We start from the raw sequence: 55,434 nt of genomic DNA on the forward strand, positions 1-55,434 counted from the left end.
CCGGCGGTGTGCTGCTGCCGTTCTTCTCCTTCATGACGTTCCTGATCGCCGTCCCGACCGGTGTGAAGTTCTTCAACTGGATCGGCACCATGTGGAAGGGCTCGTTGTCCTTCGAGACGCCGATGCTCTGGGCCGTCGGCTTCCTGATCACCTTCACGTTCGGTGGTCTGACCGGTGTCATCCTGGCCTCGCCCCCGATGGACTTCCACGTCTCCGACTCGTACTTCGTGGTGGCCCACTTCCACTACGTGGTCTTCGGTACGGTCGTCTTCGCCATGTTCTCCGGCTTCCACTTCTGGTGGCCGAAGATGACCGGCAAGATGCTGGACGAGCGCCTCGGCAAGATCACCTTCTGGACGCTGTTCATCGGCTTCCACACCACCTTCCTGGTCCAGCACTGGCTGGGTGCGGAAGGCATGCCGCGCCGTTACGCCGACTACCTGGCGGCCGACGGTTTCACCACGCTGAACACGATCTCGACGATCGGTTCGTTCCTGCTCGGCCTGTCGATCCTGCCGTTCCTCTACAACGTGTGGAAGACGGCCAAGTACGGCAAGCCGGTCGGCGTGGACGACCCGTGGGGCTACGGCCGTTCGCTCGAGTGGGCGACCTCCTGCCCGCCGCCGCGGCACAACTTCCTCACCCTGCCGCGGATCCGCAGCGAATCCCCGGCGTTCGACCTGCACCACCCCGAGATCGCCGCGCTCGAGCAGCTCGAGTACGCCGGTCACGGCAGCGCCATCGAGGGCAACAAGGAGGCCGGCAAGTGAAGATCCAGGGCCGGATGTTCATCTGGCTGAGCTTCTTCATCCTGATCATGGCCGTCGTGTACGGCGTGTGGTCGAAGGAGCCGGCCGGTACCACGGCGCTCTTCCTGTCCTTCGGTCTGCTCGTCATGACCGGCTTCTACCTGGGCTTCACCGCCCGGCGGGTCGACGCGGGTGCGCAGGACGACAGGGAGGCCGACGTCGCGGACGACGCGGGCGAGCTGGGCTTCTTCAGCCCGCACAGCTGGCAGCCGCTCGCCCTCGCCTTCGGTGGCGCGCTTGCCTTCCTCGGTGTCGCGGTCGGCTGGTGGCTGCTGTACTTCGGCGCACCGTTCATCCTGGTCGGCCTGTTCGGCTGGGTGTTCGAGTACTACCACGGTGAGAACCGCACCCAGTAGCACGCAGTAGCGCACCGGGAGCCCGGACACTCCGTCAGGAGGGTCCGGGCTCCTGCTTTTGCCGCAGGTCTGTCCCTCGTACGAGTTACATAGCGCGCAAATGGGGTCTGCATCTCATAGCGTGATCATATGAACAACACTCCGCGTACCCGCACCGTCGTCAGCTGCACCCTGCTGGTGGCCGCCCTCGGCGCGGGCGTCACCGGCTGCGCTTCGCACGGCAACCCCCTGTCGGACAAGCCGTACGACGCAGCGGACCAGATCTCCTTCAACGGCCCCACCGGCGCCGGGAAGCGGGCCGACCCGGACAAGCCCCTGGAGATCACCACCAGCACCGACGACGGCCGGATCACGGACGTCACCGCCTACGACGCCACAGGGCGCTTCGTGGCGGGCGAACTCGCTGCCGACGGCAGCCGTTGGCACAGCACCTCCCCGCTGGCCGCCAACGCCCACTACACGGTCGCGGTGAGCACGGAGGACGAGGACGGCGCGCCCGGCCGTAAGATCCTCAGCTTCGACACCAGCAAGCCCTCGACCACCAAGCGCCTGAACGTCACGTTCGGGCCGGATTCGGGCCAGTACGGCGTCGGGCAACCCATCACCGCCCAACTCGACCACGAGGTCAAGGACAAGGCGCAGCGGGCCGTCGTGGAGCGTGCCCTCAGGGTGGACGCGACACCGGCCGTCCAGGGTTCCTGGTACTGGGTGAGCGACAAGGAACTCCACTACCGCCCCAAGGAGTACTGGCCCACGCACGCCACCATCCAGGTGCACAGCAACCTCGACGGCGTGAAGATCAGTGACCGTCTCTGGGGCGGCACGTCCAAGGCGCTGAAGATCACCACCGGTGACCGGATCGAGGCCGTCACGGACGCGGCGGCGCATCAACTGACGTTCTACAAGAACGGCCAGGAGGTCCAGTCGATCCCCGTCACGACCGGCAAGCCCGGCTTCGAGACCCGCAACGGGGTCAAGGTCGTACTGGCCAAGCAGTACTTCGTACGCATGCGCGGCACCACGGTCGGCATCGCCGAGGGCAGCTCCGACTCGTACGACCTGCCGGTCTACTACGCCACCCGGGTCACCTGGTCGGGCGAGTACGTGCACGCCGCACCCTGGTCAGTGGGCTCCCAGGGCTACGAGAACGTCAGCCACGGCTGCACCGGCATGAGCACATCCAACGCCGAGTGGTTCTTCGAGAACATCCACGAGGGCGACATCGTCAAGGTCGTCAACTCCAACGGCAACCCGATGGAGCCCTTCGGCAACGGCTTCGGCGACTGGAACGTCGACTGGAACAAGTGGCGCACAGGCAGCGCCCTCATCAACGGCACCCCCGACGGCCCCGCTCCCCAGGACGCCGTCCGCCTGCAGCCGACGGCGGTGTGAGCACCTGAGGGGCGCGAGGCTCTACCGATGCGCGGCTCCGCCGCGTGGGCGCGGCAGGCCACGGACGACCGGCAGCCGCGCACAGGCCTCGCGCCCCACCCCGCTAGGCGCTCAGCAACCGCTTCTGACGGAGCAGACCGGCCAGGGCGGCCGCGAACTCCACCGGATCCACCGGCAAGGTGACCGCCGCGTCGGCCCGGCTCCACGTAGCGAGCCACGCATCCTGGGGCCGCCCCATCAACAGCAGCACAGGCGGGCAGTTGAACACCTCGTCCTTGATCTGCCGGCACACCCCCATGCCCCCCATGGGCACGGCCTCACCGTCGAGCACGCACACATCGATGCCGCCCTTGGCCAGCTCCCGCAGCACCGCCTCAGGAGTCGCACACTCCACGAACTCGACCTGGGGCACATCGGGAGCGGGCCTGCGGCCGGAGGCCAACCGCACTTGTTCCCGGGTGTTGGAGTCGTCGCTGTACACCAGCACCGTAGCGGTCGGCTGCATGCTTCCTCCGAGACGTCAGCGTCGTACGGACAGGGCCGTTCGGGGCGGATGTTACTCCCATGAACACCACGTCAACACCGGTTCGGCGGGCAGCAACACTCCGAACGGCACCCCCCGGAGTGAGGGCGGGATAAGCGACCGACATAATGTCGGTCGTGGCGACAGCAACGACAGTAGAAACCGGGCACGCGCACCCGTCGGTCAATCGACCGAACCTCACCAGCGTCGGAACCATCATCTGGCTGAGTTCCGAGCTGATGTTCTTCGCGGCCCTCTTCGCGATGTACTTCACCCTCCGGTCGGTGACCGGACCGGCGTACTGGACGGAGCAGGCACATGCGCTCAACGTGCCCTTCTCCGCGACGAACACCACGATCCTGGTGCTCTCCTCGCTCACCTGCCAGCTCGGCGTGTTCGCCGCCGAGCGCGGGGACGTGAAGAAGCTCCGTGGCTGGTTCATCCTCACCTTCATCATGGGTGCGATCTTCATCGGCGGTCAGATCTACGAGTACACCGAGCTGGTGAAGAAGGACGGGATCTCCCTGTCCTCCGGCCCGTACGGCTCGGTGTTCTACCTGACCACCGGCTTCCACGGCATGCACGTGACGGGCGGTCTCATCGCCTTCCTGTTTGTCCTGGGCCGCACCTACATGGCCAAGAGGTTCACTCACGAGCAGGCGACCGCCGCCATCGTCGTGTCCTACTACTGGCACTTCGTCGATGTGGTCTGGATCGGCCTTTTCGCCACGATCTACCTGATCAAGTAGCCGGGACCGCTCCCGCACATCCTGAAGCATCGACGCAGAAGATCCTGACACCGGGGTAATCCGTGAAAAAGCTCTCCGCACGACGACGCCATCCGCTGGCGGCGGTCGTCGTCCTACTCCTCGCGCTGGCGGCCACTGGGGGGCTGTACGCCGCGTTCGCGCCCGCGAGCAAGGCGCAGGCCGATGAAACCTCCCAGTCCCTGACCATCAAGGAGGGCAAGAAGCTCTACGAGGTCGGCTGCGCCAGCTGCCACGGCACCGGTGGCCAGGGCTCCTCCGACGGCCCGAGCCTGGTCGGCGTGGGCGCTGCGGCGGTCGACTTCCAGGTCGCGACCGGCCGTATGCCGGCCGCCACCTCGCAGGGCCCGCAGGTCGTAAAGAAGAAGAACATCTACACCCAGGCCGAGATCGACCAGCTCGCGGCGTACGTCGCCTCGCTGGGCGCTGGCCCCGAGGTGCCGACGAAGGCGCAGTACGGCCCGGAGGGTGCGGACATCGCCAAGGGTGGCGAGCTGTTCCGTACCAACTGCGCGCAGTGCCACAACTTCACCGGCAAGGGTGGTGCCCTCACCAAGGGCAAGTTCGCGCCGGACCTGACGGGCGTCGACCCGAAGCACATCTACGAGGCCATGCAGACGGGCCCGCAGAACATGCCGTCCTTCCCCGACACCACGCTGTCGGAGAAGAACAAGAAGGACGTCATCGCGTACCTGAACGCGATCAACAGCAGCGAGACGGAGCAGCCGGGCGGCATGGAGCTGGGCGGTCTCGGCCCGGTCACCGAGGGCCTGTTCGCATGGGTCTTCGGCCTCGGTGCGCTGATCGCGGTAGCCGTCTGGGTCGCCGCTCGGACCGCAAAGGCCAAGAAGTCATGAGTAGCCAAGACATTCCAGAAGAGAACCTGCCCGCTGAGCAGGAGCACGCGCACGGCGCCGTGAGCGTCGCGGACGAGCAGAACCCGTTCGCGGACCCGGGGCTGCCGCCCCACGAGCACCGGATCCAGGACATCGACGAGCGGGCCGCCAAGCGGTCCGAGCGCTTCGTCGCCCTGCTGTTCACGGTGTCGATGCTCGCCACCGTCGGCTTCATCGTCTCGTACGTGGCGATCCCGCAGGACAAGTCGATCTTCGTCTTCCCGCTGGGCCACATCAGCGCGCTGAACTTCGCGCTCGGCCTGACCCTCGGTACGGCGCTGTTCTGCATCGGCGCGGGTGCGGTCCACTGGGCCCGCACCCTGATGTCCGACGTCGAGGTCGCCGACGAGCGGCACGCGATCGCCGCCTCTCCCGAGGTCCGTGCGAAGGTCCACGCGGACTTCAAGCAGGGTGCCAAGGAGTCGGCGCTCGGCCGCCGCAAGCTGATCCGCAACACGATGTTCGGGGCGATGGCCATGGTGCCGCTCTCCGGCGTCATGCTGCTGCGCGACCTCGGCCCGCTGCCCGGCACCTCGCTGCGCCACACGCTGTGGGCCAAGGGCAAGCTGCTCGTCAACATGAACACGAACCAGCCGCTGCGTCCCGAGGACGTCGCCGTCGGTTCGCTGACCTTCGCCAAGCCCGAGGGCCTGGAGGAGGCACAGGAGGACTTCCAGAACGAGATCGCCAAGGCGGCCCTGATGATCATCCGGCTGCAGCCGGACAACATCAAGGACAAGCGCGAGCTCGAGTGGTCGCACCAGGGCATCGTCGCGTTCTCGAAGATCTGCACCCACGTGGGCTGCCCGATCTCCCTGTACGAGCAGCAGACGCACCACGTGCTGTGCCCGTGCCACCAGTCCACCTTCGACCTCTCCGACGGTGCCCGAGTGATCTTCGGCCCCGCCGGTCACGCCCTGCCGCAGCTCCGCATCGGCGTGAACGACGAGGGCTACCTCGAGGCGCTCGGCGACTTCGAAGAGCCCGTCGGTCCTGCATTCTGGGAGCGCGGATGAGCACCAACGAGAACAACGAGCGACGCGGCAAGGCGCCGGCCGGCGAGCGGGTGGCCGACTGGGCCGACGGACGGCTCGGGATCTACTCCCTGGCCAAGTCCAACATGCGCAAGATCTTCCCCGACCACTGGTCGTTCATGTTGGGCGAAGTCTGCATGTACAGCTTCCTCATCATCATCCTGACCGGTGTCTACCTGACGCTGTTCTTCCACCCGTCGATGAACGAGGTGGAGTACCACGGCAGCTACGTCCCGCTCCAGGGACAGCTGATGTCCGAGGCGTTCAACTCGACCCTGCACATCTCCTTCGACGTGCGCGGTGGTCTGCTCATCCGGCAGATCCACCACTGGGCCGCGCTGATCTTCCTCGCCGGCATGTTCGTGCACATGATGCGCGTGTTCTTCACCGGCGCGTTCCGCAAGCCGCGTGAGATCAACTGGCTGTTCGGCTTCCTGCTGTTCGTCCTGGGCATGTTCACCGGCTTCACCGGTTACTCGCTCCCGGACGACCTGCTCTCCGGCACCGGTGTCCGCTTCACCGAGGGCGCGATCCTGTCGATGCCGATCGTCGGCACCTACATCTCGTTCTTCCTCTTCGGCGGCGAGTTCCCCGGTCACGACTTCGTCGCCCGGTTCTACTCGATCCACATCCTGCTACTGCCGGGCATCATGCTCGGCCTGATGGTGGGCCACCTGATCCTGGTCTTCTACCACAAGCACACGCAGTTCGCGGGTCCCGGAAAGACGAACAACAACGTCGTCGGCATGCCGCTGCTGCCGGTCTACATGGCCAAGGCCGGAGGCTTCTTCTTCCTGGTCTTCGGTGTGATCGCGGCCATCGCCGCGGTGACGCAGATCAACCCGATCTGGGCCATGGGTCCCTACCGCCCCGACCAGGTGTCCACCGGCGCCCAGCCCGACTGGTACATGGGCTTCGCCGAGGGTCTGGTCCGCTACATGCCGGGCTGGGAGATCAACTTCTGGGGTCACACGCTCGTCCTGGGCGTGTTCATCCCGCTGGTGCTCTTCGGCCTCGTCCTGGCCGCGATCGCGCTCTACCCGTTCATCGAGTCCTGGGTCACCGGCGACAAGAGCGAGCACCACATCCTGGACCGCCCGCGCAACGCCCCGACCCGTACCGCGTTCGGTGTCGCCTGGGTCACCGTGTACATGGTCGGCCTGATCGGTGGTGGCAACGACCTCATCGCCACCCACTTCCACCTGTCGATCAACGACGTGACCTGGTTCGTCCGGATCTTCTTCTTCGCCGGACCGGTCATCGCGTTCATCACCACCAAGCGGATCTGCCTCGGCCTGCAGCGCCGCGACCGCGACAAGGTGCTGCACGGTCGCGAGACCGGCATCATCAAGCGCCTGCCGCACGGTGAGTTCATCGAGGTGCACGAGCCGCTCAGCCAGGAGCAGCTGCACACCCTCACGGCTCACCACCAGTACGAGCCGGCCGAGATCGGCCCGACGGTCGACGAGAACGGTGTCGAGCGCAAGGTGAAGGCGTCCGAGAAGCTGCGCGCCAAGCTCAGCAACGCCTACTACGGCGAGGACAACCAGATCCCGAAGCCGACTGTCGACGAGTACAAGGAGATCACGAGCGGCCACGGCCACCACTGATCCCCGCGTCGCCACACCACGCCGAAGGGCCCCGTCCGTGTTGCGGACGGGGCCCTTCGCCGTGTCCCGGGCTGGATAGGGTGGGACCACACTGTTCTTCTAGACACCCAGGAGCGGCTATGAACGCTGTGACCCCCGCTGGAGGCGACACCGCGGCGGGCCGTTCCTGGCCCGCCCTGCTGAACGGGCTGCTGGACGGCCGGGACCTGTCCGCCGACGACACGGCCTGGGCGATGGACCTGATCATGCGCGGCGAGGCGACCGACGCACAGATCGCCGGGTTCCTGGTGGCCCTGCGGTCCAAGGGCGAGACGGTGGAGGAGATCACCGGACTCGTGCGGACCATGTACGAGCACGCCAACGTGATCGAGGTGCCCGGGCCGGCCGTCGACATCGTCGGCACCGGTGGTGACGGCGCCAAGACGGTGAACATCTCCACGATGTCGTCGATCGTCGTCGCCGGCACCGGAGCGAAGGTCGTCAAGCACGGCAACCGCGCCGCGTCCTCCGCCTCCGGGTCCTCCGACGTCCTGGAGAAGCTCGGGATCAACCTGAACCTGACCCCGAAGCGGGTCGCCGAGGTCGCCGACGAGGCCGGCATCACCATCTGCTTCGCCGTGAAGTTCCACCCGGCCCTGCGTCATGTCGCCGCGGCGCGCGGGCAGTTGGGGATCCGTACCACCTTCAACGTGCTCGGCCCGCTCACCAATCCGGCCAAGGTGCGCGCCCAGGCGGTCGGTGTCGCCGACCCCCGGATGGCCCCGATCGTGGCCGGGGTCCTCGCCGCGCGCGGCAACTCCGCCCTGGTCTTCCGGGGCGACGACGGCCTGGACGAGCTGACGACCACGTCCACCTCCCGGGTGTGGGTGGTCCGGGACGGCAAGGTCGCGGAGGAGAGCTTCGACCCGCGGGACGTCGGCATCGACCTCGTCCCCGTGGAGGCCCTGCGCGGCGCCGATGCGTCGTACAACGCGGAGGTCGCCCGCCGCCTGCTGGACGGCGAGCAGGGCCCGGTCCGGGACGCGGTGCTGCTGAACTCGGCGGCCGCCCTGGTGGCCCTCGACCCGACCGAGGCCCCCCTGGCCGAGCAGCTCCGCGCCGGCATGGCCAGGGCGGCCGTGTCGATCGACTCGGGCGAGGCGAGGCGGACGCTGGAGCGGTGGGTGGCGGCCAGCAACAAGTAGCGGGTGGCTGATCGCCGTCGTAGCGGTGTCCCGGGATCCGGACAGAAGTTGCGCGGCGGCGATCAGCTCGGCTACGTTCCTGATCAGGTCATGAGTGACAGTCATGAGGCCCCGGCCGACTGTCCGGCAACCCTCCGTCCGTGGCGGGGTGCCCCGGGTGAAGACCAGGCCGTGGGCAGCGAGGTCCACGGCAAGCGCGGACCCCTCGCAAACCAGGGGTCCTGGTCGTCGAGGGAGCCTTCTGTGAGCAAGCGAATGCGATAGGGCGTAGAGCCCCGCCTCCGCGTACCCCTTTCACCTTCCCCACGTTCGAGCCGTACGCGCTCACGTGGTGGTTCCGTATTGCCTCTCACAGGAGCTCGCCATGTCCGTCTTCACCGCTGCCGCCGACCAGTCCGTTTGTGCCCCTCTGCCCGTTCTGGGCCGTGACGTCACCGTCCCGCTCGTGACCGGCGGCGAAGTCACCTACGCGGCGCTCGACTACGCGGCCAGCGCCCCCGCCCTCCAGCGCGTCTGGGACGACGTGGCGGCCTACGCGCCGTACTACGGCAGCGTCCACCGCGGCGCCGGCTACCTCTCCCAGCTCTCCACCGACCTGTTCGAGAACGCCCGCAGGACGGTCGCCGAGTTCCTCGACTGCCGTGCGGCCGACCAGGTGATCTTCACCCGCTCGACCACGGACTCCCTGAACCTCCTCGCCGCCGCCCTGCCCGCCGACTGCCAGGTCTTCGTCTTCGAGACCGAGCACCACGCCTCCCTGCTGCCCTGGCAGGACGCCCGCGTCACCTACCTCAACGCCCCGCGCACCCCGCGGCAGGCCGTCGAGACCCTGGAGCGGGCCCTCGCCGACCGCACTGTGTCCATCGAAGGGGGCCACGGCCCGGCCCTGGTCTGCGTCACCGGCGCCTCCAACGTCACCGGTGAGCTGTGGCCGGTGCGCGAGCTGGCCGCCGCGGCGCACGCGCACGGCGCCCGGATCGTCCTCGACGCCGCCCAGCTGGCCCCGCACCACCCCGTGTCGGTCCAGGACCTCGACGTCGACTGGGTCGCCTTCTCCGGCCACAAGCTGTACGCCCCCTTCGGCTCCGGCGTCCTGGCCGGCCGCGCCGACTGGCTGGTCGCGGCCGAGCCGTACCTCGCGGGCGGCGGCGCCAGCCGCAAGGTGACCCGGCGCGAGGACGGGGGAGTGGCCGTGGAGTGGCACGAGACCGCCGCCCGCCACGAGGCCGGCTCCCCGAACGTCATCGGCGCCTACTCCATCGCCTCCGCCTGCAAGGCGCTGACGGAGGCCGGCTTCGACACGCTGGTCGCCCGCGAGCAGCACCTCATCGCGAAGGTGCGTGCCGGCCTGGCCGAGGTGCCCGAGGTCAGGGTCCTCTCCCTCTTCGGGGACGACGCCCCGCGCGTCGGCGTGATCAGCTTCGTCGTGGACGGCTGGAACAGCTCCCACTTCGCCGCCGCCCTCTCCGCCGAGTACGGCATCGGCGTCCGCGACGGCCTGTTCTGCGCGCACCCCCTGGTCCGCACCCTCCTCGGCTCCGACCCCCAGACCCAGGGCGAATGCGGCGCCCCCGAGGCCGCGCCGGGCGAGAAGTCCCTGAACGCGATCCGCGTGAGCTTCGGCGCGGGCACCCCCGACGAGCACGTGGAACGCTTCGTCTCGGCGGTGAAGGAACTGGTGACCGAGGGCGCGAAGTGGACGTACCGCACGGAGGAAGGCCGTTGCGTCCCGGCGGTGTGAGTCGCTGAACGCCTGGTGAGGCGGTCTTCAGTCGATCAGTTGTCCAACCCGATCGCGAAGGCCGCCTCGAGGTCGTGCTGCGAGTACGTACGGAAGGCGACGTGCGTGTCCGTGGCCTCGACCCCGGGGATCTTGCTGATCCGCCCCGGAATCACATCGGCCAGATCCTCGTGCTGCCGCACCCGCACCATGGCGATCAGGTCGTACGTACCGGTGACGGAGAAGACCTCGCTCACCGAATCCAGCGAAGCGATCTGCTCCGCGATCTCGGGGATCCGGTCCACGCTGGTCTTGATCAGGACGATCGCGGTGATCACGACGGGTTCTCTCCCTCGGGTGCCGGAGCCGGTGCGCACTTCACTCTAGTCGCCCGCCCGTCTCCCACCACCGCCGTACCGAGGCCGCCCTTCGGCCCCTCCTTCTTCCGGTACCGCACCCATGCGTACCCGAACCCCGCCCCGAAGCCGACCAGGTGCGCGAGGTAGGCCACCCCCGGCCCCTCTCCGGAGCGCCCTGCCGCCAGCCACTGCAGCGCCGCCCAGAAGGGCAGCACCACCCAGGCCGGGAAGCGCATCGGCAGGAAGAACAGAAAGGGGAGCAGACTGGTGACACGGGCGCGGGGAAACAGGTAGAGGAACGCGCCGAGAACCGCCGAGATCGCCCCGGACGCGCCCACCAGCGACTGCTCGGAGGTGGCGTTGGCGGCCGCGTAGCCCAGCAGGGCCAGGTAGCCGCAGCCGATGTAGAAGAGGGTGAACTCCACCCGGCCCATCCGTTCCTCGGTCATCATCCCGAAGACGAAGAGGAAGAGCATGTTGCCGAGCAGATGTACCCAGCTGCCGTGCACGAACAGCGCGGTGACCGGGGTCAGGGCCTCCCGGACGGGCTCGTCGAACAACCGCGCCGGGACCACCCCCCAGTGCCGGAAGTACGCACGCTGCGCGGCCGGCAGCGCGTCCGCCGAGCCGTACGCCGGAGTGAGCCCCGAGGCCGGTCCCAGGACGAAGATCAGGGAGCACACGGCGATGAGGGCGTGCGTCATCGGCGCGGGAGTGTCCCGGAGCGCCCTGAGTGTGCGGCCGGCCGTCGTGCCCCAGGCGTTGATCATGACTACAGAGCATGACGTAAGGGGACGCAACCTGACAGACCGCCTCGCCGCCGTGGACGGACGGGCGGTGAGCACCCGCCAGGCCGTAGGGTTACGAGCCACACGCGTCGAGGAGCGGCGCGGACCGACCCGAGAAGGAAGCGAACAGTCACGATGACGGTTCCCCTGCCGACCGCCACGACGCGATGGCGCTGCACCCTCTGCGGCAACCTCACCCGCTTCGATGTGACCCGCTCGTCGAAGGTCGTCGAGTACGTCCACCTCGACCTCGCCGGTGAGCCGACGGTCGAGGAACGCGAGGTGGTCAGTGAGACCATCGACTCGGTCCGCTGCCGTTGGTGCAACGCGGTGGACCAGGTGGAACTCGTGGACAGGCCGGGCGCCGGCTCCTGAGCGGAGCGGGCCCCGTACAGGTATTGGGGTGTGACGGATGGTGGAGACCGCAGGCGGGGGGCCGGGCGACGGCACCGCTGAGGTGCTTGACCGTCCGCTGCCCGACGGCGTGCGCCGACGGGTCGTGCAGATCGTCTCGGACGGGTTCGGCGGCCTGACGGTTGCGGAACTGCCCGCCCAATTGCGGCAGTACGCCCGGTTCGCCCCGAACCGGCGGGCCAAGTTCGCCGGGAACGCGATGGCGGCCGCGCTGGAGACCGATCCGCTCTTCCGGCAGCGGATCGGGGAGAAGTTCAGAGAGGTGCAGCCGGAGCTGTCCGGCGCCCTCGACTCAGGCTCACCGCCCCCGGCCGCGGACCCGCTCGACGTGGCGGCCGCGGCCTACGTACTGCGCCCGGCGGGCTGGGTGAAGCTGGTCACCGCGGCCGGCGAGGAGGCCCAGCGCGCGGACGCCGAGCGGGCCGACGAGGAGAGTCGGGCCGAGCTGGAGCGGCTGCGCGAGGAGCTGGCCGAGGCCCGGGCGCAGACCCGGACCGAGACGGAACGGCTGCGCGTCGATCTGGAGTCGGCGAAGAAGGAAGCGGAGTCGCTGCACCGTAAGCTGCGTGCCGCGCTCAGCGACGTGAAGCGCGGCGAGGCCGCGCTGCGCAAGGTCCAGGGCGAGATCGAGGCCGTACGCGCCGAGGGGCAGGCGCAGCTGTCGGTCGCCGAGAGCGAGTCCCGCCGGCTCAAGGCCCGCCTGGGCGAGGCCGAGGCCGCGCTGGAGGCCACCCGCCGGGCGGCCCGTGAGGGGCGCAGCGTCGAGGACATGCGGGTACGGCTGCTGCTCGACACCCTGCTGGACGCCACCCAGGGGCTGCGGCGCGAACTCGCCCTGCCCCCGGTCTCCGTGCGCCCGGCCGAGACCGTGGACGCGGTCGAGCCGGGGCGTATGACCCCGAAGGACATCGCGGCCCGGGCCCTGTCCGAGAACGACCCGGCTATCCTGGACCAGCTGCTCGCGCTGCCGCAGGCGCATCTGGTCGTCGACGGCTACAACGTCACCAAGACCGGCTATCCGCAGATGCCGCTGGAGAAGCAGCGGCTGCGGCTCCTGGGGCAGCTCTCGGCCCTCGCCGCGCAGACCGGCGCCGAGGTGACATGTGTCTTCGACGGCGCCGAACTGGCCGCGCCGGTGCTGCTCGCGCCACCGCGCGGGGTGCGGGTGCTGTTCTCCAAGCCGGGGGTCACGGCCGACGAGCTGATCCGCCAGCTCGTGCGCGCGGAGCCGCCGGGCCGTCCGGTCATCGTCGCCTCGACCGACCGGGAGGTGGCCGACGGGGTCGCCAGGGCCGGTGCCCGTCCCGTCGCCTCTGCGGTACTTCTGAAGCGACTGTCCTGAAGGTCCAACGCGCATATGTAATGCCCGAATTGACCCGACTCTCACGCCACGTAGGGTCAATCGCGCCTCACTGCACGTGAGTTATGTGCAAAGAATGCATTGCGTCACAGGGTTTTTTGCCGCGAGGATTTGAACTGATCACAACTGGGTCACTAGGGTCTGGGCTCGAACCTCCGAACGGGTGAACACTCACAAGAAGGAGTTCGTCCTCCGTGGCGTCCCATCGTCGACCCAAGCAGCCGAGTCGCACGCGTGTCACCGTGCTGACCACCGCAGCCGCCGCTGCCGTCGCGCTCAGCGCGAACGCCGCCAATGCCGCGCCGAGCGAGAAGCTCGGCAAGGACGAGGTCAAGGCGAAGGTCGACAAGCTCTACGAGCAGGCGGAGCAGGCCACCGAGAAGTACAACGGGGCCAAGGAGAAGCAGCAGAAGCTGCAGAAGGAAATCTCCACCATCCAGGACAACGTGGCCCGTGGCCAGCAGGAGCTCAACAAGCTCCGCGACGGCCTGGGTTCGCTGGCGACCGCCCAGTACCGCTCCGGTGGCATAGATTCCTCGGTCCAGCTCTTCCTGTCCTCCAACCCGGACGACTTCCTCGACAAGGCCTCCACGCTCGACCAGTTGAGCAGCCAGCAGGTCGAGGCCCTGAAGAAGATTCAGGACAAACAGCGCGAACTCGCCCAGGAGCGGGCCGAGGCCACCGACAAGCTCAAGGACCTCGCCGCCACCCGCACCGAGCTGGGCAACAAGAAGAAGGAAGTCCAGGGCAAGCTCGCCGAGGCGCAGAAGCTGCTCAACACCCTGACCGCCAAGGAGAAGGCCGCGCTCGCCGCCGAGCAGGCGCGTGCCAACCGCTCCTCCACCGAGCGTGTGGACCTCGGCGACGCCCCGCCCGCCTCCGACCGCGCCTCGGCTGCGTTCTCCGCCGCCCAGAGCAAGATCGGCTCGCCGTACGTCTACGGCGCCTCCGGCCCCTCCTCCTTCGACTGCTCGGGCCTGACCTCCTGGTCCTACGCGCAGGCCGGTGTCTCCATCCCGCGCACCTCCGAGGCCCAGGCGAACATCGGCACCCGCATCTACAACCAGAGCGACCTCAAGGTCGGCGACCTGGTGTTCTTCTACGGCGACCTGCACCACGTCGGCCTCTACGCCGGCAACGGCCAGGTGCTGCACGCCCCGCACACCGGTGCCGTGGTCCGCTACGAGGCCATCGGCAACATGCCGTTCCAGTTCGGCGTCCGGGTCTGACAACTCCGCGACGCTGACTCGGTGGCGCCCGAACGGGCGAATCCGATGAACCGAGACTGACTCCACGCCCCGCCCATGACCTGCGTCAGGGCGGGGCGTCGGCTTTGTGCGCCGCTCGAGGTCGTTCGGCGCGGTCCTTCCGCACGGCTACTGTCTGCCGCGATTCCCCGGCGCAGGGGCCTCCCCGTCCCCGGCGCCGGGGAAGCTGTCCCTGTCCGCCAGCAGAAGGACTGCCGTGGGGTCCCATCGCCGCCTTGCACTGTCCGGGTTCAACCGGGGCGCCGGCGTCGCCCTGTGCGTGTTGTCGGCCGCGGCCGCCGCGCTCGGAGCCGTACCCGTCCAAGCAGCGCCGCACGGGGACACCCGTGCCGAGGTGGACCACCTCTACGAGGAGGCCGAGAGGGCGACCCAGGCCTACGACAAGGCCGACGAGCGGGCCGACGTGCTGCGCCGGGAGGTCCGGGACGCCCAGGACCACATCGCCCGGCAGCAGCAGCGCATCAACACCATGCGCGAGCGGCTCGGTTCGCTGGCCGGCGCCCAGTACCGCGCCGGCGGGATCGACCCGGCCGTCGCGCTGCTCTTCTCCGACGACCCCGACGACTACCTGGACAAGGCGGCCACCCTCGACCGCATCGGCGCCCAGCAGGCGGGCGAGCTGCGCGAGTTGAGCACGGCGATGCGTGAGCTGGCCCAGGAGCGCGCCGAGGCCGCCGGGAAGCTCGCCGCGCTGGAGCAGAGCCGCAGGGCCGTCGCCACGCACAAGCGGACCGTGGAGAGGAAGCTCGCCAGGGCCCGGCAGCTGCTCAACTCGCTGCCCGCCGCCGAACGCGCCGCCTACGACCGGGCCTCCCGCTCCGACCGGGTCGACCTGCCCGACCTGTCCGGTGCCGTCGCCCCCGACGCCCGCGCGGCGGCCGCCGTCGCCGCCGCCCGCTCCGCCCTCGGCCGCCCCTACGTGTGGGGTGCGACCGGCCCCTCCGGCTTCGACTGCTCGGGCCTGATGCAGTGGTCGTACGGGCACGCCGGCATCCATCTGCCGCGCACCTCGCAGGAGCAGCGGTACGCCGGCCGGCAGATCCCGCTCTCCCAGGCGCGCCCCGGCGACCTGGTCGTCTACCGCTCCGACGCCAGCCATGTGGCGATGTACGTCGGCAACGGCCAGGTCATCCACGCCCCCTACCCGGGCGCGCCGGTGCGTTACGACCCGGTCGGCATGATGCCCATCTCCTCGGTGACCCGTCCCTGACCTCCCGCGCGCACCGTACGATCGGGAAATGGCTGGTCGTAGAAGGGTGTGGCGCGCCGCGGCGGCGGGGCTCTGTCTGCTGCTCGCGGCGCCCCTCGCCGGATGCGGCGGGCGGACCGCGGCCGACCCGGCCACGGCCGAGGTGCAGCAGGTGCTCGACCGGCGCTCCGCGGCCCTGCTCGGGCACGACGAGACGGCGTACGGCACGACGGGCACCCGGACCGGGTACGTCCGCCTGCGCGCGCTCCCGCTGGCCTCCTGGGCCTACCGGGTGACCGCCGTGCACGGTGGCGGCTCGGGCGCCACCGCGGACGCCGAGCTGCGCTACCGGATCGCCGGCTACGACGGGGCCCCAGTCAGCGTCCGCCGCACCCTCGCGCTCGGCCGCACCGCCGACGGCACGTGGTACGTCACCGCCGACAAGCCCGCGCGGAAGGCCGGGGAGCAGCTGTGGGACCAGGGCACGGTGACCGCCGTGAAGGGCGCCCACAGCCTGGTCCTCGGGGCCGGTCAGAGCGTCGGCGACCTGCGCGCCTACGCCCGGCTCGCCGACCGCGCGGTCCCGGCCGTCTCCCGCGCGTGGGGCACGGACTGGACCCGCCGGGTCGTCGTCCTCGTCCCGCGCACGCTGGAGGGCATGGCGGGGCTGCTGGGCTCGCCCGCCGCCGACTATCGGGGCATCGCCGCCGTCACCACCGGCGAGGTGGGCGGCGCGGGCAGGGCGCCCGCGGACCGGGTGGTCGTCAACCCGGAGGCGTACGTGCTGCTGGGTGGCGTCGGCAAGCAGGTCGTGCTCACCCACGAGACCACTCATGTGGCCACCCGCGCGCACACCGACGCCGCCACCCCGCTGTGGCTCTCCGAGGGGTACGCCGACTGGATCGGCTACCTCGGCACCGGCCGCACGCCCGTCGAGGCCGCACCGGAACTGGCCCGCGCGGTCCAGGACGGCAAGGTGCCCGCGAGTCTCCCCGCCGACAAGGACTTCGGCTTCAGCACCGACCCCGCCCACCTCGCGCAGTCCTACGAGAGCGGCTGGCTCGCCTGCCGGATGATCGCCGACCACTGGGGAGAGGGCCGGCTCGGCGCCTTCTACCGGGCCGTCGGCATGCACCGGGCGCGGGCGGGCGCGGTCGAGGAGGCACTGAAGAAGGTGCTCGGGACCACGCCCAAGGCGTTCACCGCGGAGTGGCGGCAGTACGTGCGTGCTCAGCTGAGCTGACCGAGCACCTCGATCGCCTCGCGCAGCCACTCCCGCTCGGCCGTGCCGGTGGCCCGGGCGACCCGCAGCATGCCCTGCCGGAACAGGTCACCCGCCTCCTCCGCGCGCACCGGCTCCCCGTCCCGGTAGAAGAAGCTCGCCGGGGCCTCCAGGAAGTCCAGGCGGCGGCGCAGCACCGCGGCCTGTTCCGCCGGGTCGTCCAGGTGCCGCAGGAAGGCGAGGACGGTGTTGAAGCGGACCTGGTCGGTGATCTCGGCCTGCTTGGGAGTGCGCAGCCGCTCCAGCAGCTCCGCGCGGCCCTTCCCGGTCAGGGACAGCACCCGGCGCGGGGCGGCGCTCGCGCCCTCCTCGGTGCGCTGGTCGAGCTTGCCCGCGGCGACCAGCCGGTTGATGGCCGGGTAGAGGGCGCCGTCGCTGACCGGCCGGACATGCCCGCTCAGCGCCTTGATGCGCTCCTTCAGCTCGTAGCCGTGCAGGGGTTCCTCGGCGAGGAAACCCAGGATCGACAGTTCCAGCACGCGAAATCCTCCTTGCAGCGGGCGTGGGACTCATGCTAGCTCTTATCGAGCTACCTCTAAACGATGTAGCTCGATAAGAGGGGGCTCCGTGTGAACGCGCACCGCAGGCAACTCGTCTCGCTCGCCCACCCCGTCTACCTCTCGCTCCTCGCCTCGGTCGCCTCCGGGATCATCAACACCGTCTGGGTCTCCCGGCTCGGCGGTGCCGCCGTGGCCGCCGTCGCCCTCGCGACCAACACCGAGAACGTGCTGCTCGGCATCGCGCTCGTCTTCGCCTCCGGTACGACCGTGCTCGTCGCGCACGCCAGGGGAGCTCGCGATCCCGCCGCCCTGCGGGCCGCGGTGCGCGGCGGTAGGGCGCTGTGCGCTCTGGTGACGCCGGTGGTCGTGGTCGGCGGGTTCCTGTTGCGCGAGCCGTCGGCCCGCCTGGTCCTCGGGGGCGGCGACGCGGCGGCCCTGCGCCTCGCGACCGCCTACTTCGCGATCTCCCTGCCGGGCATGGCCGTCTTCTTCGCCCAGCAACTCGTCGACGGCATCCTCAAGGGCGCCGGCGACACGCGTACCCCGATGCGGCTCGCCCTGCTGGCCAACGGGCTGATCCTGCTCTGCGACCCGGTCCTGATCCACCTCTACGGCGTCCGGGGCGCCGCGGCCTCGACCGTGCTGTGCCGCTGCGTGGCCCTCGTGGCGGGCCTGCGCGCGCTCGGCCGCGACGCGCTGCTGCGGACGGCGGCCGGCACCCCTGCCGCCGAACCGGTCCTCGCCGCCCTGCGCCGAACCCTGGCCACCGGCCTGCCCATGTCCGCCGACTTCACCGTGCGGCAGGGCGGGTCCCTGGTGCTGGTGGCGATCGTGGCCCGGCTCGGAGTGACGGCGGTGGCCGCCTACTCGATCGCGTACAAGGTCATGTACGTCGCGACCATGGCCTTCTACTCGGTACGGCAGGCCGCCGCCATCCACACCGCGCACACCCGGGGTGCGGGGCAGGACGCGCGCCGGGACATAGGCCGGCAGGCGCTGCTCGTGTCCGGGGGCCTCGGCCTGGGCGCCGCCGCCCTGTTCGCCGCCACCGCCCCCTGGATCATGGCCGCCTTCGGCGCCGGACCCGAGGTCGCCCACCAGGGTGTGCTGTTCCTGCGCTGCATCGGGCCCTACCTGCTGCTGATGGCCTGTTTCATCGCGCTCGGCGGGGTCTTCGAGGGCAGCGGGGGAGCTCCGGCCCTGCTCCGGGCCACCCTGCTCGGCACCGCCGTCCAGCTGCCCCTGGCGTACCCCCTCTCCGGGCTCGGCCTGCCCGGCGTCGGCCTGGCCCTGGCGCTCGCGATGGCCGTGCAGTGCGGGGCGGTGGCGGTGCTGTTCCGGCGGGCCCGCCGTCAGGAGACCGAGGTCTCCTTCGCGGGAGCCGGCTGAGGGGCCGGTGGGGCCGCGGTGACCATGGGGACCGTGGAGCGCCACAGCCGGCGGGCCGCCATGAACGTGGCGGCGACGAGCAGGCCGTTGCGCAGGACGAGCAGCGTGATGCCGTACGTGTCGCTCACGACCACGTGCACGAAGCCGATCGGGAACTCGAGGACCGTCAGGAAGGCCGCGGCGAGGGCCATCAGGGCGGGGGCGCCCATGCGGCTGGCCCGGAAGCACAGGCACACGGCGGCCAGGCCGATCAGCCACACCAGGTACTGCGGGCTGATCACCCGGCTGGTGACCGTGAACAGCAGCACCGCCGTGAGGGCCGCGTCCGCGGGCGTGTGCGCCTCGAACCGGGACGCCCGCCGCCGCCACAGCAGCAGCCAGCCGAACGCCGCCCCGGTGAGCGCCATCGCGACGTTGCTGACCAGCCCGACGTACGGGCCGACGAACTCGATCGACCCGTAGTTCAGCAGCACCTCCCCCTGCCAGCCGTGGTGCCGGGCCACATGGAAGACCAGGCTGCCCAGTGACTCCACCTCCGTGCCCCGGTCCCGCTGGAAGGTGAGAAAGGCGAAGGCGCCCGGCATGGACACCGCGAACAGCGTCGCGACACCGCACACGGTCACCGCGGCCGACAGCCACCCCCGCAACCGGGTTGCGCCCACCAGCAGCAGCGCCGGCCACACCTTCAGCAGCGCCCCGAATCCCACCAGCGCGCCCATCACCCGGGGATGCCGGATCCCCGCGAGCAGGGCCGCCACGGCCACCGCGGTCACCATCAGGTCGTAGCGGGCGTACACCGTCGGGCCGAGCAGGGGCACGCCCACCACCCAGGTCCACGCCCCGCGCAGCGAGCGGCCGGGCCGCCGGCCCGCGTGCAGCAGCAGGGCCAGCACGGCCAGGTCGGCCAGGCACACCAGCACGAAGAAGGCGTGCGGGTAGCTCAGGAACGGCAGGGCGGCGGGGGAGAGGATCGCGAGCGCGGCGGCGGGCGGGTACTGCCAGGTCACGTCGGCGAGCGGAAACGTTCCTTGGCGCAGCACCTCGTACCAGCCCCGGTAGATCACCGACACGTCACTGGTGACGTCGGGACCCGGGAAGACGTAGACCCCGAAGACGAAGAGCAGTAGTACCAGCCGGGTCGCGCACCAAGTCGCCGACAGTCCCGCTATCTTCCCGCTCACCCGCACCCCTGTTCACACATCGACCCCGTTCCGGGCCCATGATTCCCTGCCCACCTGTGCGTGTGCCACGAAGCGCGCCCGGTAGGGTCGGCGACGATGCACAAGACGCTGATCGTGACCAACGACTTTCCGCCCCGGCCGGGCGGCATCCAGGCCTTCCTGCACAACATGGCCCTCCGGCTGGAGCCCGGACGGCTGGTCGTGTACGCCTCCACCTGGAAGCGCGGTCGCGAGGGCGTCGAGGCCACGGCCGCGTTCGACGCCGAGCAGCCCTTCACCGTCGTACGGGACCGTACGACCATGCTGCTGCCCACGCCCGGCGCGACCCGGCGGGCCGTCTCGCTGCTGCGGGAGCACGGCTGCACCTCGGTCTGGTTCGGGGCGGCCGCGCCGCTCGGTCTGATGGCACCCGCGCTGCGCAGGGCCGGCGCCGAGCGGCTGGTGGCCACCACCCACGGGCACGAGGCCGGCTGGGCCCAGCTGCCCGCCGCCCGGCAGCTGCTGCGCCGGATCGGGGACTCCACGGACACGATCACCTACCTCGGCGAGTACACCCGCTCCCGGATAGCGACCGCGCTGACCCCGGAGGCGGCCCGGCGGATGGTGCAGCTGCCGCCCGGGGTCGACGAGAAGACCTTCCACCCCGGCTCGGGCGGCGACGAGGTCCGGGCGCGGCTCGGGCTCACCGACCGGCCGGTGGTCGTGTGCGTCTCCCGGCTGGTGCCGCGCAAGGGCCAGGACACCCTGATCCAGGCCATGCCCCGGATCCTCGCCGCCGAGCCGGACGCCGTGCTGCTCGTCGTCGGCGGCGGTCCCTACGAGCAGGACCTGCGCCGACTGGCCCGCGAGACCGGCGTCGAGGCCTCGGTCCGCTTCACCGGCGCGGTGCCCTGGTCCGAGCTGCCCGCGCACTACGGCGCCGGCGACGTCTTCGCCATGCCCTGCCGCACCCGCCGCGGCGGCCTGGACGTCGAAGGCCTCGGCATCGTCTACCTGGAGGCCTCCGCCACCGGCCTGCCGGTCGTGGCCGGCGACTCGGGCGGTGCCCCCGACGCCGTGCTCGACGGCGAGACGGGCTGGGTCGTCCGCGGCGGCGAGCCCGCCGAGGCCGCGGAGCGGATCATCGCCCTCCTCGCGGACGCGGAACTCCGCGACCGGATGGGCAAGCGGGGCCGCCAGTGGGTCGAGGAGAAGTGGCGCTGGGACCTGCTGGCGGAGAAGCTCAAGGAGCTGCTCTAAAAGCCGTCTTCAAAAACTCGTCCCTGCTCTAGGCGGAACGGGAAAATCCGCACATGCTGCGCGCATGACAGCAAAACTGATGCAGCGTCAGCTGAGTCGACGTCACATCCTGGGCATGATCGCCCTCCAGGCCGCCGCCACGGCAGGTCTCACCCGCATCGGTCTTCAGTCCGCGCAGGCGGCCGAACCGGCCGCCGTCGACAACTCCCCGGCCATCGTCGTCGGTTCGGGCTACGGCGGCGCCGTGGCCGCCCTCCGCCTCGGCCAGGCCGGCATCCGCACCCTCGTCCTGGAGATGGGCCGCCTCTGGAACACCGCCGGCGGCGACGGCAAGGTGTTCTGCTCCACCAGTGCACCCGACCAGCGCTCCATGTGGTTCCGCACCCGCACGGAGGCCCCGCTGGCCACCTTCCTCTGGCTGGACCTCGTCAACAAGGACATCAGCGCCTACCCCGGGGTCCTCGACCGCGTGCACTACGACAACATGTCCGTGTACGTCGGCCGGGGCGTCGGCGGCGGCTCCCTGGTCAACGGCGGGATGGCGGTCACCCCGCTGAAGTCCTACTTCGCCGAGCAGTTCCCGACCGTGGACGCCGAGGAGATGTACGGCACCTACTTCCCGCGCGCCCGCTCCATGCTCGGCGTCAACACCATCGACCCGGCCTGGTTCGAGTCCACGGAGTGGTACCAGTTCACCCGCACCTCCCGGAAGGCCGCCGCCAACGCCGGCCTGAAGACCACCTTCGTGCCGAACGTCTACGACTTCGGCTACATGCAGCGCGAGGCCGCCGGTACGGCCACCAGGTCCGCACTCGCCGGGGAGGTGATCTACGGCAACAACTACGGCAAGCGCAGCCTCGACAAGACCTACCTGGCCGCCGCGCTCGGCACCGGCAACGTCACCATCCACACCCTGGAGAAGGTCACGGCGGTCACCAGGGCGAGCGACGGCTCGTACGTCCTGACCGTCGACCGCATCGACAACACCGGCAAGGTCGTGGAGACCAAGCAGTACAGCTGCACGTACCTCTTCCTCGGCGGCGGCAGCCTCGGTACGACCGAACTCCTCGTCCGGGCGAGGGAGACGGGCACCCTGCCCGCGCTGAACTCCGGCGTCGGCGCCGGCTGGGGCACCAACGGCAACACCATGCTCGGCCGCGCCAACCACATATGGGACACCGTCGGCGCCAACCAGGCGACCATGCCCGTCATGGGCATCGACGACTGGGCCAACACCGCCAACCCGGTCTTCGCCGAGATCGCCCCGCTGCCCATGGGGTTCGAGCACTGGATCAGCCTGTACCTGGCGATCACCAAGAACCCCGAGCGGGCGTCGTTCTCGTACGACTCCACGTCCGGGGCGGTGAAACTCGGCTGGACCCCGGCCCAGAGCGCCGTGTCGGTCGCCATGGCCAAGAAGCTCTTCGACCGGATCAACGCGGCCAACCTGACCATCTACCGGTACGACCTCTTCGGCTCGACCAGCAAGATCTTCGCGGACGACTTCACCTACCACCCGCTGGGCGGCTGCGTCCTCGGGAAGGCGACCGACGACTACGGCCGGGTCAAGGGGTACTCCAGGCTCTACATCACCGACGGCTCGCTCGTGCCCGGCTCGATCGGTGTGAACCCCTTCGTCACCATCACCGCGCTCGCCGAACGCACGATGGCGCGGGTCCTCGCCGAGGACACCGCGCCATGACGCGTTTTCAGCAGGCGTACTACTTCGCGTAGATCGCCTCGATCTCGTCCGCGTAGTCCTTCGCCACCACGTTCCGCTTGAGCTTCAGCGACGGGGTGAGGTGGCCCGACTCCTCCGTGAACTGGGAGGACAGAATGCGGAACTTCCGCACCGATTCCGCCTTCGACACCGCGGCGTTGCCGTCGTCGACCGCTGCCTGGATCGCCGCCAGCAGATCCGGGTCCTCGCGCAGCGACGCCGTGGTGGAGCCCGCCGGCTTGCCGTGCTCGGCCGCCCAACGGCCCAGGAACTCGTCGTCGATGGTGACCAGCGCGCCCACGAACGGCCGCCCGTCGCCCACCACCATGCACTCCGCGACCAGCGCGTGGGCGCGGATACGGTCCTCGATCACGGCCGGGGCCACGTTCTTGCCGCCCGCGGTGACGATGATCTCCTTCTTGCGGCCGGTGATCCTGAGGTAGCCGTCCTCGTCGAGGGTGCCGATGTCACCGGTGTGGAACCAGCCGTCGGCGAGCGCCTCCGCGGTCGCGCCCGGGTTGTTCCAGTACTCCTTGAACAGGTGCTCGCCGTGCAGCAGCACCTCGCCGTCGTCCGCTATCCGGATCACCGAGCCGGGCAGCGGCTGGCCGACCGTGCCGATCTTCTGCCGGTCCCAGGGGTTGAACGCGGTCGCCGCGCAGGACTCGGTCAGGCCGTAGCCCTCCAGCACCGTGAAGCCGATGCCGCGGAAGAAGTGACCGAGCCGCTCGCCCAGCGGGGCACCGCCGGAGATCGCGTACTCGCCCCGGCCGCCGAGGACCGCGCGCAGCTTGCTGTAGACCAGCTTGTCGAAGACCTTGTGCTTGATCTTCAGGCCGAGAGGCGGGCCCGACGGGGTGTCCTGCGCCTTGCTGTAGGCGATCGCGGTGTCCGCGGCCTTGTCGAAGATCGCGCCCTTGCCGTCCGCCTGCGCCTTGGCGCGCGCGGAGTTGTACACCTTCTCGAAGACGCGCGGGACACCGAGGATCAGCGTCGGCCGGAAGGCGGCCAGCTCGTCGGTGAGGTGCTTGATGTCGGGGACGCAGCCGAGCTTGATCGGCGCCATCATCGGCGCGATCTGCACGAGCCGCCCGAAGACGTGCGCGAGCGGGAGGAAGAGGAGGACCGAGCACTCACCGGTGCGGAACAGCGGACGCAGCCGCTCCACGATGTTGCCGCACTCGGCGAAGAAGCTGCGGTGGGTGAGGACACAGCCCTTGGGCCGTCCGGTCGTGCCGCTCGTGTAGACGATGGTCGCCGGGTCGTCGGCCTTGGCGAGCGAGCTGCGCTCCTCCACGGTCGCGTCGGAGACGTCCTGCCCGAGCCGGTCCAACTCCTCCAGGCCGCCGGCCTCGATCTGCCAGACGTGTTTGAGGGCGGGCAGGGTGTCGCGCACCGAGTCGACGGCGGCCGCGTGGTTGTCCAGCTCCACGATGCAGGCGGTCGCGCCCGAGTCGGAGAGGATCCACTGCACCTGCTCCGGCGAGCTGGTCTCGTACACCGGCACGGTGACCGCGCCCGCGCTCCAGATCGCGAAGTCGAGGAGCGTCCACTCGTACCGCGTCCTGGACATCAGACCGACCCGGTCGCCCGGCTGCACACCGGAGGCGATGAGACCCTTGGCGGCGGAGTGCACCTCGGCCAGGAACTCCGTGGCCGTCACGTCCTGCCAGGCGCCGCCCACCTTGCGGGCGATGACGGCGACGTCGGGATGCTGCGCGGCGTTTCTGCGGACGATGTCGGTCAGATTGCCGTCCGCAGGGACCTCGTACAAAGCCGGAAGGCTGAACTCGCGCAAGACTGCTGCTCCTCATAGGGCGCCGGCGCCACGACACTGTGTGATGCGACGGTGCGGTCCAAGGCTCGGGCGGGTGCTCCGGGTGCCGACCACTTGGTTGAAACCCTGAGCACGACTGGACTGCCCGGACGTTACCCGCCGGTATGGCTTCTACGACAGGGGGTCCCGACGAGATGTTCGCTGCGTCACACGGGATGGCGTTCCTTCGCGCACAGTAGTCCACGGCTTAAGCGACCGGCGAGTAACCCCGGGCGGGGTCGCCACTGTTCACGTACACCCCACACGCCTACGCTTGATCGCCATGGCACCCACACGCTCCGGCAACCGAAGGACGCGCGTCCATGTGGTCAGCGACGTGCACGGCAACGCCCGTGACCTGGCCCGGGCCGGGGACGGTGCGGACGCCCTGATCTGCCTCGGTGACCTGGTCCTCTTCCTGGACTACGCCGACCACTCGCGCGGGATCTTCCCCGACCTGTTCGGCAAGGAGAACGCCGACCACATCGTCGAGCTGCGCACCGCGCGGCGCTTCGAGGAGGCGCGTGCCTTCGGGGCCCGGCTGTGGGCCGGGATCGGCTCCGACCGGGCCACCGCCATCGAGAAGGCGGTGCGCAAGCAGTACGCCGAGCTGTTCGCCGCCTTCCCGACGCCGACGTACGCCACCTACGGCAATGTCGACATGCCGCCTCTGTGGAGCGAGTACGCGGGGCCCGGCATCACGGTGCTGGACGGTGAGCGGGTGGAGATCGGCGGCTGGACCTTCGGCTTCGTGGGCGGCGGGCTGCGCACCCCGATGCGGACGCCGTACGAGATCGACGACGAGGAGTACGCGGCGAAGATCGAGGCGGTCGGCGAGGTGGACGTGCTGTGCACGCACATCCCGCCGGAGGTTCCGGAGCTGGTCTACGACACGGTCGCGCGCCGCTTCGAGCGCGGCAGCCGGGCCCTCCTGGACGCGATCCGGCGTACCCGCCCGCGCTACGCCCTGTTCGGCCACGTCCATCAGCCACTGGCACGCCGGATGCGGATCGGGGCGACGGAGTGTGTGAACGTGGGGCACTTCGCTGGGACGGGCAGGCCGTGGGCGCTGGAATGGTGATCCCCGCAGACCGAGGGGCGGCGGGGCTCGATGGAAGGTCGACGGTGTGAAGGACGGGGTGAAGGCGCCAGGTCGGCGGCGCGGTAGCCTTCACGCTGCACACTCTTAGGTCCGTATCTGGAGGAGCCACGGCGATGGCGGAACACACCAGTTCGAGCATCACGATCGAGGCGGCTCCGGCCGACGTCATGGCGGTGATCGCCGACTTCGCCCGCTACCCGGACTGGACCGGCGAGGTGAAGGAAGCGGAGGTCCTCAAGACCGACGGCCAGGGCCGCGCCGAGCAGGTCCGCCTCGTCATGGACGCCGGGGCCATCAAGGACGACCAGACCCTGGGCTACACCTGGACCGGCCAGAACGAGGTCTCCTGGACCCTGGTGAAGTCCCAGATGCTGCGCTCGCTGGACGGCTCCTACATCCTCAAGCCGGCCGGCGCGGGCGCCACCGAGGTCACCTACCAGCTCACGGTCGACGTCAAGATCCCCATGCTCGGCATGATCAAGCGCAAGGCGGAGAAGGTCATCATCGACCGCGCTCTGGCGGGCCTGAAGAAGAGGGTCGAGTCGGCCGGCTGATCTCCGCCCGCCCGGTCATGCTGCTACCGCCGTGGGCAGCCGCAGCATCGGGCAGCCCTGCCCTCCGTTACCGTTCACCCTCATGCGCACCATCCTGATCACGGGCCCGGGCGGCAGCGGTCGTACGACCGTGGCCGCTGCCACTGCGGTCGACGCCGCCCGCGAGGGCACCCGCACCCTCCTCCTGAGCGCCGACCGCACGGACACCCCGGGCACGGCACTGGGTGCCGAGACAGGACCCACCCCCACCGAGGTCACCGAGAACCTCACCGTCTGGCGCCCCGACGCCACGGAACGCTTCCGGCAGGACCTCACCGCCTTCCAGACCCGCGCCGCGAACGTCCTGGACCTCCTCGGCGCCGCCCGGCTGGACGGCGAGGAGGTCACCCCGCTGCCCGGCGCCGAGGAGCTGTCCTTCCTGCGCGCCCTCCGGGACGCCGCCCTCTCCGAGCGCTACGACCTCCTCGTCGTCGACCTCCCACCCCTTCCGCAGGCCCTCACCCTGCTCGCCCTCCCCGAGGAGCTGCGCCGCTACCTGCGCCGTCTGCTCCCGCCCGAGCGGCAGGCGGCCCGCGCCCTGCGCCCGGTCCTCGGCCGGCTGGCCGGCGTTCCCATGCCCGCCGAGTGGCTGTACGAGACGGCGGCCCGCTGGGACGTGGAGCTGGCCGCCGTCGAGGCGGTCCTCACCGACCGGCGCACCGCCGTACGCCTGGTCGCCGAACCCGGCCCCGCCGGTGCCGACGCCGTACACACCGCGACCCTCGGCCTCGCCCTGCGCGGCCTGCGCACCGAGGCTCTGATCGCCAACCGCGTCCTGCCCGAGACCGCCCCCGACAACTGGCTGGCCGGCCTCCTCGCCCAGCAGCGCAAGGCCCTGGCCGAGTGGGCCGAGCCGTACCACCTCCACACCGTCCCCCACCTCGGCCGAGACCCGCACGGCACAGACGACCTGGACGCCCTCGCCGTCCCCGGCGTCAACCCCGTGCCCGCCCCGGTCGAGTGGCCCGTCGCGGACTTCCTCGCCGAGGACGGTGTGCTCGTCTGGCACATCCCGCTGCCCGGCGCGATACGGGACGAGCTGGACCTGATCCGGCGCGGCGACGAGCTGGTGATCACCGCGGGCCCCTTCCGGCGGATCGTTCCGCTTCCCTCCGCCCTGCGCCGCTGCACCGTTGCCGGGGCCGCCCTGCGCGAGGGTGAGCTGCGCATCCGCTTCACCCCCGATCCCGACCTGTGGCCCGCCGTCGGACGGTGAACCGGGTACGCCCGTTCGGGTAACGTCGTAGGGGCGAACCGTAGTCAGGAGTCCGCCATGAGCGAAGAGCGCCCCGCACCCGACCCGGCCGAGGAGGCCCACGAGGTGGGGGTCCCCCCCGCTGGAGCGCAGTCGGAAGCTCGGGGGAGGGCGACCGACGACGACGCCTGGGCCACGGCCTGCGCCGAGGACCTCGCCGCCGAGAAGGCCCGCCGCCGCGCCGAGGAGACCCCGCCCCCGGGCTCCGCCGCCGAGGAACTGCGCAGACTCGTGGACACCGTGGCCGACAAGCTGTCCGGTCTCCAGTCCCCGCTGCTCGGCGCCGTCGCCGGACCGGCGGCCCAGCAGGTGGTGCGCCAGGTCGTGCAGCAGGCGAAGGCCGCCGTCGAGCCCGTCATCGAGCGCAATCCGGACGTCTTCGACCACCTCGCCGCCGCCGGCAACGAACTGCTGGCCGCCTACCGCTCCGCGGTCCAGGCCCAGGAGCACCGCTGGACCACCGGCGCGGCCGACCTGAAGGACGACTGGTCCGACCGCCGCGACCGGGGCGAGGGCACCGGCCCGGGGGAACGCATCGACCTGGACTGAAGCCCTCCCGGGGCAGGGCCTCGGGTACGGTTGGCCGTAGCGGGGCTCGACCGAAACTGAGGGATTCATGGGACTCACCATCGGCGTCGACATCGGCGGCACGAAGATCGCGGCCGGCGTGGTCGATGAGGAAGGCAATATCCTCTCGACGCACAAGGTGCCGACCCCGGGCACGCCCGAGGCGATCGTGGACGCCATCGCCTCCGCCGTCGAGGGCGCGCGTGCCGGGCACGAGATCGTCGGCGTGGGCATCGGCGCGGCCGGTTACGTCAACCGGCAGCGCTCCACGGTGTACTTCGCGCCCAACATCGACTGGCGCAACGAGCCGCTGAAGGAGAAGGTCGAGGCCCGCACCGGCCTCCCGGTCGTGGTCGAGAACGACGCCAACGCCGCCGCCTGGGGCGAGTACAAGTTCGGCGCCGGCAAGGGCCACCGCAACGTCATCTGCATCACGCTCGGCACCGGCCTCGGCGGCGGCATCATCATCGGCAACAAGCTGCGCCGCGGCCACTTCGGTGTGGCCGCCGAGTTCGGCCACATCCGCATGGTCCCGGACGGCCTGCTGTGCGGCTGCGGCAGTCAGGGCTGCTGGGAGCAGTACGCCTCCGGCCGCGCCCTGGTCCGCTACGCCAAGCAGCGCGCCAACGCCACCCCGGAGAACGCCGAGATCCTGCTCGGCCTCGGTGACGGCACCCCGGACGGCATCGAGGGCAAGCACATCTCCATGGCCGCCCGCCAGGGCGACCCGGTCGCCGTCGACTCCTACCGCGAGCTGGCCCGCTGGGCCGGTGCCGGCCTCGCCGACCTGGCCTCCCTCTTCGACCCGTCCGCGTTCATCGTCGGTGGCGGCCTCTCCGAGGAGGGCGAGCTGGTCCTCGACCCGATCCGCAAGTCCTACAAGCGCTGGCTGGTCGGCGGCAACTGGCGTCCGGTCGCCGACGTGATCGCCGCCCAACTCGGCAACAAGGCCGGCCTCGTGGGCGCAGCCGACCTGGCCCGTGAGCCCGACCCGATCATGTAGTGAGCCCTGGCCCCACTACGACGATGCCCGCCGCGTCCCGTCCCGGGACGGCGGGCATCGTCGTATGTTGATCGTCATGCTGCTTCCCAACTCCCTTACGGAACTGGACGGTTCCGCCGTCATCCGGGTCCTCGGCTACAACATCCGCTCGATGCGCGACGACACCGACGCCCTGGCAAGGGTGATCACCGCCTGCGCCCCCGACCTGGTCCTCGTCCAGGAAGCCCCCCGCTTCTTCCGCTGGCGCAAGAAGCTGGCCCGGCTCGCGGCGGCCTCCGGCCAGGTGATCCTCACCGGAGGAGCGACGGCGGCGGGGCCGGCGATCCTGTGCAACTTGAGAGCCACCGTCGAGCGCACGGAAGACGTACTCCTCCCGCTCACCCCCGGCCTGCACCGCCGCGGCCTCGCCACGGCAGTGGTCCGCTTCGGCGCGGCCCGTCTCGGAGTGATCAGCTGCCACCTCAGCCTGCAGAAGGACGAGCGTTACGACCAGGCCGGCCTGCTCCTCGACCGCCTCGCGAGCCTGGGCGTGGAGCACGCAGTCGCGGGCGGCGATCTCAACGAACGCCCCGACGGTCCCGCCTTCCGCCTCCTCTCCGACACCCTCCAGGACTGCCGGACCACCGCGCCCTGGGGCGGCGAGTTCACCTCGACCCCCGCCAACCCCCACCAGCGCATCGACGCCGTATTCGCCACGAAGGGCATCGAGGTGCTCGGCTGCGGCGTGCCGCTGGAGCAGCCGGGGATCACGGAGAGAGACCTGAGGGCGGCCACGGACCACTTTCCGGTCCTCGCCGCCCTCAGGGTGCCCGCCACGGCGTAGCTACGGCCGCTGCTTCGCCCTGTCGACGACGGCCCAGCTGTCGAGGTAGGAGAGCTGGGTGTACTTCTTCATGGCCGGGCCGTCGCCCGAGGAGCGCTCGTCACGGAAGCCGAGGAAGGCGTACGTCCCCGGGCGGAAGATGAAGTAGCCGCCGAAGCTCGTGACCCCCGCCGGGGCCGTGGGGTCGTCGTACGTGATGGCCACGCCGGTGCGTCCCTTCGCGTCCTGCTGGTTCGGCACCGCCTTCACCCCGGGCACCATGCCCAGCGCCTCGTAGGCCGCCGGGCGCAGCCCCTGCGGCATCACCGGGACCAGCTTGAGCAGCCCCGCGAGGCTGAAATGGATCTGCGACCACTCCTCGTCGGTGATGTCGTCCAGCGAGTCGGTCTTCCCGTGCACGCCCCAGTTACGGCCGATCGCGAGGATCAACCTCTTCGGATCGGTCGGCAGCTTCCGCAGCGTTCCCCAGTCCTGCGGCGGCCAGACGCTCTCGTTCTTCTTGAGCGGCGGCGACCACCACCCCTTCCCGATCTCCATGATCCAGGATGGCTTCGAGCCGTCCACCGAGCGCCAGTTCTCGTCGACGTGGCTCTTCGTCTCGCCGGTCCTCTGGTTGGTCTCCTTGATGATCTCCTTGGTGTAGATGAACTGGTCGTCGCGCGGGGTGACCGTCCGCTCGTGCTTGCGCTCGTAGGCGGCGGCCCCGTTCAGCACCGTCTGCGCGCTCACGTTCCGCATGGCGGGCGCACTCGACGCCGGCGGGTTCGCCGTCCGCTCCCGGTTCGCGCCGTCATCGTCCCGTACGGCGACCAGGACCCCGGCGGCGACCGCTGCGGCGAGCGCACCGGTCAGGGCGATGCGCAGGACGGGGCGCCGCGGCCGTACGACCGGAGCGGGCCGGTCCATCGCAGCGACCAGCCGTGCCCGTACCCGATGCCGGGTGGCGTCGTCGAGCGGGGGAGTCCCCGGGGCGTAGTTACTCACTTCGCGCAGTTCGTCGATGTCATGCATGGGCGTCTGCCTCTCGGAATGCCGTCGGATCGGATCCGCCCAGTGCTTCGCGCAATCTGCTGCGAGCCCGGTGCAGCCGGGATCTGACCGTGCCGACCGGCACGCCGAGGGCCTGGGCCGCCTCCTCGTAGTCGAGGCCGGCCCAGGCCACCAGCAGCACCACGTCGCGGTGCCGGGCGGACAGCCCGGCCAGCGCGGCTGCCAGTTCCCGGCGCACCCCCGTGGCACCGGCCCTGGAAACCGCCCGGTCCGCGACCGGCTCCTCGTGCTCCACCGGCTCCGGCAGCCGCGCGAGCGCCTTGAACCGGCGCGCCTCGGTCCGGCGGTGCCGGCCCATGAGGTTCGTCGCGATGCCGAACAACCAGGGGCGGGCGTCGTCCCGCCCCAGGTCGTAGGTGTGGCGCCGCTGGAAGGCGGTGATGAAGGTCTCCGCCATCAGATCCTCCGCCGCCTCCGGACCGTGCCGCTGGGCCGCGTAACGGTGCACGGCGTCGGCGTACCGGTCGTAGAGCGCGGCGAACAGCTCGGGCTCGTCCCGGGACCGTGCGATCACGCGGGCATCACTCTCCCAGCGATCCTCGCCGCGGGTGCCGACGCCCGGTGGTCCGACGGTCATCGGGGCTCCTTTCGTTCGTCTGAACGCCTCGAAGGCTTGGGCTTGTTCAGGTTGTTCATCTCTTCTTCGCCGGTCGGCGGAATCGGGTTCCCTTTTCGGCGCACCGGCCGTGCGAGCCGGGCTGCGTACCGGTCCGGCGCGGGCGGCCGACCGTACGGAGATGCGTGAGGGCCCGTCCGGAGTGTCTCCGGACGGGCCCTCAGCCGGGTCTGTCAGACGACCGCGCCGCGTCCCGGTTCGTCGTCGTCGTCATCCGTCTTCATCCGCATCACCAGCGTGGCGAAGCCGCCCAGGAACCCGCCGATCCCGAGGGTCGTCAGCCACCAGGTCATCTCCCAGCCGAGCAGCACGGCCACCAGGAGCAGGACCGGGCCGCCGACCACCCCGAGCCAGGCGAACTTCGCGGTCGTGTCGGCGGTGGGCAGCGGCGGCGGCTCGGGCGGCACGAAGTGGCCCTCGTCGTCCTCGTCGAAGTCGTCCTCGGACGGTTCCGGCGGGGTGTGGTCACGCGGGCCCACACCGGGCGCGAACGAGATCGAGCTGCCGAGCGGCTTCGCGGGCCGCGGCTCCTCGGAGCCGGCCGCGCCCTCGCCCGGGGGCTCGTGTTCGGGCAGCGCGAGATCCTCGACCGGCCTGAAGGGCCTGGTACCCGGCGGGTCCGGTGGCTCCGCGCCGTACCCTGCGACGATCGCCCGCCAGGCGGCGTCCTCGTCGAAGGGCACGCCCTTCTCGTCCGGCTCGCGGTCCTCGCGGTCGGAGTCGTGCTCAGCCAACTGCGGCCGTCCCTTCCTTGCCGACACTGGGTGCGAGCCGGCCGATGAAGGCGAGGCTCTCCTCGAAGATCCGGTCCGCATCGTGGTCCAACGTCGCCACGTGGTAACTCTGTTCCAGCACGATCTCCGTTACGTCCACGGAGGACACCCGGCTCAGCACCCGCGCCGAGTCCGCCGCCGGGACCACATGGTCCTGGGCGCTGCGCAGCAGCAACAGCGGCTGGGTCACCTGGGGCAGCTCGCCGTCCAGCCGGCGCAGGAACAGCCGCAGCGAGTGGGCCGGGTGCAGCGGCACCCGGTCGTAACCGAGCAGGGCCGGGCCGCCCTTGGCGATGTCGCTGGCGATGCCCTTCGTCGTCCGCACCAGGTGCCGGGCCGCCGGAAGGGCGTACGCCGACAGGCCGTGCACCCGGTTCGCCGGGTTGACGACGACGACCCCGGCGACCCGCTCGCCGTTCCGGGCCGCCAGCCGCAGCGCCAGCGCCCCGCCCATCGACAGGCCCGCGACGAACACCCGGGAGCACCGCTCGGCGAGCAGCCGCAGCTCGCGGTCCACCTCCGCGTACCAGTCCTCCCAGCCCGTGACCTGCAGGTCCTCCCAGCGGGTGCCGTGCCCGGGCAGCAGCGGGAGCGACACGGTCAGGCCGTGCGCGGCGTGGTGCTCCGCCCAGGGGCGCAGCGACTGGGGCGAGCCGGTGAAGCCGTGACAGAGGAGAACACCCACCTCCCCGCCCTCGTGGCGGTACGGCTCGGCTCCGGGGAGAACCGGCACCTTTCGGGCTCCTGTTCCTGAGAAAGGCGTGAAGAACTGGCGGATGTGCTTCACCGTACGCGACCGCACTGACACCGACCAGGGTCGTCGGGGTCATTGGCGGCGGTCCGGGTTAAGGTCTGATCGTCGGAAACAGGAGGCACGCGGGTGTTGTACGGCACGATGAAGGTCGCCATCGGAGGACCGCTGAAGGTCGCCTTCAGACCCTGGGTGGAGGGCCTGGAGAACATTCCGGCCGAAGGTGCCGCAATTCTGGCGAGTAATCACCTGTCCTTCTCGGACTCGTTCTTCCTGCCCGCGGTCCTCGACCGCAAGGTCACCTTCATCGCGAAGGCCGAGTACTTCACCACCCCGGGCGTGAAGGGCCGCCTCACGGCCGCCTTCTTCAAGGGCGTCGGACAGCTCCCGGTGGACCGCTCCGGGGCGCGCGGCGCCGGCGAGGCCGCGATCAAGAGCGGTATAGAGGTGCTGGAACGCGGTGAGCTGTTCGGCATCTACCCGGAGGGCACGCGCTCGCCCGACGGCCGGCTGTACCGGGGCAAGCCCGGCGGCCTCGCGCGCGTGGCGCTCGCCACCGGCGCGCCGGTCATCCCCGTCGCGATGATCGACACCGAGAAGATCCAGCCGCCCGGCAAGGTGATGCCGAAGCTGATGCGCCCGGGCATCCGTATCGGCAAGCCGCTGGACTTCAGCCGCTACCAGGGCATGGAGCACGACCGCTTCGTGCTGCGCGCGGTGACCGACGAGGTCATGTACGAGATCATGAAGCTCTCCGGCCAGGAGTACGTCGACATGTACGCGACCGCCGCCAAGCGGCAGATCGCGGACGCGGCGAAGGCGGCCAAGGAAGCGGAGAAGGCCGCCAAGGAGGCGGAGAAGAAGCAGGTCGAGGGCTAGCGGGGGGAGCCGGGGGAGCGGGGGGGCATGCCGAAGCGCGAGCGGGTCATGCGGATGTCGGTCGAGCTGCCGCTGTGGCGTGCGCTCGCCGGCTACCGGGTGCTGACCATGCTGTACGCCATCGGCCTGTGCGCAACGGCGTACGACCATTTCGTACGCCCCTGGGTCGCCGTCGCCTACTACGCGGTCCTGGTCGGCTGGACCCTGGCCACCCTGCCCAAGGTGGCGAACGCGGCGAGCTGCACCAAGCGCTTCCTGGCCGTCGACCTGACCATCGCCCTCGCCGGCATCATGCTCACCCCCCTCGCCGACAGTCACGAGCGGATCGCGAGCGGCGGCCCGACGCTGCCGTCGATATGGACCGCCGGCTCGGTGCTGGCCTTCGCCGTCAAGGGCGGCTGGCGCTGGGCCGCCGCGGCCTCCACGGCCGTCGCCGTCGTCAACCTGGTCGAGCGCGGCACCCCGGCCCGGGACACCGTGCACAACGTGATCCTGGTCTGGGTGGCCTCCATCGCCATCGGCTACGTCGTGGAGGTCGCCCGCGCCTCCGAGCGCACCCTCGCCCGCGCCCTGGAGATCGAGGCCGCGACCCGGGAGCGGGAGCGGCTGGCCCGGGACATCCACGACAGCGTGCTCCAGGTGCTGGCGATGGTGCAGCGGCGCGGCGCGGTCATCGGCGGCGAGGCGGCCGAACTGGGGCGCCTCGCGGGGGAGCAGGAGGTGGCGTTGCGCACGCTGGTCTCCGGCGGGCTGCTGCCGGTCTCCCGGGTGTCGGAGGACACGGCGGCCGGAGCCGTCGTCCGCGCGGTCGAGGAGCCGGACGACGACGGCCCCGTCGACCTGCGCACCCTGCTCGCCCCCTACGCCGGCGCCCGGGTCAGCCTCGCCGAGCCCGGTGCTCCGGTGCCGCTGCCGCGACCGGCGGCGCGGGAACTGGCCGCCGCGGTCGGGGCCGCCCTGGACAACGTGCGCCGGCACGCCGGTGCGGAGGCCCGGGCCTGGATCCTCGTCGAGGACGAGCCCGACGAGATCGTCGTCACCGTACGGGACGACGGCCCCGGCATCGCCGAGGGCCGGCTCGTCCAGGCCGAGGGCGAGGGCCGGCTCGGCGTGGCCCAGTCGATCCGGGGCCGGCTGCGCGACCTCGGCGGCAGCGCCGAGCTGATCTCCGTCCCCGGGCAGGGCACGGAGGTCGAACTGACGGTACCGAAGGTCTCACGGGACAAGGCGGAGAAGCGATGAGCGAGCAGCAGGACCCGATCAAGGTCATGGTGGTCGACGACCACCCCATGTGGCGCGACGCCGTCGCCCGGGACCTGAGCGAGTCCGGCTTCGAGGTGGTCGCCACCGCCGGCGACGGCGAACAGGCGGTCCGCCGCGCCAAGGCCGCCGCCCCCGACGTCCTGGTGCTGGACCTCAACCTGCCCGCCAAGCCCGGCGTCCAGGTGTGCAAGGAACTGGTCGGCCACAACCCCGCCCTGCGCGTCCTGGTCCTGTCGGCGAGCGGTGAGCACGCCGACGTGCTGGAGGCCGTGAAGTCCGGCGCGACCGGCTACCTGCTCAAGTCGGCCTCCACCGAGGAACTCCTGGACGCGGTGCGCCGTACCGCCGTCGGCGACCCGGTGTTCACGCCGGGCCTGGCCGGACTGGTCCTCGGGGAGTACCGGCGCCTGGCCTCCGAGCCCGCGCCCGCCCCGGACGCCGACGAGCCGGGGGCGCCCCGGCTGACCGAGCGGGAGACCGAGGTGCTGCGGCTGGTCGCCAAGGGTCTGAGCTACAAGCAGATCGCCGAACGCCTCGTCATCTCCCACCGCACGGTCCAGAACCACGTCCAGAACACGCTCGGCAAGCTCCAGCTGCACAACAGGGTGGAGTTGGTGCGGTACGCGATCGAGCGCGGGCTCGACGACGCGTGAAACCGCCTGGTCAAGCCGCCTCCTGACAATTCACCGGAATCACCCTTCCCGCCTCTCGCTGTGTGACGCGAGTCACCATTACCGTGACTGAGCGTCAGGCAACCGCGGCGAAGGGACATTTCCATGCGGGTCGGAGTACTGACCGGAGGCGGCGACTGCCCCGGGCTCAACGCCGTCATCCGGGGCATCGTCCGCAAGGGCGTTCAGGAGTACGGATACGACTTCGTCGGCTTCCGGGACGGCTGGCGCGGGCCCCTGGAAGGCGACACCATCCGCCTCGACATTCCCGCCGTACGCGGCATCCTGCCCCGCGGCGGCACCATCCTCGGCTCCTCGCGCACCAATCCCCTCAAGCAGGAGAACGGCATCCGCCGGATCAAGGAGAACCTGGCCAAGCTGGAGGTCGAGGCGCTCGTCGCGATCGGCGGCGAGGACACCCTCGGCGTCGCCGCACGGCTGTCCGACGAGTACGGCGTGCCCTGCGTCGGCGTGCCCAAGACCATCGACAACGACCTGTCCGCCACCGACTACACCTTCGGCTTCGACACCGCCGTCAACATCGCCACCGAGGCCATCGACCGCCTGCACACCACCGCCGAGTCCCATATGCGGGTCCTCGTCTGCGAGGTGATGGGCCGCCACGCCGGCTGGATCGCCCTGCACTCCGGCCTGGCCGGCGGCGCCAACGTCATCCTCATCCCCGAACAGCGCTTCGACCTGGACCAGGTGTGCGCCTGGATCGCCTCCCGCTTCAAGGCCTCGTACGCCCCGATCGTCGTCGTCGCCGAGGGCGCCATGCCGAAGGACGGCGACGTGGTCCTCAAGGACGAGTCACTCGACTCCTTCGGGCACGTCCGCCTCTCCGGTGTCGGGGAGTGGCTGGCCAAGGAGATCGAGAAGCGCACCGGCAAGGAGGCCCGTACCACGGTCCTCGGGCACATCCAGCGCGGCGGCACCCCGAGCGCCTTCGACCGCTGGCTCGCCACCCGCTTCGGTCTGCACGCCATCGACTGCGTCCGCGAGGGCGACTTCGGCAAGATGGTCGCCCTGCGCGGCACCGACATCGTCCGCGTCCCGATCGCCGAGGCCACGGCCAAGCTGAAGACGGTGGACCCGAAGCTGTACGAGGAGGTCGGGGTGTTCTTCGGCTGACGACCGCCCCCGGACGGCTACACGGTCGTGCGGCGCAGCTGACCCATCAGCTCCCGTACGACCGCGGCCCCGTCCAGGCTCAGCACCGACTCCGGGTGGAACTGCACCCCGGCGAAGCCCGGACCCCGTACGGCATGCACCTCCCCGTTCTCCGCCCGGCTCACCTCCACCCCGTGCGCGGCCAGCTCCCGTGCCGCCTCCTCGTCGCAGTGCGCCACGAAGCTGTTGTAGAAGCCGACGGTCTCCGCCCGCCCGAACAGGTCGATCGCGGTCTGCGCCCCCTGGTGGGGGACCTCCTTCCGCACGAGCTCCAGCCCCAGCTCCGCCGCGATCAGCTCGTGCCCCAGGCAGACCCCGAGGACACCGTGCCGGTGCTCCCGGATCACCTCGGCGGTCAGAGCGCGCAGGAGGCGCATCTTGGGATCGTCCAGGTCGCCGGGGTCACCCGGTCCGGGGCCGAGGACGACCGGTCCCTCGTGCGCGAGCACGGCCTCCCGCAGCCCGGGCTCGTCGTACCGCCGGACGGTGACGTCCAGCCCGCCCGAGCGCAGCACATGCGCGAGCATCGCGGTGAAGGTGTCCTCCGCGTCGACGACCAGGGCATGCCCCTCCAGCGCCGCCGACCGCTCCTGCATCCGCAGCCAGAACGGCGCCAGCGACGAACGGCGCCCGTCCAGTGCGGCCCGCACCCGGGGATCGTCGGCCAGTCGGGGCCGCTCCCGCTCGTCGCGCGGCCGGGCCGGCCGTACCCCCAGGGCCGCCAGCACGCCCGCCGCCTTCGCGTGCGTCTCGGCCACCTCGCCCGCCGGGTCGGAGCCGCGCACCAGCGTCGCGCCGACCGGGACGCGCAGCCGGCCGTCGGCCGAGATGTCGGCGGTGCGGATCAGGATGGGGGAGTCGAGGGTCTGGGCGCCCCCGGAGTCCCGGCCGAGCAGCGCCAGCGCCCCGGCGTAGTAACCCCGCCCGACACCGTCCCGCCCGAGAGGCTCGTAGCGCTCGATCACCCGGCAGGCGTTCTGCACCGGCGACCCGGTGACCGTCGCCGCGAACATGGTCTCCTTCAGTACCTCCCGCACGTCCAGGGAGGACTTGCCGCGCAGCTCGTACTCGGTGTGCGCGAGGTGCGCCATCTCCTTCAGCCGCGGGCCGACGACCACCCCGCCCATGTCACCGACGGTGCACATCATCTTCAGTTCCTCGTCGACGACCATGGACAGTTCTTCGATCTCCTTGCCGTCGGCGAGGAAGTCCAGCAGGTGCTCGGCCGTCGGCCCCTCGGCCGGATACCGGTACGTCCCGCTGATCGGGTTCATCACGACCGTGCCGCCGGACATCCGCACATGCACCTCGGGGCTGGCACCCACCAGCGTCCGGTCCCCGGTGTGCACGACGAACGTCCAGTACGCGCCCCGCTCGCCCTCCAGCAGCCGCCGGAACAGCGCCAGCGCGTCGGCCCGCCCGAACCCGGGGATCTCGCCCTCGTACGTCCGCCGGATCACGAAGTTCGCGCCCTCGCCCCGGCCGATCTCCTCGCGCAGCACCCGCCCGACGATCTCGCCGTACTCCGCGTCGTCGACGTCGAAGCCCCCGCCCTCGACCCGCACGTCGTGGCCCGGCAGCGACCGGAGGGCCTCGTCCAGCGGGATCTCGTACGACTCCTCGGGCGTCAGCACCAGCAGCGGCGTGCCGTCGTCGCGGACGTCGAAGCCGCGCTCGCGGATCTGCCGGAACGGCACCAGCGCGAGGCCCTCGTCGGGCAGGTCGATCAGGCGGTCCCGGGAGGAGACGGGGCCGAGCAGCACCTCCACCGTGTGCTCGTCGCGGCCCGGGGTGCGACGGCGCAGCAGGGCGAAGGGGCGGGGGTCGTGCAAGAGGTTCTGGAGATCCATGGGTGATCCTTCTCGATGGAGAGGAACGACCCCGGAAACACCGAAGGCCGCCCCTCGGGCGGCCTTCGCGAAGTCTTGAGTACGCGCAGTCAGCGGGCCGCCGGATGAGCGGTCCACCACCAGTTCTGGGTCGAAAGCGCGAACATGCGAGGAACCCTACCGCACGGCCGTGGCGTCCATGAGGCAAACACTCCGTCTCACCAGTCGAGCCGGAGGAAAATATGGCGACACGACCCCGTAATGTTTACGAGGTGACCGTGAACGCTAAGACCAGCCCGAGCGCTGGCAACACCTGGCGAAACCTGCCCGCGGCGCAGCAGCCCGAGTACCCCGACACCGAGGCTCTGCGCGCAGTGATCGCGGACCTCGAGTCGTATCCGCCGCTCGTCTTCGCGGGCGAGTGCGACCAGCTGCGCGCCCGGATGGCGGCCGTCGCCAAGGGAGAGGCGTTCCTCCTCCAGGGCGGCGACTGCGCCGAGGCCTTCGACGCGGTGTCCGCCGACCACATCCGCAACAAGCTCAAGACCCTGCTCCAGATGGGCGCCGTGCTGACGTACGCCGCCTCGGTGCCGGTCGTGAAGGTCGGCCGGATCGCCGGCCAGTACTCCAAGCCGCGCTCCAAGGGCACCGAGACCCGCGACGGCGTCACGCTGCCCACCTACCGCGGCGACTCGGTCAACGGCTTCGACTTCAACGAGGCCGCCCGCATCCCGGACCCCGAGCGCCTGAAGCGGATGTACAACGCGTCCGCCTCGACGCTGAACCTGGTGCGCGCCTTCACCACCGGCGGTTACGCCGACCTGCGCCAGGTGCACGCCTGGAACCAGGACTTCGTGAAGTCCTCCCCGTCCGGACAGCGTTACGAGCAGCTGGCGCGGGAGATCGACAACGCGCTGAACTTCATGCGGGCCTGCGGCACGGACCCGGAGGAGTTCAAGACGGTCGAGTTCTACGCCTCGCACGAGGCGCTGCTGCTGGACTACGAGTCGGCGCTGACCCGCGTGGACTCGCGCACCGGTCGGCTGTACGACGTCTCGGCGCACATGGTGTGGATCGGTGAGCGCACCCGGCAGCTGGACGGTGCGCACATCGAGTTCGCCTCGCAGATCCGTAACCCGATCGGCATCAAGCTCGGCCCGACCACGACGGCCGAGGAGGCGCTGCAGTACATCGACCGCCTCGACCCCGAGCGGGAGCCGGGCCGGCTGACCTTCATCGTCCGCATGGGAGCCGACAAGATCCGCGACAAGCTCCCCGAGCTGGTGGAGAAGGTCACGGCGTCGGGCGCGACGGTGGCGTGGGTGACCGACCCGATGCACGGCAACACCTTCGAGGCGGCCTCCGGGCACAAGACCCGGCGCTTCGACGACGTGCTCGACGAGGTCAAGGGCTTCTTCGAGGTCCACAAGGCCCTCGGCACCCACCCGGGCGGCATCCACGTCGAGCTCACCGGTGACGACGTCACCGAGTGCGTGGGCGGTGGCGACGAGATCTTCGTCGACGACCTGCACCAGCGCTACGAGACGGCCTGCGACCCCCGCCTGAACCGCAGCCAGTCCCTGGACCTGGCGTTCCTGGTCGCCGAGATGTACCGGGACCAGTGATCACGAGGGATCGCTGAACGCGTTGGGGCGCGGATCACACCGGATCCGCGCCCCTCGGCACTTTTGCGGGTTCGACATGGCGGGTAAGGTTAGGTAAGCCTCACCGATCAAGCGGGACGGCGACACCTATCAATCCCGTCGGGAGGTGAATCCGCGTGTACGTCTGCAGTTGCTTCGGCATCACCGAGGCCCAGGTCAAGAAGCACGCGGAGGACGGCGCCTGCACCCCCCGGCAGATCGCGTCCGCCTCCAAGGCCGGCACGGACTGCGGCTCGTGCGTACGGCGCATCCAGGCGATCCTCGGCCGCGGCTCCTGCCCGCGACGTGACCTGGCCGACCAGGGCCGGTCGGTCCTCGCGGAGCTGTCCGGCCCCGCCGGCCTGGACGAAGCCGCCTAGCTCTCCGGCTGCTCGATCAGCTGCGCGAGGTACAGCGCCTCCCCGAGCTTCTCCAGCAGCTCCAGCTGGGTGTCGAGGTAGTCGATGTGGTGCTCCTCGTCGGCGAGGATGTCCTCGAAGATGTTCGCCGACGTGATGTCGCCCTTCTCGCGCATCATCTTGATGCCTCGCTTGAGCCGGTCGATCGCCTCCACCTCGATCTGCCGGTCGGCCTCGAACATCTCCTTGACCGTCTGGCCCACCCGCACATGGAACAGCCGCTGGTAGTTGGGCAGCCCCTCCAGGAACAGGATCCGGTCGGTCAGCACCTCGGCGTGCTTCATCTCGTCGAACGACTCGTGCCGCGTGTACTTGGCGAGCTTCGGCCAGCCGAAGTTCTCCTGCATCTTCGAGTGCAGGAAGTACTGGTTGATCGCGGTCAGCTCGCCGGTGAGCTGCTCGTTGAGGAACTCGATGACCTCGGGGTCGCCCTGCATTGCAGCGGCTCCTTCCGCACGGTGGGACGGGTGGCGTATGCGGCCGCATGATTGCACCGGCGGGGAAGATCGTCCAGTAAGTGCGTACTTAGTAAGTACGTGCTGACTTGATGCCAGTTGTCCGATTTGCGGAACGGTGGTCAAGGGCACTGCCCGAGGTCTGTCAGGATGGAGACATGGGTCATCCGGTGGAGCGCGAATCTGGAGCAGCGGCAGGGTCCGAGCTTCCGCCGGGGCAGCGACTCCAGCGTGGCTGGCCGGTCACGCACTACGGGCCCGTGCCGAAGTTCCGGCCCGAGCGCTGGGAGTTCCGGGTCTTCGGCAGCACCGCCGACGGTGACAAGCGCACCTGGAACCACGAGGAGTTCACGGCCCTGCCGTACACCACCGTGGTCGCCGATCTGCACTGCGTGACGAAGTTCAGCATGGTCGGCGCCGAGTGGGGAGGCGTCCCGGCCCGCGCGATCCTCGACCTCGCCCCGCCGGCGCCGGACGTCACCCATGTGATGGTCTGGGCGGAGTACGGATTCAGCTCGAACCTGCGCCTGTCGGACTTCGCCTCCGACCGCACGATCTTCGCCACCCACAAGGACGGCGAGCTTCTCACCGCCGAGCACGGCTTCCCGGTCCGCCTGATCGTCCCCCATCTGTACGCCTGGAAGGGCCCCAAGTGGGTGCGGGGTGTGGAGTACATGACCGCCGACCGCCGCGGCTTCTGGGAGGAGCGCGGCTACCACAACGTCGGCGACCCCTGGAAGGAACAGCGCTACTCCTACCAGGAAGAGCCCGGGGACGGCCCCGAGCTCTGACCTCTCCTGGCGTGCCGGTCAGTGGTGGTACTGGTGCACCACCGCGTGGCCCTTGCCGCGGCCGATCGTCCACTTGTTGACCGGCGTGGTCACCACGAAGGCGATCGCGAGCGAGATCACCAGCGAGATCCAGAACAGCGCGTCGCCCAGTGTGGCGTCCATCGCGGACGGCCAGACCAGGATCACCCCGTTGTCGATCAGCTCCATCACCACGATGGACAGGGTGTCCGCGGCCAGCGCCACCCGGAGGGCCGTACGGAGGTCGACACCGGCGCGCAGCACTCCCCGCAGCGTGAGCGAGTAGCCGAAGAAGAAGGCCAGCACGATCGCCAGCAGCATGGTCGGCAGGTTCCCCCACCCGAACGCCGTACCGACGACCATGCCCAGCACCTCGCCGATGGCGCAGCCGGTGAGGCAGTGCAGGGTGGCCCGGGCGGCCACGGACCAGGTGGCGGTGGGTGCGTGGTGGTGCGCGTGCACTTCGTGCTGGCGGTGTTCGTGCGTTTCGTGCTGCTGGTGTGCTGCGTGCGCCTCGTGCTGCATGACGACCCCCATGTCAGGTGACGGTTCCTGCGTCGAGCAAGAACCGTATACCCCCCCGGGGTATTCCCCAAGGGGTTATCCGTCGCGCAGTTTCTTCAGCCGCTCCACATCCGCCGCGTGCCCTTCCTTGCCGCCGGGCGTCTCGATGATCAGTGGCACACCCTCGGTCGCCGGGTGGGTCATCAGCGCCCGGAACGGGTCCTCGCCGATGTGGCCGGAGCCGATGTTCTCGTGGCGGTCCTTGTGCGCGCCGACCACGTCCTTGGAGTCGTTGGCGTGGATCAGCTTCAGCCGCCCCTCGCCGACGGTGTCGACCAGCAGGTCCAGGGTCTGGTGCATGCCGTTCGGCCCGGTCAGGTCGTGGCCGGCGGCGAAGATGTGGCAGGTGTCCAGGCACACGCCCAGCTTCGGATGGGCGTCCAGCGCCTCGAAGTACGGCCCGAAGTCCCAGGTCCGCGAGCACAGCGAGGCGCCCTGTCCGGCGGTCGACTCCAGGAGCAGGTACGGATCGTCGTCGTGGGTCAGCTCGTCCAGCAGCGGAAGCAGGTGCTCGCGCACCTGCTGCAGCGCCACGGCCCGCGCCCGCCCGCCGGTCGCGCTACCGGTGTGCACGACGACGCCGAGCGCACCGATCTCCCGCCCGCGCCGCAGCGAGTGCCGCAGCGACTCCACCGACTTCTCCACGGTCGCCTCGGTGTGCGAGCCGAAGTTGATCAAGTAGGGGGCGTGCACGTACGCCGGGATCGACTCCTCGGCGCACGCCTGGCGGAAGGCCTCGTCCTGCCGGGGGTTCCCGGCCGGTGTGGCCCACCCGCGCGGGTTGGCGACGAAGACCTGCACGGTCTCGGCCCTGAGGTCACGGGCGTATGACAGCCCCACGGAGTGCAGACCCCCGGCCACGGGGACGTGGCCGCCGACGGGATTGCGGGAGGGACCGGTTCCGGGGCTGCCGGAGAGGGGGCGGGGCTGCTCGATGCTCACCCGTTCAGGGTGTCACGCGGCGCGCCGCCCCCGGTCACCGGATGGTGATGGTGATCGTCGACCCCTTGGGCGCCTTCTCGCCGCCGTCCACCGACTGCTTGCGCACGGTGTCGCTGAAGAGTCCGAGCAGGCCCTGGTCCTTCTCGACCTGGAAGCCGGCGGCCTCCAGCGCCTTCGTCGCATCGTCCACGCTGTCCCCGACGACGTCCGGCACCTCGATCATCTCCGGGCCCTTGGACAGCTTCAGCGTCACGGTGTCGCCCTCGGCGGCCTGCTTGTCGCCTACCGGGGTCTGCTCGGCCACCTGGCCCTTGTCGTAGTCGGAATTGACCTGTTCGGTGGAGACGATCACCTTCAGGCCGGCGCCCTCCAGCTCCTGCTTCGCTTCGTCCAGGTCGTCACCGGTGACGTCCGGCACGTCGACCGGGTTGCCCTTGCTGACCAGGAGCGCGATCGCCGAGCCCGCGTGCCGCTTGATGCCCGTCTCCGGGTCGGTGCTGATCACCGCGCCCCTGGGGACGCTGTCGCTGAACGCCCGGTTGACCATGCCCGGCTCAAGACCGGCCGCCTTCAGCTTCGACTGCGCCCTGCCCAGCGGGACGCCCTGCAGGTCCGGCACCTTCACCATCTCGGGGCCCCGGGAGACGACGAGCGTCACGGAGTCGCTGCTGCGGATCCGGGCTCCGGCGGCCGGGTCGGTGCTGATGACCGCGCCGCGCTCGACGGTGTCGCTGTACTCGAACCTGACCCGCTTGACGTCGAGTCCGGCCGCCCTCAGCTTGCCCCGCGCCTGCTCCTCGGTCTTGGCCAGCAGCTGCGGGACCTTGGTGAACTGCCCCGAGTTGATGTACCAGACGCCGGCACCCACACCGAAGACCACCAGGACCGCGGCGATGAGCGTGATGAGCCCGCGCCGGGGCTGCCCGGGCCGCCGGGGTGCGACGGGCGGGCTGTGCAGCCGGCTGGTGTGCTGGACGGCCGCCGCCGGGTCCTCGTCCTCGTTGACGGGCAGCGGCCGGGGCACGGTCAGCGAGCGCGGGATCACGCTCGTGCGGTCCTCAGAGATGTCGCGGTGCTCGTGCTCCGTGGACAGCGCCTGCGGCGGCAGTGCGTCCAGCTGCTCGGCGCTCAGCCCGGCCCGCGCACGCAGCACCTGGCCGAGCAGTGCCGCCGCGTCCTGCGGCCGGGTGTCCGGGGTACGTGCGGTGGCCGAGGCGACCAGCTCGTCCAGCTCGTAGGGCAGCCCCGGTACCAGCGCCGAGGGCGGCGGCACGTCCTCGTGGATGTGCTTGTACAGCACCTGCGCGGGGGAGTCCCCGGAGTGCGGCCGGCCGCCGGTCAGCATCTCGTAGAGGACGACACCGCACGCGTACACGTCGACACGCGGGTCGGCGGTGCCCTGTTCTATCTGCTCGGGCGCCAGGTACGACACGGTCCCGAGCACGGCACCCGTCGTGCTGGTCACGGTGTCCACGGACCGCACCAGCCCGAAGTCGGCGACCTTGACCCGGCCGTCGTCCCCTATCAGCACGTTCTCGGGCTTCATGTCCCGGTGCACGAACCCGGCCCGGTGCGCGGCGCCGAGCGCGGCCAGCACGGGCTCCAGGATGTCCAGCGCGGCCCGCGGCTGCAGCGCGCCCCGCTCGCGCAGCACGTCCCGCAGGGTGCACCCGGCGATGTACTCCATCGCCAGATACACGTACGACCCGTCGGTCCCCTGGTCGAAGACCTGCACCACGTTGGGGTGGGCGAGCCGGGCGACCGACTTGGCCTCCCGGATGAACCGCTCCACGAACGACCCGTCGGCCGCCAGGGTCGGGTGCATCACCTTGAGCGCGAGAACGCGGTCCAGGCGGGTGTCCAGGGCCCGGTAGACCGTGGCCATCCCACCGACCGCGATCCGCGCATCGACGCGATAGCGTCCGTCGAGCACCTGCCCGACGAGGGGGTCCTGAAGGGTCGTATCCACGCAGGCGAGTGTACGAGGAGTGACCGACAGTCCCGCCCGCTCGGCCGTTTCGGGGACGGAATGCAGCAGAGCTGTGACCCTGGTGGCACGCGGCTAGAAAGCGGGGCGCTCCGGATCCAGGTGCGCGCGGCCCTCGGTCGGGGAGGAGGCCTGCGCGAAGTGCCTGCGCGGGATCCGCCCGGCCAGCCGGGCCAGCCGCCCCGCCTCCACCGCGTGCTTCATGGCGGCGGCCATCGTCTCCGGCTCCTGCGCCCGCGTGACGGCCGAGGCGAGCATCACACCCGCGCACCCCAGCTCCATCGCCAGCGTCACGTCCGACGCCGTACCGGCCCCCGCGTCCAGGATCACCGGCACGCGCGCGTGCTCCACGATCAGCTGGAAGTTGTGCGGGTTGCGGATCCCGAGCCCGGAGCCGATCGGCGAGCCCAGCGGCATCACCGCCGCACAGCCCACGTCCTCCAGTTTCCGTGCGAGCACCGGGTCGTCGTTGGTGTAGGGCAGCACCGTGAACCCGTCGTCGACCAGCGTCTCCGCCGCCTCCAGCAGCTCCACCGGGTCCGGCAGCAGCGTCCGCTCGTCGGCGATGACCTCCAGCTTGATCAGGTCGGTGCCCAGCGCCTCCCGGGCCAGCCGGGCGGTCAGCACGGCCTCCCCGGCGGTGAAACAGCCCGCCGTGTTCGGCAGCACCCGGATGCCCAGCTTCTCCAGCACCGACAGCACCGAGCCGTGCACCGAGGGATCGACCCGCCGCATGGCCACCGTGGTCAGCTCGGTGCCGGAGGCGACCAGCGCCCGCTCCAGCACGTCCAGGCTCGGTGCGCCGCCCGTACCCATGATCAGCCGGGAGCCGAGGGGCACACCGCCGAGGACGAAGGGATCGTCGGCCATGGGTCAGCCTCCTTGGACGGCGGTGAGGACTTCGACACGGTCGCCCTCGGCGAGGGCCGTGGTCGCCCACTGTGTGCGCGGGACGACGGTTTCGTTGACGGCGGCGGCCACCCCGGACGGCGCCACGGTGAGGGTCTTCACGAGGGCGTCCAGCGCGGTGCCCGGGGCGACCTCGTGACGCTCCCCGTTCACGGAGATGGTGACGGAGACGTTCATGCGGGCTGCTCCATGAGTACGGTGCCGAAGCGCTTCGGCGTGAACGGACGGGCCTCCTCGGGCAGTTCACCGCCGACCAGCAGTTCGGCCAGCACGTCCCCGGTGACCGGCGTGAGCAGCACCCCGTTGCGGTAGTGCCCGGTGGCCAGCAGCAGCCCGTCGAGCCCGGACGGGCCGAGCAGCGGCGCGTTGTCCGGGGAGCCGGGGCGCAGCCCCGCCCGGGTCTCGGTGAGGGGCAGTTCGGTGATTCCCGGCACCAGCTCATGGGCGTCGCGCAGCAGCTCGTACACGCCTCCGGCGGTGACGGCCGTGTCCCAGCCCAGCTCCTCGCTGGTGGCGCCGACGACCAGCTCGCCGTTCTCCCGGGGCACCAGGTAGACATGGCTGCCGCGCACCATCGCCCGCACGGTGCGGCTCAGGAAGGGTGCGTACCGGCGCGGCACGGTCAGCCGCAGCACCTGTCCCTTCACCGGCCGCACGGGGGGCAGTACGTCGTCCGGGACGCCCGCGAGACGCCCGCTCAGGCTGCCGCCCGCGAGGACGACCTGCTCCGCGCCCAGCGCCGTGCCGTCCGCCGTGGTCACTCCGGTGGCCCGGCCCCGTGCGACGTCGAGCCGCTCGGCCCAGGACCGGTGGAAGACCACCCCGGCCCGCTCGCACGCGGTCACCAGGGCCGCGGCCAGCCGCCTCGGGTCGATCTGGTGGTCGCCGTCGACCCGCAGCCCGCCGCGCACCCCGGGCGCGAGCATCGGCTCCAGCCGCCGGCACTCCCGCCCGGACAGCCACTCCGACTCCAGGCCCGAACGCTGCTGGAGCGCGTGCAGTTCGCGCAGGTGGGCGCGGTCGTCGGCGTCGAGCGCGACGGCGAGCGTGCCGCAGCGGCGGTAGCCGAGGTCGTGGCCGGTCAGCTGGGTCAGCTCGGCCGCGAAGTCCGGGTAGCGGCGGGCGGACTCCAGGTTCAGGGCGAGCAGTGTCTCCTCGCCGTAGTGCAGTTCGGTGACCGCGGCCAGCATCCCCGCCGCGACCCGCGCGGCCCCGCCGCCGGGCTCGGGGTCCACCACGGCCGTGGCGAGCCCGCGCTGCGCGGCCCGCCAGGCCGTGACCAGGCCGATGATTCCGCCCCCGATGACGAGGACGTCGGACGTACGTGACGACATGGGCGTCCAGCCCCTCCCTTCGCCGGCATGACCCGGATCAGGTTCGTACGGTCGGAGGCCGCCAGCCTCCCTCTCAGCCCGGTGCGTCCGGGCTCCCGCGAGTGCTTGTACGGTGGCCACCCTAGCCCGCAGCGCTCGTCACTCGTAAGGGAGCCCCGGTCCATGGCCCGCCCGCCCGTCTCCCACCACCACCCTCAAACGAGGGGCTGCGCCCCGCCCTACAGATCCCTCGACGGTCTCGTCCTCGCTCCGGTGGCGGACCAGGCCCCAGGTCAGGTGGGTACCCGCACCCGGTTCGCGTACCACGAGAAGGACGGCGAGATCTGGGCCGAGTACGCGGGCGGCGACGTCGTGCGCGGCCACTTGGTCGGCACTCGGCAGGGCGACCGGCTGGACTTCCGGTACGTGCAGCTCAAGCACGACGGGACCACCTCCTCGGGGCACTGCGTGTCCACCGTCGTGGAGCTGCCGGACGGGCGGGTGCGGCTGGAGGAGACCTGGGAGTGGGAGTCCCGGCCGGGCGCCGGGACCAGCGTTGTGGAACAGCTCACCGAGCACGCCCGCTGACTGACGGATTGTCAGTTGTCTATGGTGATCGGGTGAGTGAGCAGACACCGCAACAGGGCACGTCACAGGGGCGGCGCGTGGTCGTCGCGGGCGCGGGCATGGCCGGGGTGCAGACCGCGGTCGCCCTGCGCGAGCAGGGCTTCACGGGCACCGTCACGCTGATCGGCGCCGAGCCCCACCAGCCGTACGACCGGCCGCCACTGTCCAAGGCCGTACTGCTCGGCAAGGCCGAGGGCTCCGCCTTCGACGTCGACTTCGAGTCGCTCGGCGTCGAACTGCGGCTCGGCTGCGAGGTGCTGGGCGTGCGCCCCGGCGACCACGAGCTGGACACCGAGGCCGGGCCCGTCCCGTACGACGTGCTCGTCCTCGCCACCGGTGCCGAACCGATCACGTTGCCGGGCACCGAGGGCGTGCCGGGTGTGCACCTGCTGCGCACCCTGGACGACGCCGAGCGGCTGCGGCCGGTGCTCGCCCGGCAGCACGCCATCGTGGTCGTCGGCGCCGGCTGGATCGGCGCCGAGTTCGCCACGGCGGCCCGCGAGGCGGGCTGCGCGGTGACCGTCGTCGAGGCCGCCGACCGGCCGCTCGCGGGCGCGCTGCCGCCCGAGGTGGCCGCCCCGATGGCCGCCTGGTACGCCGACAGCGGCGCCGAGCTGCGCACGCGCGCGCGCGTGGAGCGCGTCGAGCCCGGCGAGGTGCTGCTCGCCGACGGCACGCGGCTGCCCGCGGACGCCGTCGTGGTCGGCATCGGCGCCCGCCCCGCCACCGCCTGGCTGGCCGGTTCCGGCATCGAGCTGGGCGCGCACGGCGAGGTCGTGGCCGACGCCCACCTGCGCACCTCCGTCGAGGACGTGTACGCGGTCGGCGACTGCGCCTCCTTCCCCTCGGCGCGGTACGGCACCCGGCTGTTGGTCCACCACTGGGACAACGCCCTGCAGGGCCCGCGCACGGTCGCCGCGAACATCCTGGGCGAGACCCCCGTGGTCCACGACCCGGTGCCGTACTTCTGGTCCGAGCAGTTCGGCCGCTTCGTCCAGTACGCCGGCCACCACCCCGCGGCCGACCGAATGGTGTGGCGGGGCGACCCGGCGGGACCGGCCTGGACCGTCTGCTGGCTGCGCGAGGACCGGCTGGTGGCCCTGCTGGCCGTGGGCCGGCCTCGTGATCTGGCCCAGGGCCGGCGCCTGATCGAGGCGGGCCGGCGGATGGATCCCGAGGCGCTGACCGACCCGGCGCGGGCCCTGAAGGACGCCACGGCCGGCTGAGCAGCGCCCCGAAGGGGCGCGGGGAACTGCGCGACCAGCCGCAACGGACCCGCAAACGAACCACGACACATCGCGGCCTGTCCAGCGGAGCGCCTAGGCTTGTTCCCGTGACCGAGATTGACGCAAAGATCGATGCTCTCGTCCCCGCCTGGCTCACCCTCCCCGACATCGCCGAGATGCTCGACGTCGAGGTGACACGTGTGCGGCAGTTGGTCAAGGAGGGCCAGCTCATCGCCGTACGCCGAGGTGAGAACCGGGCGCTGCACGTCCCCGCCGCCTTCATCGACGGGGACAAGGTCGTCAAGGGCCTGTCCGGGACCCTGACGCTCCTGAGGGACGACGGCTTCACGGACGAAGAGATGATCGAGTGGCTCTTCACCCCCGACCCGACCCTGCCCGGCACCCCCGCGCAGGCCCTGAGCGAGAATCGCGGCACGGAGGTGAAGCGCCGCGCCCAGGCGCTCGCCGTCTGAACCGACCCGCACCAGGGGTGGCGTAGGGGCTCCGGCCCGTACGCCACCCGCTCGCCCGCCCATGAACACCGACGACGGGGGACCCACGCATGTCCGACACCGCCAGCAGCAGCCTTGCCGAGGCCCGCCTCTATCTCTGCACGGACGCCCGCCGCCGGCAGGGCGACCTCGCCGAGTTCCTGGACGCGGTCCTGGCCGGCGGTGTCGACATCGTGCAGCTGCGTGACAAGGGCATGGAGGCCGCCGAGGAGCTGGAGCACCTGGCGGTCTTCGCCGACGCCTGCGCCCGGCACGGCAAGCTGCTCGCGGTCAACGACCGGGCCGACGTCGCCCACGCCGCCTCCGCGGACGTGCTCCACCTCGGCCAGGGCGACCTCCCGGTCCCCGCGGCCCGCGCGATCCTCGGCGACGACGTCCTGATCGGCCGCTCCACGCACGCCGAGTCCGAGGCCGCCGCGGCCGCCGTCCAGGAGGGCGTGGACTACTTCTGCACCGGCCCGTGCTGGCCCACCCCCACCAAGCCCGGCCGGCACGCCCCGGGCCTCGACCTGGTCCGGTACACCGCCGCCCTGGGCACCGACCGCCCCTGGTTCGCGATCGGCGGCATCGACCTCGGCAACCTGGACGAAGTGCTGGACGCGGGGGCCCGCCGGGTGGTCGTGGTCCGCGCAATCACCGAGGCCGACGACCCCGGAGCCGCCGCGGCGGAGTTCGCGAAGCGACTGCGCGAGGCGTAGGGCCGGACCCGGGTCTGTCCACGTTTTTGTCCAAGGGGTGGACAGGAATCCGACAATTCAGGCAAATTCCCGGTGCCCGGTTGGGGGACCGCCCGCCCCTGGCTAACCTGCCGGTATGGCCCTCGGAACCGCATCCACCAGGACTGATCGCGCACGCACCGTGCGCGACATCCTCGCCGCCGGCAAGAAGACGTACTCGTTCGAGTTCTACGCGCCGAAGACCCCCAAGGGTGAGCGGAACCTGTGGAACGCGCTGCGGAGGGTCGAGGCGGTGGCCCCCGACTTCGTCTCGGTCACCTACGGTGCCGGCGGCTCCACGCGCACGACGACGGTCAAGGAGACCCAGCAGATCGTCGTGGACACGACCCTCACCCCGGTCGCCCACCTCACCGCGGTCGACCACTCCATCGCCGAGCTGCGCAACATCATCGGCCAGTACGCGGACGCGGGCATCCGCAACATGCTCGCCGTCCGCGGCGACCCGCCCGGCGACCCGATGGGCGACTGGGTCCCGCACCCGAGCGGCCTGACGTACGCGGCCGAACTCGTCCGGCTCATCAAGGAGTCGGGCGACTTCTGCGTGGGCGTCGCCGCCTTCCCGGAGATGCACCCGCGGTCCACCGACTGGGACACCGATGTCGCGCACTTCGTCGACAAGTGCCGTGCGGGCGCCGACTACGCCATCACGCAGATGTTCTTCCAGCCGGAGTCGTACCTGCGGCTGCGCGACCGGGTCGAGGCCGCGGGCTGCGACACCCCGGTCATCCCCGAGGTCCTGCCGGTCACCAGCGTGAAGATGCTGGAACGGCTGCCCAAACTCAGCACCGCGCAGTTCCCGGACGCCCTGAAAGAGCGGATCCTCACAGCGAAGGACGATCCGGCGGCGGTACGCTCCATCGGTATCGAGTTCGCCACGGAGTTCTGCGCACGGCTGCTGGACGAGGGAGTGCCCGGACTGCACTTCATCACCCTGAACAACTCCACGGCGACCCTGGAAATCTACGAGAACCTGGGCCTGCACCACCCCCCGCAGGCCTAGACCGGCCGCACCGCGATACGACACACTGCGTAGCGGTCACTGGGAGAGGGGCGTACATGGGCTGGACGGTCCTCTACATCGCGTTCGGCATCGTCGCACTGTGGTTGCTCGGCGAGGTGCTGCTGCAGTACAAGGCACGGCTGCGCTGGCGGCTGCTCGCCTTCGTCGGCTTCCTCGGTGTCGTGGTCGGCGTGCTCATGCCGTCCGTCATCGTGATCGGTGTGGGCGCGATCGCCTTCGCCATCGGCCAGACCTACGTCACGCTGTCCTTCCGCCGCGGCTTCGCCGCCGGCTGGGCGGTCAAGCGTCCCGAGGCCGAGGCCAGCAGCAGCAAGCGCCGCCGCGGCAAGGCGGACCGCCACGACCCGAGCCTGGAGGTCTCCGACCTGGAGGCCGCCGAGGGCGACGACCGGGACGCCGACTACCGTCGTGACCAGCCGGCCTACGGCGACGACGACTACGACCGCGACGACGTCTTCACGCCGGGCCGCTCGACCGACCCCACGGCCGCCGAGACCACCACCGTCTACGAGCCCCAGCCCCTCCCGGACGACACGGGCTCCTACGGCGTCTACGGCGACACCGCCTACGCGGGCGCCGCCCAGCCCCAGGACGCCGAGCAGAACTACGCCTACGACTACTCGGGCTACGCCCAGCAGGGCTACGGCTACGACACCGGCGGCCAGCAGCAGGGCTACGCCAACTACTCCGACCCGTACATCGGCACCCAGTCCTACGGCGCCACCTCGTACGGCACCGGCTACGACCAGTCGCAGTACGGCCAGCAGGGGTACGGCCAGGACCCGTACGCCACCGGCGGCTACGGCGAGACCCCGGCCGGCGGAGTGTGGGTCCCGCAGCAGCGCAACGACGAGACCTACGGCGGCGAACTCCCGCAGGAGCAGCCGTACCCGTACCAGGGCCACGGGCAGCAGCCCCAGCCCGGCTCCGGGTACGACGAGCAGTACCGCTTCTGAGGCCTGCCGCGGCTCACTGCGAGCCGCGGAACTCCGGACCCTCCACGATCAGCCCGGCCACCAGCGCACCCGACATGCCGGCGTGCGGGAGACCGCCGCCGGGGTGCGACCAGCCGCCCACTCGGTACAGCCCGGGCAGGCGCGTGGTGTTCGCCGGGTACAGGAAACGGCCCCGGCCGGCGGCGAGCGCGGGAGCGGGCACGGCCCCGAACCGGGCGCCCGTCTCCTCCTCCGTGTGCACGGGTGTGCGCACCTCGTGCCACAGCAGGCGCTCCCGCAGCCCGGGGACCGCGCGCTCGGCGGCTTCGACCAGGAAGTCCGTGTAGCGCCGGACCGTGCCCTCGTCCTCCCAGGCGGCCTCGGTCGACACCACGGCGGACACCACCACGGACTCGTGCGCGCCGTCCGGTCTGAGCGCGGGGTCGTCCGGGCGCAGCACGGTCACCGTCGGACACGCCGGCTGGTCGCCGCCGGGAGAGGCCAGGAAGTCCAGCTCGATCTCGGCGTCCGGTGCGTGGACGACCGTGCGGTGGACGGCTCCGGGCTCGCGCCCGCCCCGCAGGGCCAGCAGGGCCGTGAACCGTCCGGGCCGGGGCGGGAGCGGATCGTCGGCCCGCACGTCCCCGTCCGCGTCCAGCGGATGCTCCGTCAGGGCCCGCAGCCGGGCCGGGTCCACGTCCGCCACCACGTGCTCCGCCTCGGCCACCGAACCGTCGGCCAGCTCCACCCCCGCCGCCCGGCCGTCCTTCTCCAGGATCCCGGTCACCTCGGCGCCGAAGCTGAACTCGACTCTCCGCTGCAGGCATCGCTCGTACACCGCGCGCGCCAGCTCCCGGATGCCCCCGCGCACGTACCAGGTGCCGAACGCGTGCTCCATGTACGGCAGCACGGCCGCGCTCGCCGGCGCGGTCCGGGGATCGAGGCCGTACCCGAGGACGTGACTCTCCAGGAGGGCCGCCAGGCGCTCTTCGCGCAGCTCCCAGGCGCCGATCTCGGTCGGCGTGCCCGCCCGGCGCGTGCGCAGCAGCCGCTTGTGCGGGACGGCCGGATAGGGCTCCCGCTCGGCCAGCACCTGCCAGTTGGGCCACAGGGGCTCCTCCAGCAGCGGCCGGCGCGTGCGGTCCCAGGCCTCGCGGGCCCGCACCAGGAAGTCGCCCCAGCGCTGCCCGGCTCCCGCGCCCAGCGCCTCGTCCAGGGCCGCGACGACACCCGCGCGTGAGGCGTTCGGCAGGGACACCTGAGTGCCGTCCGCGAAGACGTGCCGCGCGGCCGGGTCGACCTGGACCAGCTCGACGACGTCCTCCAGCGGCTCCTTGCCGGTCTTGACGAACAGATCGCGGTACACGGCGGGCAGCGTCAGCAGCCCGGGGCCGGTGTCGAAGGCGAACCCGTCCCGCTCGAAGCGGCGCACCGCGCCGCCGTACGTCTCCGTACGCTCGTACACCGCCACCCGGTGGCCCGCGACGGCCAGCCGGGCAGCAGCCGCCATCGCGCCCATCCCGGCGCCGATCACCGCAATCCGTGCCATGCCTGCGACTTTATCGACCGCCACCGACAACGCGGCCCGCGGGCGGTCAGCCGGGCGGGCCGGGCACCCGCTGGGCCAGCCGTCGTTCCTCCCGCCGCTGGGCCCGGCGCCGCAGGAAGCGCCGGATCCGTGAGATCAGGAACACCAGCACCACGAGCCCGGAGACGAGCAGCACCGCCGCGACGACCGCCGCGGCCTCCGGGTGGAATATCGCGAACGTGACGAGGCCGGCCACCCCGAGGTCCTCGGCGAGGCTCAGCACGAAGTTGCTGAACGGCTCCGGCGAGGTGTTGACCGCCATCCGTGTCCCGGCCTTCACGGTGTGACTGGCCAGCGCGGTCGAACCGCCGATCAGCCCGGCCGCCACGTCCGACATCGAACCGCTGTGCCCGGCGAGCAGCGCCCCGACCCAGGCACCCGCGAGCGGCCGGACGACCGTGTGCACGGAGTCCCACGCCGAGTCGACGTACGGGATCTTGTCGGCGACCGCCTCGCACAGGAACAGCACGCCGGCCACGATCAGCACCTCGGGGCGCTGCAACGCCTGCGGGACGTCGTCGCTCACCCCCGTCACGCCGAAGACACCGAGCAGGAGCACCACCGCGTAGGCGTTGATGCCGCTGGCCCAGCCGCTGGTGAACA

The 55,434-nt window shown here is 70.9% G+C and carries 57 protein-coding genes and 2 riboswitches (1 of these 59 only partly in view); of the genes, 36 read left to right on the top strand and 21 right to left on the bottom strand.

The window, feature by feature from the left end; all coding sequences use genetic code 11:
• The 3 genes from ACIF83_RS20775 to ACIF83_RS20785 form a co-directional block, all read left to right on the top strand.
• On the top strand, positions 1-770 hold a 770-nt coding region (locus tag ACIF83_RS20775), incomplete at its 5' end, for a cbb3-type cytochrome c oxidase subunit I (RefSeq protein ID WP_398141816.1).
• On the top strand, positions 767-1,165 hold the full coding sequence (locus ACIF83_RS20780) for a cytochrome c oxidase subunit 4 (RefSeq protein ID WP_393466235.1): 399 nt from the start codon (positions 767-769) through the stop codon (positions 1,163-1,165). The genes ACIF83_RS20775 and ACIF83_RS20780, both read left to right, overlap by 4 nt.
• Positions 1,166-1,294: 129 nt before the next feature.
• On the top strand, positions 1,295-2,557 hold the full coding sequence (locus ACIF83_RS20785; protein ID WP_399728835.1) for an Ig-like domain-containing protein: 1,263 nt from the start codon (positions 1,295-1,297) through the stop codon (positions 2,555-2,557).
• 103 nt (positions 2,558-2,660) lie between these two features.
• Here the strand turns inward: ACIF83_RS20785 and ACIF83_RS20790 are convergent, their stop codons facing one another.
• Positions 2,661-3,062 carry a hypothetical protein gene (locus tag ACIF83_RS20790; protein ID WP_386574348.1) on the bottom strand — a complete coding sequence of 134 codons (402 nt, stop codon included), beginning with the start codon at positions 3,060-3,062 and terminating at the stop codon, positions 2,661-2,663.
• Positions 3,063-3,208: 146 nt separating this feature from the next.
• Between ACIF83_RS20790 and ACIF83_RS20795 the strand changes: the two genes are divergently transcribed.
• The 6 genes from ACIF83_RS20795 to ACIF83_RS20820 all read left to right on the top strand — a co-directional run bounded on the left by ACIF83_RS20795 (position 3,209) and on the right by ACIF83_RS20820 (position 10,312).
• On the top strand, positions 3,209-3,829 hold the full coding sequence (locus ACIF83_RS20795; RefSeq protein WP_386574347.1) for a heme-copper oxidase subunit III: 621 nt from the start codon (positions 3,209-3,211) through the stop codon (positions 3,827-3,829).
• A 62-nt stretch (positions 3,830-3,891) separates the two neighbouring features.
• The gene (locus tag ACIF83_RS20800) at positions 3,892-4,704 is read left to right on the top strand and encodes a c-type cytochrome (RefSeq protein WP_399728839.1); all 813 of its coding nucleotides are present in this window, start codon (positions 3,892-3,894) and stop codon (positions 4,702-4,704) included.
• The gene (locus ACIF83_RS20805; RefSeq protein ID WP_399728842.1) at positions 4,701-5,759 is read left to right on the top strand and encodes a Rieske 2Fe-2S domain-containing protein; all 1,059 of its coding nucleotides are present in this window, start codon (positions 4,701-4,703) and stop codon (positions 5,757-5,759) included. The genes ACIF83_RS20800 and ACIF83_RS20805 overlap by 4 nt, the downstream gene beginning before the upstream one ends.
• On the top strand, positions 5,756-7,387 hold the full coding sequence (locus ACIF83_RS20810) for a cytochrome bc complex cytochrome b subunit (protein WP_399728845.1): 1,632 nt from the start codon (positions 5,756-5,758) through the stop codon (positions 7,385-7,387). Before ACIF83_RS20805 ends, ACIF83_RS20810 begins: the two co-directional genes overlap by 4 nt.
• A 119-nt stretch (positions 7,388-7,506) precedes the next feature.
• Positions 7,507-8,571: an anthranilate phosphoribosyltransferase gene (trpD, locus tag ACIF83_RS20815; RefSeq protein WP_398141818.1), complete on the top strand. Its 1,065-nt coding sequence runs from the start codon at positions 7,507-7,509 to the stop codon at positions 8,569-8,571.
• Between the two features lie 86 nt (positions 8,572-8,657).
• Positions 8,658-8,774: riboswitch (SAM riboswitch) on the top strand.
• 161 nt (positions 8,775-8,935) lie between these two features.
• On the top strand, positions 8,936-10,312 hold the full coding sequence (locus ACIF83_RS20820) for an aminotransferase class V-fold PLP-dependent enzyme (RefSeq protein WP_393466256.1): 1,377 nt from the start codon (positions 8,936-8,938) through the stop codon (positions 10,310-10,312).
• Between the two features lie 35 nt (positions 10,313-10,347).
• On the opposite strand, the gene ACIF83_RS20825 is transcribed toward ACIF83_RS20820, so the two are convergent.
• Together ACIF83_RS20825 and ACIF83_RS20830 are read right to left on the bottom strand one after the other, a co-directional pair.
• On the bottom strand, positions 10,348-10,629 hold the full coding sequence (locus tag ACIF83_RS20825; protein ID WP_393466258.1) for an Lrp/AsnC family transcriptional regulator: 282 nt from the start codon (positions 10,627-10,629) through the stop codon (positions 10,348-10,350).
• Positions 10,626-11,420: a rhomboid family intramembrane serine protease gene (locus ACIF83_RS20830; protein WP_399728850.1), complete on the bottom strand. Its 795-nt coding sequence runs from the start codon at positions 11,418-11,420 to the stop codon at positions 10,626-10,628. Before ACIF83_RS20830 ends, ACIF83_RS20825 begins: the two co-directional genes overlap by 4 nt.
• A 153-nt stretch (positions 11,421-11,573) precedes the next feature.
• Between ACIF83_RS20830 and ACIF83_RS20835 the strand changes: the two genes are divergently transcribed.
• The 5 genes from ACIF83_RS20835 to ACIF83_RS20855 all read left to right on the top strand — a co-directional run bounded on the left by ACIF83_RS20835 (position 11,574) and on the right by ACIF83_RS20855 (position 16,912).
• On the top strand, positions 11,574-11,813 hold the full coding sequence (locus ACIF83_RS20835; RefSeq protein WP_145875323.1) for a hypothetical protein: 240 nt from the start codon (positions 11,574-11,576) through the stop codon (positions 11,811-11,813).
• Between the two features lie 37 nt (positions 11,814-11,850).
• Positions 11,851-13,194 (top strand): NYN domain-containing protein, encoded by a 1,344-nt coding sequence (locus ACIF83_RS20840; RefSeq protein WP_399728853.1) that lies wholly within the window; start codon positions 11,851-11,853, stop codon positions 13,192-13,194.
• Positions 13,195-13,406: 212 nt separating this feature from the next.
• Complete coding sequence (locus ACIF83_RS20845; protein WP_393466268.1) at positions 13,407-14,441, top strand: NlpC/P60 family protein; 1,035 nt, start codon at positions 13,407-13,409, stop codon at positions 14,439-14,441.
• Positions 14,442-14,676: 235 nt separating this feature from the next.
• A complete protein-coding gene (locus ACIF83_RS20850; protein ID WP_399728856.1) occupies positions 14,677-15,690 on the top strand; it encodes an NlpC/P60 family protein in 1,014 nt (337 codons plus the stop codon).
• Positions 15,691-15,718: 28 nt separating this feature from the next.
• Positions 15,719-16,912 carry a hypothetical protein gene (locus ACIF83_RS20855; RefSeq protein WP_399728859.1) on the top strand — a complete coding sequence of 398 codons (1,194 nt, stop codon included), beginning with the start codon at positions 15,719-15,721 and terminating at the stop codon, positions 16,910-16,912.
• On the opposite strand, the gene ACIF83_RS20860 is transcribed toward ACIF83_RS20855, so the two are convergent.
• The gene (locus ACIF83_RS20860) at positions 16,900-17,430 is read right to left on the bottom strand and encodes a PadR family transcriptional regulator (protein WP_393466277.1); all 531 of its coding nucleotides are present in this window, start codon (positions 17,428-17,430) and stop codon (positions 16,900-16,902) included. The two genes, ACIF83_RS20855 and ACIF83_RS20860, sit on opposite strands and share 13 nt — an antisense overlap.
• A gap of 90 nt (positions 17,431-17,520) precedes the next feature.
• Between ACIF83_RS20860 and ACIF83_RS20865 the strand changes: the two genes are divergently transcribed.
• Positions 17,521-18,840, top strand: a complete 1,320-nt coding sequence (locus ACIF83_RS20865; protein WP_399728863.1) for an MATE family efflux transporter — start codon at positions 17,521-17,523, stop codon at positions 18,838-18,840.
• Here the strand turns inward: ACIF83_RS20865 and ACIF83_RS20870 are convergent.
• Positions 18,804-20,021, bottom strand: a complete 1,218-nt coding sequence (locus ACIF83_RS20870) for a glycosyltransferase 87 family protein (protein WP_399728866.1) — start codon at positions 20,019-20,021, stop codon at positions 18,804-18,806. The genes ACIF83_RS20865 and ACIF83_RS20870 overlap by 37 nt on opposite strands.
• A 96-nt stretch (positions 20,022-20,117) precedes the next feature.
• Between ACIF83_RS20870 and ACIF83_RS20875 the strand changes: the two genes are divergently transcribed.
• Positions 20,118-21,260: a glycosyltransferase family 4 protein gene (locus tag ACIF83_RS20875; RefSeq protein WP_398141825.1), complete on the top strand. Its 1,143-nt coding sequence runs from the start codon at positions 20,118-20,120 to the stop codon at positions 21,258-21,260.
• A gap of 115 nt (positions 21,261-21,375) precedes the next feature.
• Entirely contained in the window at positions 21,376-22,962 is a 1,587-nt protein-coding gene (locus ACIF83_RS20880; protein WP_393466999.1) for a GMC oxidoreductase, read from the top strand.
• A gap of 19 nt (positions 22,963-22,981) precedes the next feature.
• Here the strand turns inward: ACIF83_RS20880 and ACIF83_RS20885 are convergent, their stop codons facing one another.
• Positions 22,982-24,778, bottom strand: coding sequence for an AMP-dependent synthetase/ligase (locus tag ACIF83_RS20885; RefSeq protein WP_393466288.1), 1,797 nt, complete (start codon positions 24,776-24,778; stop codon positions 22,982-22,984).
• Between the two features lie 301 nt (positions 24,779-25,079).
• On the opposite strand from ACIF83_RS20885, the gene ACIF83_RS20890 reads away from it, so the two are divergent.
• From ACIF83_RS20890 to ACIF83_RS20915, 6 genes are all read left to right on the top strand, one after another.
• Positions 25,080-25,877: a metallophosphoesterase gene (locus tag ACIF83_RS20890; RefSeq protein ID WP_393466291.1), complete on the top strand. Its 798-nt coding sequence runs from the start codon at positions 25,080-25,082 to the stop codon at positions 25,875-25,877.
• Positions 25,878-26,011: 134 nt separating this feature from the next.
• Positions 26,012-26,452, top strand: a complete 441-nt coding sequence (locus tag ACIF83_RS20895) for an SRPBCC family protein (protein ID WP_393466294.1) — start codon at positions 26,012-26,014, stop codon at positions 26,450-26,452.
• Positions 26,453-26,534: 82 nt separating this feature from the next.
• The gene (locus tag ACIF83_RS20900) at positions 26,535-27,707 is read left to right on the top strand and encodes an ArsA family ATPase (protein ID WP_399728871.1); all 1,173 of its coding nucleotides are present in this window, start codon (positions 26,535-26,537) and stop codon (positions 27,705-27,707) included.
• A 57-nt stretch (positions 27,708-27,764) separates the two neighbouring features.
• Positions 27,765-28,295 carry a DUF5304 domain-containing protein gene (locus ACIF83_RS20905; RefSeq protein WP_393466300.1) on the top strand — a complete coding sequence of 177 codons (531 nt, stop codon included), beginning with the start codon at positions 27,765-27,767 and terminating at the stop codon, positions 28,293-28,295.
• Positions 28,296-28,362: 67 nt separating this feature from the next.
• Complete coding sequence (locus ACIF83_RS20910) at positions 28,363-29,316, top strand: ROK family glucokinase (RefSeq protein WP_386574322.1); 954 nt, start codon at positions 28,363-28,365, stop codon at positions 29,314-29,316.
• Between the two features lie 64 nt (positions 29,317-29,380).
• Positions 29,381-30,139, top strand: a complete 759-nt coding sequence (locus ACIF83_RS20915; protein WP_399728874.1) for an endonuclease/exonuclease/phosphatase family protein — start codon at positions 29,381-29,383, stop codon at positions 30,137-30,139.
• On the opposite strand, the gene ACIF83_RS20920 is transcribed toward ACIF83_RS20915, so the two are convergent.
• The 4 genes from ACIF83_RS20920 to ACIF83_RS20935 all read right to left on the bottom strand — a co-directional run bounded on the left by ACIF83_RS20920 (position 30,140) and on the right by ACIF83_RS20935 (position 33,311).
• Positions 30,140-31,150, bottom strand: a complete 1,011-nt coding sequence (locus tag ACIF83_RS20920) for a CU044_5270 family protein (protein WP_398138499.1) — start codon at positions 31,148-31,150, stop codon at positions 30,140-30,142.
• Entirely contained in the window at positions 31,143-31,766 is a 624-nt protein-coding gene (locus ACIF83_RS20925; protein WP_381661561.1) for an RNA polymerase sigma factor, read from the bottom strand. Before ACIF83_RS20925 ends, ACIF83_RS20920 begins: the two co-directional genes overlap by 8 nt.
• A gap of 212 nt (positions 31,767-31,978) precedes the next feature.
• The gene (locus ACIF83_RS20930; protein WP_393466310.1) at positions 31,979-32,539 is read right to left on the bottom strand and encodes a hypothetical protein; all 561 of its coding nucleotides are present in this window, start codon (positions 32,537-32,539) and stop codon (positions 31,979-31,981) included.
• The gene (locus tag ACIF83_RS20935) at positions 32,532-33,311 is read right to left on the bottom strand and encodes an alpha/beta hydrolase (protein WP_399728879.1); all 780 of its coding nucleotides are present in this window, start codon (positions 33,309-33,311) and stop codon (positions 32,532-32,534) included. The genes ACIF83_RS20930 and ACIF83_RS20935 overlap by 8 nt, the downstream gene beginning before the upstream one ends.
• Before the next feature lie 162 nt (positions 33,312-33,473).
• Between ACIF83_RS20935 and ACIF83_RS20940 the strand changes: the two genes are divergently transcribed.
• The 4 genes from ACIF83_RS20940 to ACIF83_RS20955 all read left to right on the top strand — a co-directional run bounded on the left by ACIF83_RS20940 (position 33,474) and on the right by ACIF83_RS20955 (position 37,276).
• A complete protein-coding gene (locus tag ACIF83_RS20940) occupies positions 33,474-34,208 on the top strand; it encodes a lysophospholipid acyltransferase family protein (RefSeq protein ID WP_393467002.1) in 735 nt (244 codons plus the stop codon).
• Between the two features lie 27 nt (positions 34,209-34,235).
• Positions 34,236-35,450, top strand: a complete 1,215-nt coding sequence (macS, locus tag ACIF83_RS20945) for a MacS family sensor histidine kinase (RefSeq protein WP_393466316.1) — start codon at positions 34,236-34,238, stop codon at positions 35,448-35,450.
• Positions 35,447-36,124: a response regulator gene (locus ACIF83_RS20950; RefSeq protein WP_386574315.1), complete on the top strand. Its 678-nt coding sequence runs from the start codon at positions 35,447-35,449 to the stop codon at positions 36,122-36,124. Before macS ends, ACIF83_RS20950 begins: the two co-directional genes overlap by 4 nt.
• Before the next feature lie 123 nt (positions 36,125-36,247).
• On the top strand, positions 36,248-37,276 hold the full coding sequence (locus tag ACIF83_RS20955; RefSeq protein ID WP_393466319.1) for a 6-phosphofructokinase: 1,029 nt from the start codon (positions 36,248-36,250) through the stop codon (positions 37,274-37,276).
• 17 nt (positions 37,277-37,293) lie between these two features.
• Here ACIF83_RS20955 and ACIF83_RS20960 read toward each other — a convergent pair whose 3' ends face one another.
• Together ACIF83_RS20960 and ACIF83_RS20965 are read right to left on the bottom strand one after the other, a co-directional pair.
• Entirely contained in the window at positions 37,294-39,165 is a 1,872-nt protein-coding gene (locus tag ACIF83_RS20960; protein WP_393466322.1) for an anthranilate synthase family protein, read from the bottom strand.
• 89 nt (positions 39,166-39,254) lie between these two features.
• Positions 39,255-39,311 (bottom strand): trp operon leader peptide, encoded by a 57-nt coding sequence (locus tag ACIF83_RS20965; protein WP_350818382.1) that lies wholly within the window; start codon positions 39,309-39,311, stop codon positions 39,255-39,257.
• A 105-nt stretch (positions 39,312-39,416) separates the two neighbouring features.
• Here ACIF83_RS20965 and ACIF83_RS20970 point away from each other — a divergent pair, with 105 nt between their 5' ends.
• Together ACIF83_RS20970 and ACIF83_RS20975 are read left to right on the top strand one after the other, a co-directional pair.
• On the top strand, positions 39,417-40,769 hold the full coding sequence (locus tag ACIF83_RS20970) for a class II 3-deoxy-7-phosphoheptulonate synthase (RefSeq protein WP_393466325.1): 1,353 nt from the start codon (positions 39,417-39,419) through the stop codon (positions 40,767-40,769).
• Between the two features lie 155 nt (positions 40,770-40,924).
• Positions 40,925-41,167: a bacterioferritin-associated ferredoxin gene (locus tag ACIF83_RS20975; protein WP_393466328.1), complete on the top strand. Its 243-nt coding sequence runs from the start codon at positions 40,925-40,927 to the stop codon at positions 41,165-41,167.
• Here the strand turns inward: ACIF83_RS20975 and bfr are convergent.
• On the bottom strand, positions 41,164-41,643 hold the full coding sequence (gene bfr, locus ACIF83_RS20980) for a bacterioferritin (protein WP_393466331.1): 480 nt from the start codon (positions 41,641-41,643) through the stop codon (positions 41,164-41,166). The two genes, ACIF83_RS20975 and bfr, sit on opposite strands and share 4 nt — an antisense overlap.
• 176 nt (positions 41,644-41,819) lie before the next feature.
• Here bfr and ACIF83_RS20985 point away from each other — a divergent pair, with 176 nt between their 5' ends.
• The gene (locus ACIF83_RS20985; RefSeq protein ID WP_393466335.1) at positions 41,820-42,452 is read left to right on the top strand and encodes a sulfite oxidase-like oxidoreductase; all 633 of its coding nucleotides are present in this window, start codon (positions 41,820-41,822) and stop codon (positions 42,450-42,452) included.
• A gap of 18 nt (positions 42,453-42,470) precedes the next feature.
• On the opposite strand, the gene ACIF83_RS20990 is transcribed toward ACIF83_RS20985, so the two are convergent.
• From ACIF83_RS20990 to thiO, 6 genes are all read right to left on the bottom strand, one after another.
• Entirely contained in the window at positions 42,471-42,995 is a 525-nt protein-coding gene (locus ACIF83_RS20990) for a DUF4396 domain-containing protein (protein WP_398138684.1), read from the bottom strand.
• 75 nt (positions 42,996-43,070) lie between these two features.
• Positions 43,071-43,976, bottom strand: coding sequence for a deoxyribonuclease IV (locus ACIF83_RS20995; protein WP_393466338.1), 906 nt, complete (start codon positions 43,974-43,976; stop codon positions 43,071-43,073).
• Positions 43,977-44,010: 34 nt separating this feature from the next.
• Complete coding sequence (gene pknB, locus ACIF83_RS21000; protein ID WP_399728886.1) at positions 44,011-45,945, bottom strand: Stk1 family PASTA domain-containing Ser/Thr kinase; 1,935 nt, start codon at positions 45,943-45,945, stop codon at positions 44,011-44,013.
• A gap of 93 nt (positions 45,946-46,038) precedes the next feature.
• Positions 46,039-46,833: a thiazole synthase gene (locus ACIF83_RS21005; RefSeq protein WP_399728889.1), complete on the bottom strand. Its 795-nt coding sequence runs from the start codon at positions 46,831-46,833 to the stop codon at positions 46,039-46,041.
• A gap of 3 nt (positions 46,834-46,836) precedes the next feature.
• Positions 46,837-47,049: a sulfur carrier protein ThiS gene (thiS, locus tag ACIF83_RS21010; protein WP_399728892.1), complete on the bottom strand. Its 213-nt coding sequence runs from the start codon at positions 47,047-47,049 to the stop codon at positions 46,837-46,839.
• A complete protein-coding gene (gene thiO / locus ACIF83_RS21015; RefSeq protein ID WP_398138503.1) occupies positions 47,046-48,206 on the bottom strand; it encodes a glycine oxidase ThiO in 1,161 nt (386 codons plus the stop codon). Before thiO ends, thiS begins: the two co-directional genes overlap by 4 nt.
• Positions 48,204-48,315, bottom strand: a riboswitch (TPP riboswitch). (Overlaps the previous gene by 3 nt.)
• Before the next feature lie 53 nt (positions 48,316-48,368).
• On the opposite strand from thiO, the gene ACIF83_RS21020 reads away from it, so the two are divergent.
• The 6 genes from ACIF83_RS21020 to ACIF83_RS21045 all read left to right on the top strand — a co-directional run bounded on the left by ACIF83_RS21020 (position 48,369) and on the right by ACIF83_RS21045 (position 53,264).
• Positions 48,369-48,773 (top strand): hypothetical protein, encoded by a 405-nt coding sequence (locus tag ACIF83_RS21020; RefSeq protein WP_399728895.1) that lies wholly within the window; start codon positions 48,369-48,371, stop codon positions 48,771-48,773.
• A 32-nt stretch (positions 48,774-48,805) separates the two neighbouring features.
• Positions 48,806-50,038, top strand: coding sequence for an NAD(P)/FAD-dependent oxidoreductase (locus ACIF83_RS21025; RefSeq protein ID WP_399728898.1), 1,233 nt, complete (start codon positions 48,806-48,808; stop codon positions 50,036-50,038).
• 107 nt (positions 50,039-50,145) lie between these two features.
• The gene (locus tag ACIF83_RS21030; RefSeq protein ID WP_094220178.1) at positions 50,146-50,511 is read left to right on the top strand and encodes an Rv2175c family DNA-binding protein; all 366 of its coding nucleotides are present in this window, start codon (positions 50,146-50,148) and stop codon (positions 50,509-50,511) included.
• An 89-nt stretch (positions 50,512-50,600) separates the two neighbouring features.
• A complete protein-coding gene (gene thiE, locus ACIF83_RS21035; RefSeq protein WP_399728901.1) occupies positions 50,601-51,248 on the top strand; it encodes a thiamine phosphate synthase in 648 nt (215 codons plus the stop codon).
• Positions 51,249-51,363: 115 nt separating this feature from the next.
• Positions 51,364-52,287 carry a methylenetetrahydrofolate reductase [NAD(P)H] gene (gene metF, locus ACIF83_RS21040; RefSeq protein ID WP_393466360.1) on the top strand — a complete coding sequence of 308 codons (924 nt, stop codon included), beginning with the start codon at positions 51,364-51,366 and terminating at the stop codon, positions 52,285-52,287.
• Between the two features lie 56 nt (positions 52,288-52,343).
• Positions 52,344-53,264: a hypothetical protein gene (locus ACIF83_RS21045; RefSeq protein ID WP_399728904.1), complete on the top strand. Its 921-nt coding sequence runs from the start codon at positions 52,344-52,346 to the stop codon at positions 53,262-53,264.
• 13 nt (positions 53,265-53,277) lie between these two features.
• Here the strand turns inward: ACIF83_RS21045 and ACIF83_RS21050 are convergent, their stop codons facing one another.
• Positions 53,278-54,792 (bottom strand): phytoene desaturase family protein, encoded by a 1,515-nt coding sequence (locus ACIF83_RS21050; protein ID WP_399728906.1) that lies wholly within the window; start codon positions 54,790-54,792, stop codon positions 53,278-53,280.
• A gap of 46 nt (positions 54,793-54,838) precedes the next feature.
• A protein-coding gene (locus tag ACIF83_RS21055) for a DUF4126 domain-containing protein (RefSeq protein WP_398138507.1) crosses the window boundary here: on the bottom strand, positions 54,839-55,434 show its 3' portion. It continues 19 nt past the right edge of the window; the window shows 596 of its 615 coding nt (coding positions 20-615); its start codon lies off the right edge, out of view; the stop codon is at positions 54,839-54,841.

The sequence above is a fragment of the Streptomyces sp. NPDC085866 genome (assembly GCF_044541035.1).
Lineage (GTDB): Bacteria > Actinomycetota > Actinomycetes > Streptomycetales > Streptomycetaceae > Streptomyces.

Excerpts from the sequence above, each read along its gene's own strand:
- ACIF83_RS20785 (WP_399728835.1), top strand. The coding sequence starts at position 1,295 with ATGAACAACACTCCGCGTACCCGCACCGTCGTCAGCTGCACCCTGCTG.
- ACIF83_RS20790 (WP_386574348.1), bottom strand. The coding sequence starts at position 3,062 with ATGCAGCCGACCGCTACGGTGCTGGTGTACAGCGACGACTCCAACACC.
- ACIF83_RS20795 (WP_386574347.1), top strand. The coding sequence starts at position 3,209 with ATGTCGGTCGTGGCGACAGCAACGACAGTAGAAACCGGGCACGCGCAC.
- ACIF83_RS20805 (WP_399728842.1), top strand. The coding sequence starts at position 4,701 with ATGAGTAGCCAAGACATTCCAGAAGAGAACCTGCCCGCTGAGCAGGAG.
- ACIF83_RS20810 (WP_399728845.1), top strand. The coding sequence starts at position 5,756 with ATGAGCACCAACGAGAACAACGAGCGACGCGGCAAGGCGCCGGCCGGC.
- trpD (WP_398141818.1), top strand. The coding sequence starts at position 7,507 with ATGAACGCTGTGACCCCCGCTGGAGGCGACACCGCGGCGGGCCGTTCC.
- ACIF83_RS20820 (WP_393466256.1), top strand. The coding sequence starts at position 8,936 with ATGTCCGTCTTCACCGCTGCCGCCGACCAGTCCGTTTGTGCCCCTCTG.
- ACIF83_RS20830 (WP_399728850.1), bottom strand. The coding sequence starts at position 11,420 with ATGATCAACGCCTGGGGCACGACGGCCGGCCGCACACTCAGGGCGCTC.
- ACIF83_RS20835 (WP_145875323.1), top strand. The coding sequence starts at position 11,574 with ATGACGGTTCCCCTGCCGACCGCCACGACGCGATGGCGCTGCACCCTC.
- ACIF83_RS20840 (WP_399728853.1), top strand. The coding sequence starts at position 11,851 with ATGGTGGAGACCGCAGGCGGGGGGCCGGGCGACGGCACCGCTGAGGTG.
- ACIF83_RS20855 (WP_399728859.1), top strand. The coding sequence starts at position 15,719 with ATGGCTGGTCGTAGAAGGGTGTGGCGCGCCGCGGCGGCGGGGCTCTGT.
- ACIF83_RS20875 (WP_398141825.1), top strand. The coding sequence starts at position 20,118 with ATGCACAAGACGCTGATCGTGACCAACGACTTTCCGCCCCGGCCGGGC.
- ACIF83_RS20880 (WP_393466999.1), top strand. The coding sequence starts at position 21,376 with ATGATCGCCCTCCAGGCCGCCGCCACGGCAGGTCTCACCCGCATCGGT.
- ACIF83_RS20890 (WP_393466291.1), top strand. The coding sequence starts at position 25,080 with ATGGCACCCACACGCTCCGGCAACCGAAGGACGCGCGTCCATGTGGTC.
- ACIF83_RS20895 (WP_393466294.1), top strand. The coding sequence starts at position 26,012 with ATGGCGGAACACACCAGTTCGAGCATCACGATCGAGGCGGCTCCGGCC.
- ACIF83_RS20900 (WP_399728871.1), top strand. The coding sequence starts at position 26,535 with ATGCGCACCATCCTGATCACGGGCCCGGGCGGCAGCGGTCGTACGACC.
- ACIF83_RS20905 (WP_393466300.1), top strand. The coding sequence starts at position 27,765 with ATGAGCGAAGAGCGCCCCGCACCCGACCCGGCCGAGGAGGCCCACGAG.
- ACIF83_RS20910 (WP_386574322.1), top strand. The coding sequence starts at position 28,363 with ATGGGACTCACCATCGGCGTCGACATCGGCGGCACGAAGATCGCGGCC.
- ACIF83_RS20915 (WP_399728874.1), top strand. The coding sequence starts at position 29,381 with ATGTTGATCGTCATGCTGCTTCCCAACTCCCTTACGGAACTGGACGGT.
- ACIF83_RS20920 (WP_398138499.1), bottom strand. The coding sequence starts at position 31,150 with ATGCATGACATCGACGAACTGCGCGAAGTGAGTAACTACGCCCCGGGG.
- ACIF83_RS20925 (WP_381661561.1), bottom strand. The coding sequence starts at position 31,766 with ATGACCGTCGGACCACCGGGCGTCGGCACCCGCGGCGAGGATCGCTGG.
- ACIF83_RS20940 (WP_393467002.1), top strand. The coding sequence starts at position 33,474 with ATGAAGGTCGCCATCGGAGGACCGCTGAAGGTCGCCTTCAGACCCTGG.
- macS (WP_393466316.1), top strand. The coding sequence starts at position 34,236 with ATGCCGAAGCGCGAGCGGGTCATGCGGATGTCGGTCGAGCTGCCGCTG.
- ACIF83_RS20950 (WP_386574315.1), top strand. The coding sequence starts at position 35,447 with ATGAGCGAGCAGCAGGACCCGATCAAGGTCATGGTGGTCGACGACCAC.
- ACIF83_RS20955 (WP_393466319.1), top strand. The coding sequence starts at position 36,248 with ATGCGGGTCGGAGTACTGACCGGAGGCGGCGACTGCCCCGGGCTCAAC.
- ACIF83_RS20960 (WP_393466322.1), bottom strand. The coding sequence starts at position 39,165 with ATGGATCTCCAGAACCTCTTGCACGACCCCCGCCCCTTCGCCCTGCTG.
- bfr (WP_393466331.1), bottom strand. The coding sequence starts at position 41,643 with ATGCAGGGCGACCCCGAGGTCATCGAGTTCCTCAACGAGCAGCTCACC.
- ACIF83_RS20985 (WP_393466335.1), top strand. The coding sequence starts at position 41,820 with ATGGGTCATCCGGTGGAGCGCGAATCTGGAGCAGCGGCAGGGTCCGAG.
- ACIF83_RS20990 (WP_398138684.1), bottom strand. The coding sequence starts at position 42,995 with ATGCAGCACGAGGCGCACGCAGCACACCAGCAGCACGAAACGCACGAA.
- ACIF83_RS21005 (WP_399728889.1), bottom strand. The coding sequence starts at position 46,833 with ATGGCCGACGATCCCTTCGTCCTCGGCGGTGTGCCCCTCGGCTCCCGG.
- thiS (WP_399728892.1), bottom strand. The coding sequence starts at position 47,049 with ATGAACGTCTCCGTCACCATCTCCGTGAACGGGGAGCGTCACGAGGTC.
- thiO (WP_398138503.1), bottom strand. The coding sequence starts at position 48,206 with ATGTCGTCACGTACGTCCGACGTCCTCGTCATCGGGGGCGGAATCATC.
- ACIF83_RS21020 (WP_399728895.1), top strand. The coding sequence starts at position 48,369 with ATGGCCCGCCCGCCCGTCTCCCACCACCACCCTCAAACGAGGGGCTGC.
- thiE (WP_399728901.1), top strand. The coding sequence starts at position 50,601 with ATGTCCGACACCGCCAGCAGCAGCCTTGCCGAGGCCCGCCTCTATCTC.
- metF (WP_393466360.1), top strand. The coding sequence starts at position 51,364 with ATGGCCCTCGGAACCGCATCCACCAGGACTGATCGCGCACGCACCGTG.
- ACIF83_RS21045 (WP_399728904.1), top strand. The coding sequence starts at position 52,344 with ATGGGCTGGACGGTCCTCTACATCGCGTTCGGCATCGTCGCACTGTGG.
- ACIF83_RS21050 (WP_399728906.1), bottom strand. The coding sequence starts at position 54,792 with ATGGCACGGATTGCGGTGATCGGCGCCGGGATGGGCGCGATGGCGGCT.